The sequence below is a fragment of the Micromonospora globosa genome, assembly GCF_000717585.1.
Taxonomy (GTDB): Bacteria; Actinomycetota; Actinomycetes; order Mycobacteriales; family Micromonosporaceae; genus Micromonospora; species Micromonospora aurantiaca.
Genome location: NZ_JNZR01000019.1, coordinates 55397 through 112330 on the forward strand (window position 1 = coordinate 55397; position 56934 = coordinate 112330).

The following is a 56934-nucleotide window of genomic DNA, read 5'->3' on the forward strand; positions in this document are numbered from 1 at the left end:
GATGTCCATCCGGGACTCGGTCAACTCCGCACGATCGCGAACATCCAGCAGCCGTACACCACGTTGCGGCTGTGCAGCTGGTCCACCGCCGGGTCGGCGAACAGCTCCGCGATCACCGCCTCCGGGTCGCCGCCGTCGTGTCGCCGTCCGCCCACGATGCGGCCCCGGCTGTCGTACGCGCGCAGCACCTGCTCCCGTCCGCGCCACTGCGACGGGTACGCCGTCACGTCGTCCGGGCCGGCGCAGCCGGCGGCGTGTGCGAACACCGGCCCCACCTCCCGGTACGGGCCCGGCGGCAGCGGCGGGGCGTACCCGAACAACAGCAGCTCCTCCTCCGGCCGGGCGTCGCGCAGGCAGCAGCGCAGCGGCTCGCCGCCGGTGGCGCGCCGGTGCTCGGGCGGCTGCCCGGTGGCGTCGCGGCCGGTGCGACGCAGCTCGGCGAGCGTCCCGGCGGGCAGTGGGCGGATCAGAAACGCGGTACGGGTGGTCGTCACGGTCCCAGCCTGGCGCGGCCCGGACCGCGGCGCTGGCGGTGATCGGACCTGGCGTTCGGGTACCGCGAGAATGCGCGCCGAGCGGGCACCCGCGGGCCGCATCCGGCGCCGACAATGACCGGATGGACGTCGACGACTACCGGACCCACTCCCCGTACAGCGATCCCCGCCACCACGCGGCGCTGCTCGACGCCGTTCCCGCCGACCTGCCCACCGTCGCGGCGACCGCCCGCAACGTGATCGTCCACTACCGCGCCGGTGGCGTGGAGCTGCCGGACGTCCGCCGGGCCGAGGTGAACCTGCGCTGGCTGGACCGCATCCTCGACACCGACCAGTCCCGGTTCCCGCTGCCGCTGACCGCCGAACGCCCGGCCGTCGAGCGGGTCGCCGGCTGCTGCCGGGACCACACGCTGCTCACCGTCGCGGTGCTGCGCCAGCACGGGATCCCGGCCCGCAGCCGGATCGGGTTCGTGAGCTACTTCTCCCCGGACTGGCACCACGACCACGTGCTCGCGGAGTGGTGGGACGGCGAACGCTGGGTCTGGTCCGACCCGGAGCTGGACCCGGCCGTCGACCGGCCGTTCGACGGCTACGACATCGACCCGGAGGCGGGGCACTTCGACTCGGCGGCCCGGGTGTGGCTGGCGTACCGGGCGGGCCGGATCGACCCCGGCACCTACGGCGTGGACCCGTCGCTGCCGATCCGGGGCGACTGGCTCGTCCACGACTACGTGCTGCTGGAGCTGGCCCACCGGCACAAGGACGAGGTGCTGCTCTGGGACGGGTTCGGTGCGATGACCGAGGATCTGACCGGTGCCGACCTCACGCTCGTCGACGAGGTCGCCGCGCTGCTGGTGGCAGCCGACCGCGGCGACGCCGCCGCCGGGCGGGAGCTGGCCCGGCGGTACGCCTCGGACGCCCGGTTGCGTCCGGGCCCGACTGTGCACTGCGTCGACCCGGTCTCCGGCATGGCCGCCGACGTGGACCTGCGACGCTGACCGGGCTCACCCGGGCAGGGGCGCCTCGTCGCCTCGGGTGCGGCGCGGGTTGACCAGCCGGCGGACCATCGGGGCGGCGTTCCAGCGGGCCGCGCCGACCAGGTCCCGGGCGTGTTCCAGCACCGTGTAGTCGGGCCGGGCGATGCCCTCGGCGATGGCCCGGTCGAGGTCGTTGCCGCAGCGGGTGAGCACGCTGTCGAAGTCCCGGCGGACCGGTTCCAGAAGGTCGTAGCCGAAGGAGCGGTGCAGCCGGGCGAACAGCGGCTTGTAGAGGCGGGCCCGCTCGTGCAGCCCGGACGAGTACGACATCGGGTTCTTCGGCCGCTGCCGGACGTAGGAGGGCAGCACGTCCGCGAAGGCCCGCCGGACGATCCACTTCTCCTGCCCGTCGCGCAGTTTGACGTCCAGCGGCAGCCGCATGGCCAGCTCGACGACGCTGAGGTCGAGGAACGGCACCCGGGCCTCCACGCCGTGCGCCATGCTGGCCCGGTCCACCCGTTGCAGCTCGGTCCGGCACAGATTGCGGATCTTGTGGAGGAACAGGCGGCGGGACCGCTCCGGGCCGACCCGGTGGTACATCGGGTACCCGCCGAACAGCTCGTCCGAGCCGTCGCCGGTGAGCACCACCCGGACACCCAGCTCGCGCAGCCGCCGGAAGATCGGCACCGAGACGACCGCGTTGATGATGTCGCCGTACTCGGTCAGCTCGGAGACCCGGATCGCCTCGCGGACGTCGGCGAGCCGGATGTCGCGGGGCCGCAGCTCGATCACCTCGTGCGGTACGCCGAGGTCGGCGGCGAGCCGCCGGGCGTACGCGACGTCCGGGCTCTCCGGCACGCCGATGGTGACCGCCACGCAGTCCGGGTGCAGTTCCCGGGCGTGCAGCAGCGCCAGTGAGCTGTCCAGACCGCCGGAGAGCACCACGCCGACGGTGAGGTCGGTGTCCAGCCGGGCGCGCATGGCGTCGGTGAGCGCGACGCGGACCAGCAGGGCCGCCTCGTCCGGGTCGTCGATCACCGGCAGGCCGTCGCCGAGGGTGAGCAGGTCGACGTGCGGACCGACCCGGACCGGGCGGCCGGGCTCGACCCAGCCGTGGTGCCCGGGCGCCACCTCGCCGATCGGCGCGCCGTGTCCGACCAGCGCCTTGACCTCGGAGGCGAGGTGCAGGCAGCCGGGCAGGCGGGACCAGTAGAGCGGCTTGACGCCGAGCGGGTCGCGGGCCAGGTACGTCCGGCCGGTGTCGCGCTCGACGATCACGAACGCGTACTCGCCGCGCAGCCGGCGGACCGCGTTCTCGCCCCACTGGCGGAACGCGGTGAGCACCACCTCGGTGTCGCCCGCGGTGATGAACCGGTGGCCCAGCCGGGTCAGCTCGGCGCGCAGCTCGTGGTGGTTGAAGATCTCGCCGTTGAAGCAGAGCAGGTGCCGCTCGTCCGGCGACATCCACGGCTGGACGGACCGTTCCCGGTCCACGATCCTCAGCCGCCGTACGCCGGCGAGCAGGCCGTTCTCCTGCCGGGTCTCGGTGACCTCACCGCGCGGCGCGAGCGCGGCGAGCATCCGCCGGAAGGTGGCCGGATCCGCCTCGGGGCCGATGCTCAGCGCGATGCCGCACACCGGGTCACACCCCCATCTCGGACTCGTACGCCCGCCGGTACCGGCGACGGGCGGCCGGGGCGAGACACACGTGCCAGGCCTGCCCCTCGTCGACCACGTTCACCTCGCCGGCGTCCTGGCGGGCCAGCAGCAGCCCGGCGAGCGCCGGGCGGGCGCCGAAGCGGTCGTACCACTCCAGTTCGACGTCGGCGGCCCAGCCGAGGCAGTGCCCGCTGGGCACCATCGCGGCGTACCCGAGGCGGCGCAGCCGGTACTGGTGCTCGGCGCTGCGGGCCAGGCTGGTCACCCAGAGCGGCGGCGTGCCGTCCGGCGCGACGGCCGTGAACTCCCGGGCCAGGTCGTTGAGGAACGCGATCATCTCGCGGCGGGCCCGGCGGAACAGCAGCCCGGCGGTACGCGGGGTGGCGTCCGGGCGCAGCCGTCGCCGCACCGCCCGCAGCCCGCGTCCCACCACTGTGGCGGGCTGTTCCTGGTAGCGGAACTCGATCAGGCCGCGGCGGCGCAGCCACTCCAGGTCGACCAGTTCGGTGCTGGTGCGGACCTGGTCGTCGGTGAGGAACGTCGGGCTGTCCCGCCACCAGAGCACGTCGACGCGGGAGAGCAGGTAGATGCGGACCAGCGCGGTGAGGTCCTGCGCCGAGCTGCGCGCGTTGGGCTGGTAGCGGGCCATCTCCAGCAGCAGCGTCTCCCGGGCGCCGATCAGGCCCTGCGGCGTGGCGTCGAGGACGGCGGCGATGGCCGGTTCGCGCAGCCGCTGGTCGAGCAGCACCTGGCGGGCGGTGGTGGACGGCGCGTCGGCGAGCGCGCCCACCTCGACCAGGAGTTCCGCCACCGCCGCCCGGTACGCGGACAGGTCCGGCTCGGTGCCGGCGCGCCGACCACCGGCGGGCACCCGCCGGGCGGGAGCGGTGGACGTGACGGCGGGACCGGGCTGGCGACCGGGGCTGCGGCTGGGCACTCGCATGGTCTCCGTCCCCTCTCGGTCAGGACACGGCGTGATTGGGCCTGCACACACCGTAATGAGCCGAGAGGGCGGTAATCGTCCCATCTCCCCCGATGCGCCCGATCAGGTGGCGGACGGTGGCACCAGCGCCTGCACCTCCTCGTACGTGGGCGGTGCCGGCAGGCCCGCGTCGCGCCCGGCGCCGATCGCGTCGGTCAGGTGCAGCGCCGCGCCGAGGGCCGCCCGGAACAGCAGTGAGCCGGTGCTGACCCGGGCCACGCCGAGCCGTCCGAGGGCGGCCAGGTCCGGGCCGCCCGGCCGGTACAGCACGTTGAGCGGCAACCCCGCCTCGGCGGCGAGCACACCGACCAGTTCGTCGGGCGCGCCCGGCACGAACAGGCAGTCGGCCCCGGCGGCCCGGAACAGCGCCGCCCGCCGCCGCGCCTCGTCCAGCGGCGACGCCACGCCCAGCCACCAGGCGTCGGTGCGGGCGTTGACGAAGATCTGCGGTACGGCGGCCCGGACCGCCGCGATCACGGCGGCGACGTGCTCCGCCGGGGCCAGGCGCCCGTCCGGGCGGCCGTCCTCCACGTTCACGCCGACCACGTCGAGCGCGGCCAGCTCGCCGGCGAAGCGCGCCACCTCCGCCGGGTCGTCGTGGAAGCCGTCCTCGACGTCCACAGTCAGCAGCGCCGGCAGGTTCCGCAGCCGGTACGCCAGCTCCAGCGTCTCGGTGCGGGTGGCGCGGACCGCGTCCGGCCGCCCGGCCGCCGCCGCCACGCCCAGGCTCGTCGTGCCGATCGCCTGATGTCCCCGGGCGGCGAGCGCCGCGGCGGAGGCGTGGTCCCAGGCGTTCGGCAGCAGCAACGGGTCGCCGGGCCGGTGCAGCTCCCGGAACGCGCGGTACCGGTCGGTCATCGCAGGATCACCTCGAGTCGGGTCGTCGGAACGTCAGGAGTCGGGCGGGCGGGACGGCAGCGGCGGCGCAGCACGCCGACCACGCCAGCGGCCAGGGCGAGCGCGTGCCGCTGCCCGGGGCAGCCGCGGGGACCGGCGCCGAACGTCAGCGCGGCGTTCGCCCGGCTGGCGCGGAAGCGGTCCGGCTCCGGGAAGGCCGCCGGGTCGCGGTTGGCGGCGTCGAACCGCAGCAGCAGCCGCTCCCCCGCGCGCACCGGTTGGCCGCCCAGGCTCAGCGGGTCGGCGGCGACCCGGCGGGTGACCCGTACCGGCGGGTCGAGGCGCAGCACCTCGGCGAGCAGCGCGTCGGTCCCGAGCCCGTCCGGCGCGGCGAGCCCGTACCGGACGGCGGCCACGATCAGCCCGGCGGTGGCGTCGGCGGCCTGCACCAGCAGCCCGAGCCGGTTCGCTGTCACCTCGGCCGGAGCGGGCGGCGACATGGCCAGCAGCGCCGCCACCGCCCGGTCCGCCCGCCGCACCGCCGCCGGTTCGGCGCCCGGGTGGTAGGCGGCGGCCACCGCCGTCACCTCCGCGACGGCCGCCGCCGGGTCGGCCAGGCCGAGCCGCTCCGCCAGCACCACGAGGGGTACGCGCCGAGCCAGGTCACCGGTCACGTCCACCCGGTCACCGCCGTTGTCCCCGGTCGCGGCGCGGTCGAGGATCCGCCCGGTGAGCCGTTCCACGGCCACACGCAGTTCCCGCGGGTCGAGGGCGTCGAGCGCCGCCACCCCGACGGCTCGCCGCGCGGCATGCCGGTCCGGCGGACTGAACCGGCTCACCGAGGCGCGCAGCCATGCCAGGCCGCCCTCCGGCGCCTGCTCGGCGGGCGGCACCACGCAGCGGGGATCAGTCAGGACGGAGACGACGTCCGCGTACCGGGTGACCACCCAGCCGCCGTCGTCCGAGGTCGGCGGCCCGCAGGGCGGTGTGCCCGGAGCAGCCGTGATCGTCGGTGAATCCATCGTCCGACCGTAGGGCGCCGACAGTTCGGTCCGAACCGAACGATCCGGCCGGGCACATCCGGCGGCCCGGCGCGGGCGGGACGGGTGCCGCGGGGCACGGGCGGGTCAGGCGCGCGCCGGGCCGGTGTCGCGGGAGGCGGGCGGGGCCAGCAGCGCCGGGTCGACGGCGAGCGTCTCGGCCAGCGCGTCCCGCCCGGTGGCGGTGAGCCGTACCGCCCGGCCGGTGCCGCGCGCGGTCCAGCCGAGGTCGAGGAAGCGCCCGCACAGCGCCGCCCCGACCGCGCCGGCCAGGTGCGGGCGCCGTTCGGTCCAGTCCAGGCAGTCGCGGACCAGGGGTCGCCGGGTGGCGCGCAGCGGTTCGACCGGCACGCCGAGACGGTCCAGCCAGGTCATGCCGGCCCCGGTCAGCGCGAGGCCGCCGGTGCGGTCGAGGACGCCTCGGTCGAGCAGGGCGTCGTGCAGCAGCACGCCGAGCCGCCCGGCCAGGTGGTCGTAGCAGGTGCGGGCGTACGCCAGGGCGGCGCCGGCCGACGCGGCGCGCAACGTGCGGGGCGGGGTCGCCGGTGCGGGCGCCCGCGCGGCCAGGTCCTCGACGAGCTGGGCGACGCCCGGGTCGGCGAGGCGGACGTACCGGTGGCGGCCCTGCCGCTGCTCGACGAGCAGGCCACCGGCGACCAGCCGGGTGAGGTGGTCACTCGCGGTGGACGCGGCGACCCCGGCGGCGCGGGCCAGCTCTCCGGCGGTCCAGGCGCGGCCGTCGAGCAGGGCCAGGCAGAAGCCGGCCCGGGTGGGGTCGGCGAGCAGCGCGGCGAACCCGGCGAGTCCGCGGCCGTCGGCACCGGTGGTCATCGGCCCATGCTGACACGGGCACGGTTCGGGCCGCGCCGAACGGTCAGGGGGTTCTTTACAGCGCTCTCTCCAACGTTGTAGAAACGGTGGCACCGCACCTCCGTCTATCCCCGAGGGCAGGCCCGATGGGACACCTCCGCCGCGGTGGCGCGCTCGCCGCCGTACTCACGCTTCTGCTCGCCGGCGCGGCCCCCGCGTCCGCCGCCGGGCCCGACCGCTACCGCAACCCGGTCTCCGCCGGGTTCGCCGACACCTTCGCCGACCCGGTCGTGGTGCGCGGCGACGACGGACTCTGGTACGCCTTCGGCACCTCCGACCCGCTGCGCGAGGGCGAGGGCCGCACGCATCGCGTGCCGATCGCCCGCTCCGCCGACCTGGTCGACTGGACCTACGCCGGCGACGCGTTCGCCCCGGACCAGCGGCCCGCCTACGCCGCTACCGGAGCCGCGTTCTGGGCGCCGGACGTGCGGCGGGTGGCCGGCCGGTGGGTGATGTACGTGACGGTCACCGACACAGACGTCTCCGACGACACGTTCGACACCGCGGTCGGCGTGGCCACCGCGCCGAGCCCGGCCGGGCCGTGGACGTTCGGCGACACGCCCGTGGTCGCGCCGCGACCGGGCGCCGGCGGCGGTTACCTGTGGACGATCGACCCCAGCCAGCTCACCGGCGCCGACGGCCGCCACTGGCTCTACTACGGCAGCTACTACGGCGGCATCTCGGTCACCGAGCTGTCCACGGACGGGCTGCGCGCGGTCGGCACGCCCACGCCCGTCGCGATCGACAACAAGTTCGAGGGCGCGTACGTGCTGCGCCGCGACGGCTGGTACTACCTGTTCGCGTCCACCGCGAACTGCTGCGCCGGGCCGGCCACCGGCTACTCCGTCCAGGTCGGCCGTTCCCGTGACCCGCGCGGCCCGTTCACCGACCGCGACGGGCAGCGCCTCGACGTCTCCCGGGCCGGCGGCACGCCGGTGCTCACGCAGAACGGCAACCGCTGGATCGGCACCGGGCACAACGCGGTGCTCACCGACCTGTCCGGGCAGGACTGGATCGCCTACCACGCGATCGACCGCGCCGACCCGTACCTGGACGAGCCGTTCGGCGTCAACGAGCGGCCCATGCTGCTCGACCGGCTCGACTGGATCGACGGATGGCCCACTGTGAACGCGGGCGCCGGCCCCTCCGACACCGCCCGGCCCGCGCCCGTCACCACCGGCCCGGTCGACGCCCGCTTCGCCACCGCGGACCTGCGCGGCTGGCGGGCCGGGCACGGCCACTGGCAGGCCGCCGACGGGGTGCTGACCGGCAGCGGCACGCTCACCTCGCGTACCCGGATCGGCGGTGACCTGCGCGCGGAGACCGACCTGCGGCTGACCGGCGCGGCCACCGCCGGGCTGCGGCTGGGTGGCGTGGACGTCCGCGTCGGGCGCGGCCGGCTGAGCGCGGGCGGCGCGACCACCGTGCTGCCCGCCGGCCTCGACCTGGGCGACCGGCACAATCTCGCCATCGAGGTACGCGGGCGGCAGCTCGTCGCCACGCTCAGCCCGTCCCGCCTCGGCGACCCGGTCTCCCAGGTGTCGCTGCGGCTGCCCCGCCCCGGCGCCGGTGAGCTGTCAGTGCGCGCCGATGGCGGCCCGGCCGAGTTCGACAACGTCAGCGCCGTCCGGCTGTACCGTCCGGCGCAGCACACCGTCCCCGACCCCCGGGTCGGACCGGTGCTGCGCGGCTACTCCGACGAGTTCACCGGCGGGCTCGACCCGGCGTGGCGGTGGGTACGCCAGGACCCGGCCGCCACCGTGTCCGGCGGCGCGCTGCGCTGGCCGGTGCAGGACGCCGACCTGTCCGGCACCGGCAACACCGCCGGGGTGCTGCTGCGCGACGCCCCGGCCGGGAACTACGTCGCCGAGACCAAGGTGACGCTCGACCTGGGCGAGGACAGCGTGCGCAACTACCAGCAGGCGGGCCTGGTCGCGTACGTCGACGACGACCGGTTCGCCAGGCTGACCCAGGTGGCCATCTGGAACACCCGTCAGGTCGAGTACGGCTACGAGCTGCCGTTCGCCGGTCAGCCGGTGTACGGCGGCAGCATCGTCGGCACCCCCGGCACCACCACCTGGCTGCGGCTGGCCCACCGGGTCGACCCGGTCAACGGCGAGCACGAGTTCCGGGCCGGGTCCAGCCGCGACGGCAAGCACTGGACGTGGGGCGCGGTGTGGACGTTCCCGGCGGACACGACACCGCGGATCGGGCTGGTGGCGCACGGCGGGGCCACACCAGCGGTGACCGCCGAGTTCGACTACCTGCGCTTCCACCGCTGACGTCCGGGGCCGCCCCCTCCCCGGGGGGCGGCCCCGCTCAGCCGCCGGAACGAGGGCAGGCGGTGGTCAGCTCGCTGACGGTGCGGGTGTCGCCGTCGTAGCTGCGCGCCGCCACGAACGCCCCGGCCGGCGGATGTGCCCCGGCGACCGCCCGGGCCCGGCGCCGGTCCGCCGCGCCGAACCGCAGCGCCAGGCTCAGGTGCGGCACCCACCGGCCGGGCTGGTGCCACGAGTGCCCGCCGGACGCCTCGGCGAGCACGTCCCAGACCGCGCCGTGCAGCGCGACGAGCTGCGGGGTCGGGCGGACCAGCCACACCAGTGGCGCGCTGCCGTCGAGCACCGCCACCCGGCCCAGCCGCACCGGCAGCGGCAGCGCCGCGTCACAGAGGTCGGCCAGGCGCTGCTCGACGCCGGGCGGGAACTCCTCGACCGAGGCGAGCGTCAGGTGCGGCCGGTTCGTCGGGTGCGTGTTGCGGGCCAGGCTGGGCAGCCCGGCGGCGGCGAGCCGGTCCCAGGCGGCGCGAACCGCCGCTTCCAGTTCGGGAGAGCAGAGCAGTTCGACCGTCCGCACGTGATCAGGCTAGTCGGCGTCAGCCGCCCGCGACGCCCCGTACGTCAGAGCCAGCCGGCCTCGCGCGCCCGCCGTACCGCCTCCGCCCGGTCGGCGGCGCCGAGCTTCTGCACGCAGGCGCTGAGATGGTTGCGGACCGTTCCGGCGGCCAGATGGGTCCGCCGGGCGATCACCGCGACCGGGGTGCCCAGCTCGGCCAGCCGCAGCGTCTCCAGCTCGCGCGGCGTCAGCGGGCACTCCGGCAGGGTGAGCGCGTCGGCCGCGAGCGCGGGATCGACGTAACGCGCCCCGGAGTGCACCCGGCGGATCACGTCGGCCAGCGCGCCGCCGGGGGCGCCCTTGGCGAGGAACCCGCGTACCCCGGCGGTGAGCGCCGGCCGGAGCTGGGCGGGCCGGCCGTGTCCGGTGAGGATCACCGGCGCGCAGCCGGGTAGCGCCCGGGTCAGCTCGGCGGCGACCTCGACGCCTCCGGGCGGCGGCATCTCCAGGTCGAGCACGGCGACGTCGGGGCGGTGGGCCAGCGCCGCGTCCAGGGCGCTGCGCCCGTCGCGGGCGTGCGCGACCACCTCGATGTCCGGTTCCAGGTCGAGCAGCGCGGCCAGGGCGAGCCGGATCAGCTCCTCGTCGTCGGCCAGCAGTACCCGGATCACGGCGTCACCGGCACCGTCGCCACCAGGCTGAACACGCCGTCGGCGGCATCGGCCCGGACCCGTCCGCCGGCCGGGGCGAGCCGGTCGGCCAGGCCGCGCAGGCCGCCGCTGAGCCGGTCCGGTCCGGCGTCGTCGCGGACACCGTCGTTGCGTACGGTCAGCGTCACCACGCCGTCCCCCTGGATGATCTCGATCCGGCACCAGCCGGCCCGGCTGTGCCGCAGCACGTTCGTCCCGGCCTCACGCAGCACGGCGGCCAGGTCGGCGGCGACCGCCGCGGGCACCTCACCGGCGGGCGGGACCACTGTCGTGCGTACCCCGCTGGAGCGCAGCACCTCCCCCACCGCCGCGGCCTGCTCGGCCAGGTCGACGGCGCGGTAGCCGTGCACCGCCGCCCGGACCCGGTTCAGCGCCGAGCCGGCCAGCCGCCGGGCCTCGGCCGCCTCCCGGGCGGCCCGGCCGGCGTCGCGCGGCGCCAGCCGCTCCGCCAGCTCGGCCTTGAGCGCGATCACCGTCAGGTCGTGGCCGAGCAGATCGTGGACGTCCCGGGCGAAGCGCAGCCGTTCCTCGGCGGCGGCGAGCCGCGCCTGGGCGGCCTGCCCCTGCCGGGCCTCGACGAGCAGGTCCCAGAACCAGACCTGGACCCAGGTGAGCGCGGCGATCCCGGCGCCCACCACGCCGGTGACCAGCAGCGCCGTGGTCACCGGCCCGCCCGTCGACCAGGTGACGACGGCCGACACCGCGAGGACGCCGGCCGCCGCCACCACCGCGACGACGGGCCGGAACAGCAGCGGCGTCATGCCGACCAGGGACGCGCCCAGCCACGCCCAGGTGGGCCAGGTCCCGGCCGCGACCGGGCCGAGCAGCGGCAGGCTGAGCAGCGCCGCCGCGATCAGCGCGGCGTGCCGGCGACGACGGGCCGGTACGGGCAGCCACGGCGTGACCGCGGCGTGCAGCACCGCGATCTGGGCGACCGCGAATCCGAGCAGCCCGACGGCGCCCAGCGCGACGCGTACCGGGTCGGGCTCGCGGGCCAGGCCGACGACGGGCAGCAGCACCGTCGTCCACACGTTCGTGGCCAGCGACAGCAGGGTGACCCGCCGGGCCCGGCGCAGCCGGTGGTCAGCGGAATCGACTGTCATGCCCGCCGATCCTAGGGCGTGCGGCGCCCCGCCCACCCCCGAGAAACGTCACGGCCGGACCGTGCGATCCGCACGGTTTCCCGATGACTGACGCGCCTTCTCCGGTGCGCCGGGCGGCGGCAGGGTCGGGGCATGACAGAGATGACTGTGGGCGTACCCCGGCGGTGGGCCGGGTGGGCGCGGACCCGGCACCTGGCCGGGATGGTGGTGGCGATGGTGGCCGGGATGGTGCTGCTCGGGCCGCTGTGGCAGGTGGGCGGGAACCTGCTGGGAGGTGCGGCGGTGCTGGCGCGGCCGGACGTGGCCGCGCTGGTGATGGCGACGAACATGGCGGCGGGCATGGCCGCGTGGATGTGGTACCGGGGGGACGGCCGGGCCGCCACCGCGGAGATGTCGGCGGCCATGTACGTGCCGTTCCTGCTGCTGCTCCCGCCCTGGTGGGCCGGGTGGGTCGGGGACGACACGCTGCTGCTCGGCGGTCACCTGCTGATGGTGCCGGCGATGCTGCTGGTGGCGCTGCGGCACCGGCACACGCCCGCCGCGCCGCCGCGCCGGCACCCGGTCGCCGCGGCCGTGGCGCGCGGGTGGCCCGCCGGGCTGGGGCTGCTCATGACGGTGGACATGTGGTTCGCGCCCAGCGTCTTCGCGCCGTGGACGCTGCTGGTCCTGCCGGCCGGCTACCTGCTGATCGGCACCTGGCGGCGGCAGTGGGGCGACCGGCGCGCGCTGGCGGCGCAGCTCGCCGGGGCGGCCGTGTGGGGCGGCCTGGCGGTCGTGGCGATGATCGCGTCCGCCGACGTCGCCGGGGTGCTCGTCGGGGTGGGCTGGCTCGTCCACGCGGCCTGGGACGGCTGGTACCACCGCACCGGCGCGGTGGTACCGCGCGGGTACGCGCTGTGGTGCGCGGTGTTCGACGTCGGAGTGGGCCTCACCACGCTGCTGGCCGTCCTGTCCCGGTGATCCGGCGGGGGCACGGGGCCACGCCGGATCACCCGGAGGGGACGGCACACAGGTGGCGCGGCGAACGTTTGACCCGGTCGCCGCGACCGCCGCGCGGCGGTGATGAAAAGCTTGTCGCATGAACGCCGCACCGACCCCGACCGACCCCGCCCTTCCCGCCGACGCCGAGGACGGCATCGCCTTCGCCGATCTCGGGCTGCGCACCGAGTTGCTGGGCGCGCTGTCCGCGCTCGGTTACGAGGAACCGACGCCGATCCAGCGGGAGGCCATCCCCCCGTTGCTGGCCGGGCAGGATCTGCTGGGCCAGGCGGCGACCGGTACGGGCAAGACCGCCGCGTTCGCGCTGCCGCTGTTGCAGCGGATGCCGGTGGGGCGGGCCGAGGGCGACCCGGTGTCGCTGGTGCTGGTGCCGACGCGGGAGCTGGCCGTGCAGGTCTCCGAGGCGTTCCACCGCTACGGCAAGGACCTGGGCGCCCGGGTGCTGCCGATCTACGGCGGGCAGCCGATCGGCCGGCAGCTGCGTGCGCTCGACCACGGGGTGGACGTGGTGGTGGCGACGCCCGGCCGGGCGCTGGACCACATCGCCCGGGGCACGCTGCGGTTGGGCGCGCTGAGCACGGTGGTGCTGGACGAGGCGGACGAGATGCTCGACATGGGCTTCGCCGAGGACATCGAGGCGATCCTGGAGCACGCCCCGGCCGGCCGGCAGACGGTGCTGTTCTCGGCCACCATGCCGGCCCGGATCGACGGGCTGGCCCGGCAGCACCTGACCGACCCGGTCCGCATCCGGATCGAGCGGGAGCGGCCGGTCGCCGGGGAGGCGCCCCGGGTGCGGCAGAGCGCGTACATCGTGGCCCGGGCGCACAAGCCGGCCGCGCTGGGCCGGGTGCTGGACGTGGAGTCGCCCACCGCGGCGATCGTGTTCTGCCGCAGCCGGGAGGAGGTGGACCGGCTCACCGAGACGATGAACGGCCGGGGCTACCGGGCCGAGGCGCTGCACGGCGGGATGAGCCAGGAGCAGCGGGACCGGGTGATGGGCCGACTGCGCGCCGGTACGGCGGACCTGCTGGTCGCCACCGACGTGGCCGCCCGTGGCCTGGACGTCGAGCAGCTCACCCACGTGGTCAACTACGACGTGCCGTCCGCCCCGGAGTCGTACGTGCACCGGATCGGGCGGGTCGGCCGGGCCGGGCGGGAGGGTGTGGCGATCACGCTCGCCGAGCCGCGTGAGCACCGGATGCTCAAGACCATCGAGCGAGTCACCGGCCAGCGGATCGCCATCGACAAGATCCCCACTGTCGCGGACATGCGTACCCGGCGGCTGGAGCTGACCCAGGGCGCGCTGCGGGAGAGCCTGCTGGAGGACGACCTTGACCCGTACCGGGCGATCGTGGAGTCGCTCACCGACGAGTTCGACCTGGTCGAGGTGGCGCTGGCGGCGGTGAAGCTGGCGCACGAGGCGACGTCGCCGGGCTCGGACGACGAGGAGGAGATCCCGCAGGTTCCGGTCCGGGGTCCGCGCGAGGGCCGCCCGGAGGCCGGCGGGCGGGGTGAGCGCCGGGGTCCGGCGCGCCCGCGTACCGGCGGCACCACCCAGGTCTTCATCGGTCTGGGCCGCCGGGCCGGGGTACGGCCGCAGGACCTGGTGGGCGCGATCACCGGGGAGACCCGGATCAGTGGCCGGGACATCGGCTCGATCGAGATCGCCGACCGGTTCTCGCTGGTCGAGGTGCCGCAGGGGGTCGCCGACGAGATCATCGCGGGGCTGCGCGGCACCACCATCAAGGGACGCAAGGCCACAGTGCGACGGGACCGGGACGGCGACGGGCCCGGTGAGCGCCGCGACCGGGGCTACGAGCGGCGCGACCGCCGCTGAGCCCGGCGCGACCGGCTTCCGTGCCGGCCGGCGTGGAGACCACAGCGGGCGGACACGACGGCGCCCCGGCCACCGTGCGTACGGTGGCCGGGGCGACGGTCGTCAGGCCGCGGCGAGCGCCGGACCGTCCAGCGACTCCGTGCCGATCTCGACCGGGCGCAGCGCCAGTGCGAGCACGTCCGCCACGTCGGACAGGGTGTGCACGGTCAGCGCCTCCCGCACCTCGGCCGGCAGGTCGTCCAGGTCCGGCTCGTTGCGCTTCGGGATGATCACCTCGGTGAGGCCGGCCCGGTGCGCGGCGAGCAGCTTCTGCTTCACGCCGCCGATGGGCAGCACCCGGCCGGAGAGCGTCACCTCGCCGGTCATCCCGAACTCGGGCCGCACCGGCCGCCCGGTCACCAGTGAGGCCAGCGCGGTCACCATGGTGATGCCGGCGCTCGGGCCGTCCTTGGGCACCGCGCCCGCCGGGACGTGCAGGTGGATCCGCCGCCCGGCCAGCGCGTTCGGGTCCAGCCCGTAGCGCCGCCCGTTCGACCGCAGGTACGACCACGCGATGTGCGCGGACTCCTTCATCACGTCGCCGAGCTGGCCGGTGAGCGTCAGCCCCGGCTCACCCTCCATCGTGGTGGCCTCGATGAACAGCACGTCGCCACCGGCGCCGGTGACCGCGAGTCCGGTCGCCACGCCGGGTACTGCGGTCCGTTCGGCCGACTCCGGGGTGAACTTGGGCCGGCCCAGGTAGCGGGCCAGGTTGCCGGCGTCGACGTGCACCGGCGCGGAGTCCGTGGCGAGCGCGACCGCGACCTTGCGCAAGATCTTGGCGAGAGCGCGTTCGAGCTGCCGAACGCCGGCCTCCCGGGTGTACTCACCAGCGATCAGCGCCAGCGCCTCGTCGGCGACTGTCACCTCGTCGGTGGTCAGCCCGGCCCGTTCCCGCTGCTGGGGCAGCAGGTGGTCCCGGGCGATGGCGACCTTCTCGTCCTCGGTGTAGCCGTCCAGCGCGACCAGCTCCATCCGGTCCAGCAGCGGGCCGGGGATCGCCTCGACCACGTTGGCGGTGGCCAGGAACAGCACGTCGGACAGGTCGAGGTCGACCTCCAGGTAGTGGTCGCGGAACGTGTGGTTCTGCGCCGGGTCGAGCACCTCCAGCAGGGCCGCCGCCGGGTCGCCGGAGTAGCCGGCGGCCAGCTTGTCGACCTCGTCGAGCAGCACGACCGGGTTCATCGAGCCGGCCTCGCGCAGCGCCCGCACGATCCGGCCGGGCAGCGCGCCCACGTAGGTGCGCCGGTGACCGCGGATCTCCGCCTCGTCCCGGACACCGCCGAGGGAGACGCGGACGAAGTTGCGGCCCAGCGCCCGGGCGACCGACTCGCCGAGGCTGGTCTTGCCGACACCGGGCGGACCGGCCAGGGCCAGCACCGCGCCGGAACCGCGTCCGCCGACCACGCCGAGGTTGCGCTCCGCGCGCCGGTTGCGCACCGCGAGGTACTCCAGGATGCGGTCCTTCACGTCGGCCAGGCCGGCGTGGTCGGCGTCGAGCACGGCCCGGGCCGCGGCCAGGTCCATGTTGTCCTGGGTACGCGTGTTCCACGGCATCTCCAGGACGGTGTCCAGCCAGGTACGGATCCAGCCCGCCTCGGGTGAGGCGTCGCTGGCCCGCTCCAGCTTGCCGACCTCGCGCAGCGCCGCCTCGCGGACCTTCTCCGGCAGGTCGGCGGACTCCACCCGGGAGCGGTAGTCGGCGGAGCCGTCCGGCTCGTCCTCGCCGAGTTCCTTGCGGATCGCGGCGAGCTGCTGGCGGAGCAGGAACTCGCGCTGGGACTTCTCCAGCCCTTCGCGGACGTCGCTGTTGATCTGCTCGGTGACCTCCTGCTCGGCGAGGTGTTCCTTCACCCAGCCGACGAGCAGTTCCAGCCGGGCGGTGACGTCCGGCGCGGCGAGCAATTCGGTCTTCTGCGTCAGGCTGAGCCAGGGCGCGTAACCGGCCGAGTCGGCCAGCTCGGACAGGTCGGTCATCCGCTCCATCGCGTCGATCACCTGCCAGGCGCCGCGCTGCTGCAGCACCGAGGTCATGAGCGCGCGGTACTCGCGGGCGAGTTCGCGGGCGCGGCCCGCCGGTGCGGGTTCGTCGAGTTCGGTCGCCTCGACCCAGAGCGCGGCGCCGGGACCGGGCACGCCGGAGCCGATGCGGGCGCGGGTGAGACCGCGGACGACCGCCGCCGGTTCGCCGCTGGGCAGCCGGCCCACCTTCTCGATCGTGGCTACCACGCCGACGGAGCCGTACTCGCCGTCGAGGCGGGGTACGGCCAGGAGTTCCTTGTCGCCGGTGGCGCGGGCCGCGTCGACGGCGGCCTGGGTGGTCGGGTCGAGGGTCACCGGGATGACCATCCCGGGCAGCAGGACGGCGTCGGTCAGTGGGAGTACCGGAAGAGTTGCCATCGAACACCTGCCATCACGTTGGTTGAGCGTGTCTGGCTCAAGTAACAAAACGTGCCCCTTGTTCCGGGTTGTGACCCACGCCACTACGAAGCGCCGCGTTCCCGCGCTCCGCACCCAATGGCGGCGCCCTTTACCGCGACCCGCCGAATGGAAACAGTCGGCTATTGTTGCGGAATTACCGCGCGGTAGGTCAAACTCTTAGCCACACCCCGCCCGACACAGGGAGTAATGGCGATGGCAAGGAAAGTAATCACCGTTCTGACCGACGACCTCGACGGCGGAAAGGCCGATCGGACCGTCGAGTTCAGCCTGGACGGCGTGGCGTACACGATCGACGTCTCCGACGAGAACGCGGGCGTCCTGCGCAAGGCGCTGGATCCGTACATCAGCGCTGGCAGGCGAATCGGCCGGGGAGCGACCGAGGTCGCCCGCGGCGCACGCCGCACCGCCCGGCCGAGCACCTCGGGAATGGACCGCGAGCAGAACCGCGCCATCCGGGAATGGGCCGCCAAGAACGGGTTCGAGATTTCCGAGCGCGGGCGCATCCCGGTGTCGGTGGTCGAGGCGTACAAGAACCGCTGACCGCCACCGGTTCACCGTCGGGCATCCCGGGGTCACGCTGAGAAATCGGCGCGGCCCCGATCGGCTTTCTACGGTCAGCGCTTTTCATCCGGCCGGATACCGCCGGCACGAAATTTCTTCCGGGATCACCTTTCACCGTGCCCGTACGCGGGAACGGCAGCGGCCGCCCGGAGGAGTCCCCCGGACGGCCGCTGCCGTTCGCCCGCTCAGTTGACCCGGATGCGCACCACGTCGATGGCGGGAGTCTGGTTGGCCCGCTCCATCATCGGGATGCGGTGCGAGCCGTCACCGGCCCAGACCGCGCACTGCGCCACGCCCGACTGCGCCAGGCCCGGAATCTGGATCAGCACGTCGTCCGGCTGGTTGCCGCCCCGCCCGTCCTCGGTGGCCACGAAGAAGGCCGGCACGTCCTGCGGGTTCGGAGGCTGCCGGGTGCTGCCGAGCATGCGGCAGGCGGTGTGGAAGTGGCCGCGCACCAGGCCCTGGCCGTTGAGCAGCGAGCTCTCCAGGTAGTAGCCGCCCTGGCCGGCGGCGAGGAAGCGGTCCCGCACCAGGTTCTTGGTGGTGACCCGGAGGGTGAACGGCTGGTTGCGCCGCACCTGGTTCGGGAACTGCGTGATCAGCAGCGACGGGTTGTTCGCCGCGGCGCCCACCTCACCGAACGCGGTGCTCACGCACCGGTTGCCGTTCTGAAAGCCGTCGTGCGCCTGGAGCTGGCTGCCGGAGCAGTCCTTGGCGAGCACGTTCAGGCCGTTGCCGCCACCGTTGTTCTGGCCACCGCCGTTGTTGTTCCCGCCGCCGTTGTTCCCGCCGTTCTGACCGCCGTTGTTGTTGCCGCCGTTCTGGCCCCCGTTGTTGTTGCCGCCGTTCTGACCGCCGTTGTTGTTCCCGCCGTTCTGGCCGCCGTTCTGCGGGGTGTCGGTCACCGCGCACTGGGCGAGCTGGTCCAGGCCCTGCGGGCGCTGGGCGACCCGGCCGATGGCGGTGGCGATCCGGTTGAGCGCCGCGGTCCGCTTGTCCGCGAGCGGACGCAGGATCGCGTTGTTGATGAACTCGCCGCCGTTGCGGCCCTCCGCCGCGAGCCGCCGGTTCGCGTCGGCGATCTGCGACTCCAGCAGCGCCAGGGTGCGGTCCACCTCGGCGCGGGCCTGACCGGGCACCTGCGGCAGCCGGCCCCGGACGTCCGGGCAGGCCACGGTCGGGGTGCCGGCGCCCGCGCCGCCCGCGTTGGTCTGCTGGCACTCGGCCGGCGACATCTGCCCGTCGCCCCAGTGGTTGCGGACCCAGCGGCCGTTCTGCCAGGTACGGGTGGTGCTGCCCTGGCCGTCCGGGGCGGTCGCCCCGGGGCTCGCGGGCACGCAGGACGCCGAGGCGGCGCGGGTGGTCGTCCGCCGGTCCTGGGCGGACGAGATCTGGGTGACGGCGACGATGCCGCCGAAGACCGCGAGCGTGCCGACAACCGCCAGCATCCGCTTGCTCCGCGCGTTACCGGATGACCGGCGCGCCCGTGTGGACCTGCGCATCGAATTGCTCTCCTTCACGATCCGGTAGTTGACTGGTGATCCCGGCGGACCGACGAATTCGGGGTGTGAGATCACTGCGACGCTCAGTCGCGCGTCAATGGCCGACGATGCCCTTTCCGCACCGTCTCCGCGCCGTCCGGGCGCGGCGGGGAAGATCTGCGTCCATTCCCGATGAGGTACGGAGCGCCGTCGGCGAAGGTTCAACCGGAGATCGGAAAAAAATCGAAAAGTCGCCGTCCTCGCCGGCGAGGACGGACGGCTCAGTCGGCGCAGAGGTGATCGAAGGCGAACCCGCCGTCGAAGGAGTCCCGCCGGGCGGCCAGCGCGCGTACCCGCCGGAGAAGCTCGTCGCGGTCCAGCAGGGACGGCGCGGCACCGTCGAGGTCACGCAACCGCTCCCCCAGCGCCACAGCCGCCAGGTCCTCGGCGAGCCGCCCCGGGTCGACGCCGCAGGAGAAACCGCGCGAGGTCAGCCGTACCCGCTCCAGCAGGCAACGGCCGGGCCGCACCTCGGCCCAGGCCCAGCCCTCCGCCGGACCGTCGGTCCAGCGCACGTGCAGGCCGCGCACGATCGGGTCGGCGATCCGGCCCGCCACGTACGCCTCGACCGCCTCGACCCGGGCCAGCGCGCCCAGGTCGTTCACCGGTCCGCGCCGGCCGTCCGGCAGCCGGCCGATGATGTCCCGGAAGCCGACCGTGTCACCGCCGTCCGGGTCGGTGCCGTCGGCGTAGGCCCGCGCGTCCAGCACGTACTCGACGAACCGGCGGACCTGCTCCGCGCCGCCCAGCGTCGGCGACTCGACGCGCACCAGCGGCAGGCCGACGGCGACGCAGACCGCGTCGGTCAGCCGTTCGGACCGTCGCGCGGCCGATCCGTCGGGGGCGGGCACGGTGAACCGCACCGCGAAACGCGGCAGCCCGGTGTCGGCCGCGCAGACCACCAGGTCGAGCGACGCCCGCCCGGCGGTGCTCCACTGGCTGCCGGTGACCCCGGGCGGGCGGCCCTGCACCAGGTCGCCGAGCCGCCGCCCGGTGTGGCCGAGGTGGCCGGCACGGACCAGGGACGGCGCGGCGCCGGGCGGGATCGGCCGCAGCCAGGAGGCGGTCACGCTGCCTGTGCTCGTCATCTCGCCCCGATCCCCCTCGTCCGGTCGACGCCCGAGTGTAGGCCGTGCGGCACGACCGGTCCGGCCGACCGGTGCGCTACCGCGCCCGTCCCTCTAGGCTCTGCCCGTGCCCAGCGGACGGACCCCGGAACAGTTCACCAAACGCAGTCTCGTCACCGTCTCCCACGCCATCGAACGCGCGGCGCTCGCCGAGGCCGAGGACGGCCCGCTCGTCGTGCTCGCGCTGTTCCAGCGGCTGCCGTACTTCGCCCGGGAGCGCGAGGTCTACCGGCGCATCGCCGGCCGCGCCGCCGTGACGGTGGTGGCGATGGTCGGCGGACCGCCGCCCGACCTGCCGGACGGTACCTACGGCGTGGCGCTGGACGAGGCGGAGGCGCTTGCCCGGGAGTGGACGGTGGTGGCGCTGAGCCCGCGTTTCGGCGCCACACTCGTCGCGCACGACCGGGCCGAGGTGGCGCCCGCGCCGACGCTGGAGTCCGGCCGGCTGTTCGAGGGACGCTGGGGCTTCCGCCGCGACGAGGCGCTGCACGAGGCGATCCGGCTGCGCGAACAGCTCGCCGAGCGGCTGCCCGCCGCGGCGCGTACCGCGCTGGACGAGGCGATCGCCCGGGTGCGGGACATCCCGGCCGGGCCGGGCGAACCGCGTGCCGAGGCGGCGCTGCGGCTGCTGGCCCGCCGCGGCGACCGGAACAACCAGCCGGTCGAGCCGGCCGAGACGATGCTGGACGAGCCCGGCCTGGCCCGGTGGTCCGGCGCGGACGGGGTGACCGCCTCCGGCACGCTGCCGGTGGCGCTGGTCGGCCTGCGGGTGGACGCGCCGCCCGGCTCGCCGGAACGCTTCGGCCGCCGCGGCGTCGCCCGCGAGGGACACGCCGTGCTCACCGCGATCACCGCCGTGCTGCGGCCGGTCGACCGCGCGCTGCGCGTCACCGAGAACGAGTTCCAGCTCCTCCTGCCGGGGCTCGACGAACCGGCCGCGCTGGAGGTGGTACGCCGGCTGCACGACGCGATCGGCGCGTTGGCCCGGTCGTACCCGTTCATGGCGTACACAGTGCACGCGGCGGTCGGGGTGACCACCCGGCGGCCGCTGCCCACCGCGGACCTGCGCGCCGCAGTCGACTGGGCGGTACGCAAGGGCCTGCCGGTGGCGGGCCTGCCGCCGGAGACCGCCGACGCCGTGACCGCGGCGGCCCGCTGACCGGCGGTCCGGCTCAAGGGGAGGAGACGCGGTGCGGGTGGTGTCGCTGGTGCCGTCGCTGACCGAGGCGGTCGCGGCCACCCGCCCGGAGGCGCTGGTCGGCGCGACCGACTGGTGCACCCACCCGGCCGGGCTGGACGTCGCCCGGGTCGGCGGGACGAAGTACCCGGACCTGGACCGGGTGCTCGCCCTGGAGCCGGACCTGGTGCTGCTCAACGAGGAGGAGAACCGGCTGGCCGACGCCGAGGCGCTGCGCGCGGCCGGGGTGCCGGTCCGGGTCACCTTCCCGCGTACCGTGCCGGAGGCCCTCGACCAGCTCGGTGAGCTGGTCGACGCGCTCGGCGCGCCGGCCGAGCCGCAGTGGCTGCGCGAGGCCCGCCGTGCCTGGGCCGCACTGCCCGCGCCGGGACGCGTCCGCACCGCCGTGGTGCCGGTGTGGCGACGGCCGTGGGTGGTGCTGGGGCGGGACACGTTCGCCGGGGACGTGCTGGCCCGGCTCGGTGTGCGCAACGGCTGGGCCGACGACGCGGAACGCTATCCCCGGCCGAGCCTGGACGAGCTGCGCGCCCGGGCGCCGGAACTGGTGGTGCTGCCCGACGAGCCGTACCGGTTCACCGCCGACGACGGGCCGGAGGCGTTCCCCGGTGTGCCGGCGGCGCTGGTGTCCGGCCGGCACCTCACCTGGTACGGGCCGTCGCTGGCCGAGGCCCCCGCGCTGCTGGCCGCCCAGCTCGCCACCGAGGGCCCCACCTGACCGGCGGGGCCCGGGTGGCGACGCTCAGGCGACCGGGGTGGCGTGCACCGGGTCCAGCTCCATCAGCGTGGTGTCGTCCACGTCGTACCCGATCGCGTTGTGCACCGCGACCACGCCCGCGACCTGGGTGGCGAGACGGCCGGCCAGCTCGACGGCGCTACGCCGGTCCAGCCGCCCGTCCATGGTGACCTCGCCGCCGCGGACCTGGACCGTGACCAGGCCGTCGCGCACCGACAGGACCCGCCGCAGCACCTCGTGCACGACCTCCTCGCGGATCTCCGCGTCGGAACGCAGGTGCACGCGCAGCAGGTCACCGCGGGTGACGATGCCGGCGAGCCGGCCCAGGTCGTCCAGCACCGGGAGCCGCTTGACGGCCTCGTGGTCCATCAGCCGGGCGGTCGCCGCGAGCGACGCCCGCTCGTGGGTGGTGACCGCGGGCGCGGTCATCAGGTCCCGGGCGACGAGCGCGCCCGCCTTCTCCCTCGCGGTACGGCGGCGCCGTCCCTCGAAGACCCGCCGCTCGTCCGGGTGGCCGGACCGCTCCACCTTGTGCAGCAGGTCCGCCTCGGAGATCACCCCGAGCACCCGGCGGAACGAGTCCACCACCGGCACACCGCTGATCCGCTGCCGCACCAGCACGTCGACGACCTCGCGGTACGGGGTCTCCTCCGTCACCGTGGCGACGTCCCTGGTCATCACGTCGGTAACCTGCCACGTCCTCATCACGACCTCCTCGTGCCGGGTCTCCACCTGCGACGGTAGGCCGCTGGCGTACGGCCTGGTCAGGGGCGGCGGACCGGCTGCGAGGGGCCGACCGGACCGGGTACGGACGGGACCAATGACCCGGTCACGAGGGCACCTCTCGGCCCTGCTCCCGGGCGCCGCGCGGCGGTGGAATGAATGTGCCACCGGGAAGCGCGGTGCGAGGCACAGGAAGGGACGTGGAGACCATGACCGCGACAATCGAGCGGACCCCCGCCGTCAAGCGGACCCCCGCCGCCACCATCGCTCCGGCGGCGCACACCGAGACCACCCGCCAGAAGGCCACCCGGTACGTCTGGGCCGGGCTGCGGCTCGCCCTGGGCTGGGTGTTCCTCTGGGCCTTCCTCGACAAGATGTTCGGCCTCGGCCACGAGACCCCGGCGAAGAACGCCTGGATCAACGGCGGCAGCCCCACCAAGGGCTTCCTCGGACACGCCGTCGAGGGACCGTTCGCGGGCATCTACCAGAACCTGGCCGGCGCGGCCTGGGCGGACTGGCTGTTCATGGTCGGCCTGCTCGGCATCGGTGTCGCCCTGATGCTCGGCATCGGCATCCGGGTCGCCGCCGTCGCGGGCGGTCTGCTCCTGGTCCTGATGTGGACGGCCGTGCTGCCCCCGGCGAACAACCCCTTCATGGACGACCACCTCATCTACGCGGGCCTGCTGGCCGGCCTGGCCCTGGTGGGCGCCGGCAACACCCTCGGCCTCGGCCGGGCCTGGGCGAGGCTCCCCCTGGTCCAGCGTCTCCCCTGGCTGAAGTGACCAGCTCGCCCCGGGGCGGGGGGGGGCGTCGCGCGGCGGCCGCGCCCGCGCCTCTTTCGTGTTCCCGCCACGCCGGTGTGCGGGGACCGGCGCGTATCGGCCGGTCACGATCCGGCAGGATCGACTGTGACCACACCGTCAGCACCGAGGAGACCCGCTCATGGACAAGCCCCAGATCGGCCCGATCGAGGGCGCGCCGCCCGCCGATCTGGTCGTCGAGGACATCACCGTCGGCGACGGCCCGGAGGCCCGCGCGGGCCAGCTGGTGAGCGTGCACTACGTGGGCGTGGCCCACTCGAACGGCCGCGAGTTCGACGCCTCGTGGAACCGGGGTGAGACGTTCGAATTCCCGCTCGGCGGCGGCCAGGTCATCGCCGGCTGGGACCAGGGCGTCGTGGGCATGAAGGTGGGCGGCCGGCGCAAGCTCACCATCCCGCCGCACCTGGGCTACGGCGCCCGGGGCGCGGGCGGCGTCATCAAGCCGAACGAGACGCTCGTCTTCGTGGTGGACCTGCTCGGCGTGCGCTGAGCGCAACGCCGTTCACATCGGGCCGTCGGCTTCCGCGCCGGCGGCCCGGCGTGCGCCCGGGCCGCGTGCGCCCGGGCCGCCGGCCGTTCAGGCCGCGCAGGCCATCAGCTCGTGGGCGCGGCCGGACGGATCCTGGGCGCGGCCGGGCAGGTCCGGCGCGCGGCCGGGCAGGTCCTGGGCGCGGTCGGTGCAGCGCACCGGGAGCACCCGGTGCAGGCCAGTCACCCGCAGCACCCGGGCCACCACCGGGTCGGGGTCGGTGAGCACCAGCTCGCCGCCGCGGGCCCGCACCCGCAGGTGGGTGGCGACGAGCGCGCGGACCCCGGCGGCGGAGAGCAGCCGCACACCGGACAGGTCAACCCGCAGCACCGGCCGGGCCGGCGCCGCCCAGAGCGCCGCCCGGAACGCCGTCACGGAGGCGATGTCGATCTCGCCGACCGGGCGCAGCTCGACCACGTGATCGTGCACGTCCGTCACCACGTGGAAGCGCTCACCGCTGTGTACCATGCGGCCAAACCTACCCGGGCCCACCGACATTTCCGGACCTCGCGGCAGGGGTTCCGGGTAGTGTCCGGGAACCGACCCCGAGCCGTCTCAGGGTCATCCCGCAACCGCCACACCACGTCGCGCGGGAAACGGCGAAACGCCGTCGGGGGCTGCCCAGCGCGACGCCGCCGGGCCACAATGAGCCGATGGTCGTCCCCCGCCCGCGAGCGCCACTGCTGATCCGGCCGGTCCGCGAACCGGCGACGGTGCCGCCGCCGCTCACCGGCCCCTGGTCGCCCGCTGACACCCGGCTCGACCGGGCCGACCTGCTGCCGCTGCCGGCCGGCGGCCACGGCCCGGAGGACGTGGTGGTCGACGGCGACGGCCGGGTGGTCAGCGGCGACGAGGACGGCCGGCTCTGGTGGTGGCCGGCCGACTCCCCGCCCGGCACGCCGCCGACGCTGCTGGCCGAGACCGGCGGACGGCCGCTGGGCATCGAGCGGGATCCGGTCGACGGCGGGCTGCTGGTCTGCGACGCCTACCGAGGGCTGCTGCGGGTCGACCCGGCCGGCCGGGTGCACGAGCTGACCGGGACCGCGCCGCCGGTGCACCTGGCCGACAACGCGGCGGTGGGGCGCGACGGCACCGTCTACTTCACCGACTCGTCCGACCGGTTCCCGCTCTCGCACTGGAAGCGCGACCTGCTGGAGCATCGGCCCACCGGGCGGGTCCTCGCGTACGACAGGCGCACCGGGCGCACCGACGTGGTCGCGGACGGGCTCTACTTCCCCAACGGGCTCGCGCTCACCCCGGACGAGTCGGCGCTGATCCTCGCCGAGACCGCCACCCACCGGCTGCTGCGGGTCGACCTGCCCAGCGGGCGGGCCACGGTGCTCACCGACCTGCCCGCGTACCCGGACAACATCTCCGGCGTCGGCGACGGCACCTACTGGGTCGCGTTGCCCAGCCCGCGGCTGCGGGCCATGGAACGGCTGCTGCCGCATCCCCGGGTCCGGCAGATCGTGGCCCTGCTGCCCGGCGCGGTGCAGCCGCAGCCGCGCCGCTACGGGCTGGTCGCGCTGGTCGACGGCGACGGCCGGGTGCTGCGCACGCTGCACGGCCCGAGCGGGGCGTACCCGATGGTCACCGGTGTGCGGCAGCACGGCCGCCACCTCTGGCTGGGCAGCCTGACCGCCACCGGGGTGGCCCGCGTCGGCCTGGACTGAGCGCGACGGGGCCGGCCCGCGCGGACGCGGGCCGGCCCCGTGGCCGTTCCTCCCCAGGTTCAGCCGCCGCTGTTGCTCCGCGAGGGGGCCGGGGCCGGTGACGACCCGCCAGCCACCGCGCCCGGGTGCGGCGTGGCGCTCTGCGTGGGCTTCAGCCCCGCCGGTACGGGCAGCGCGCTGCCCTTGGCGAACTCGTCCCAGCCGACGTTCCAGGCGGTGAATCCGTTGCCCTGGTCGAGCTTCACCTCGGTGCCCTTGACCGTCACCAGGTCACCGACCTGCGTGAAGCCCATCAGCCAGTCCGCGGCGGTGGCCGAGACGTTGGTGCAGCCGTGCGAGACGTTCGTGCTGCCCTGGTCGCCCTCCGACCACGGCGCCGAGTGGATGAACTCGCCGCCCCAGGTCAGCCGCTGGGCGTCGTCCACGTCGACCACGTAGCCACCGTTGGGCTCACCGCGGGTGTCGAACGTGGTGTGCTCGTGCTTCTCCATGATCACCATGTTGCCGCTCGACGTCGGCGTGCTCGGCTTGCCGAGGCTGACCGGGATCCTCTTGACCACCTTGCCGTCCTGGTAGACGGTCATCTGCTTGGCCTCGTTGTCGATGTCGAGCGTCACCTGCCGGCCGACCTTGGCGCTCGCGACCCGGTCGGAGTCACCGATCGCCTCCTTGCCGATGGGCAGACCCTGCAACGCGCTGCGCACGCTGATCTTCGTGCCCGGCTTCCACCGGTCCGGCGCCCGGTACTCGGCCTGCTTGCCGTCGGCCACCCACGACCAGGTGCCCGGCTGCGGCGGGTCGGTCTTCACGAACAGCCGGCGCTGGACGTCCGCGCGCGCCTCCTTCGGAATCGGCGGGTCGAATCCGAGCACGACCGGCATCGCCGTCCCGTACGTCTGATTCGGCCGGAAATACAATTCGCTGGTGACTGCCGGTTTGGTGGATTTGGCCATTGTCGTGAACGTCGTCTTCTGCGTGGCGGTCCTGCCCGAATCGCCGGTCGCGGTCACCTCCGCGGTGTACGTCCGGGAATTGGCGAGCGGCCGGTCCGGCACCCAGCCGGAGCCGTCCTCACGCGGCTGGGCCGGCACCGCGTTGCCCTTGTCGTCGGTCAGCTTGACGGCTGTCACCTTGCCGTTGCTGACCTTCGTCCCCACCTCCGCGCTGATCGGCACGTCCCGGGTGCGGTCGGCCGGCGTCACGGCGACCGACGGCGGCGCGGCCTCGGCCCGCTTCGTCACCGACTTCGGGCCGGCGGTACACGCGCCGACCGCCAGCGGCGCGGCTGCGACGGTCATCGCGAAAAGCGTCAGTCGGCGCCTCGCAAACATATTTAGCCCCCCATTTCCGAACCCTCTCGCCCACATTCTGTAGGCCTGGGATCGCGCCGTGGCACCTTCGGCGGAATTGCTCGGAAACAGCTGCGCGAATTGTGCCGGACAGGTAATTCCCGTCCCCGGTTGCGCCCCACGCGCCCTCCGCCCGGTTCCCCACCCCCTCACCCACCGCCGGGCGCAGAGCGAGATCTTGGTACGAAACGGCCCCCATAGGGGCACTTTCGTACCAAGATCTCGACCGGTCCCACCCGTCGGAACAACGATCTCGCAAGGGCGGCGCTGGACGCCGCAGGCCGGCCGAGCCCGGCTCTCGTCCGCGCCACCCGCACCGCCGCCGCGCCGCCCGCACCACTGCCGCCGCGCCACCCGCACCACTGCCGCGCGATCTTGCAGTTTCGGCCCTGGAGAAGGGTGCGAATCGGGCACACCGCGGGCCGCAAGTGCAAGATCGCGAGCGGGCGGGCGGCGGGGACGGAAGCGGCCCCGGCTCTCCGTGGGGAGGGCCGGGGCCGGGAGGGCGGGGTCAGACGTTGGCGACCAAGAGGGCGGGCTGCTCGACGCAGTCGGCGACGTGGCGCAGGAAGCCGCCGGCCACGCCACCGTCGCAGACGCGGTGGTCGAAGGTGAGGCTGATCTGGGTCACCTTGCGGACGGCGAGCTGCCCGTCCACCACCCACGGCTTGTCCACGATCCGGCCGACGCCGAGCAGCGCCGCCTCCGGGTGGTTGATGATCGGCGTGGAGCCGTCCACGCCGAACACGCCGTAGTTGTTGAGCGTGAACGTCCCGCCGGTCAGCCGCGCCGGCGGCAGCGTGCCGGCCCGGGCCGCCGCAGTGGTCTCGGCGAGTGCGGCGGCCAGTTCCCGGGTGGTGAGCCGCTGCGCGTCGCGCAGCACCGGCACGACCAGGCCCCGGTCGGTCTGCGCGGCGATGCCCAGGTGTACGCCCGCGGACTGGACGATCCGCTGGCCCTCGGTGTCGACGTGCGCGTTGAGCTGCGGGTACTTCCGCAGGCCGCTGAGGCAGATCCGGGCCAGCAGCGCCAGGATGCTCACCGGCGTGTCAGGGGTGGCCGCGTTGATCGCGGCGCGCGTCTCCAGCAGGCCGGTGGCGTCCACGTCGACCCAGATGGTCACCTCGGGGATCTCCCGCCGGCTGCGGGAGAGCTTGTCGGCGATCACCTTGCGGATGCCGGTGAGCGGGATGACAGTGTCGCCGTCGCCGGCCGGGGCGAGCCCGACGTGCGCGGCCGGGGCGTCCGGCACCGCTGCCAGCCGGGCCGCCGGAGCAGCGGGCGCGGCCACGGCGGCGTCCAGGTCGGCCCGGCGGATCACGCCGCCCGGCCCGGTTCCGCGCAGCGACGCCAGGTCGATGCCGTGCTCCTTGGCCAGCCGCCGCACGATCGGCGAGATGACGAGCGGCGCCGATTGCACGCCGGTCGGTTCCGGCTCAGCCGTGCGGTCCGCCGAGGCGGCCGTGCCGTTCGGAGCCGACAAGCCAGCCGAAACCGAGCCCGCCGGACGCGATGAACCGGCCAGAACCGGGCCGGCCGGAACCGGAGAGCCCGCTGGAGCCTGTGAGCCCGCCGGAGCCGGAGAGCCGGCCGCCGGACCGGACGCCAGGTCCGCCGTGACCGGCGTACCGGGCTCGGGGGCCAGCGCCAGCCGCGGACGGCGCCGCCGCCGACCCGTGCCGCCGTGGCCGGTGCCGTAGCCGATCAGGACGTTGCCGGAACCGGCCCGCTCCTCCTCGCGGTAGGTAGCGTGCGGATCGGGGGCGTCGTCGAGCGGGGCGATGGTGATCAGCGGCTGGCCCACCGGGCGTACCTCACCGGCCGCGCCGTGCAGGGCCACGACCCGTCCGGCGTACGGGCACGGCACGTCGACCACGGCCTTGGCGGTCTCCACCTCGACCACCGTCTGGTCCACTGTGACCACGTCGCCGACTGCGACCCGCCACTCGACGATCTCCGCCTCGCTCAGCCCTTCCCCGAGGTCCGGCAGAAGGAAGTCCCGGTTCCCCACAGCCGTGGTCATGGTGTGCCGGCCGGGCATGCCCTCACGGCCCTCGCTCCGCTCGGTGCGTTCGGTCATGCTGTACCGGCCGGGCATGCCCTCACGGCCCTCGCTCCGCTCGGTGCGTTCGGTCATGCCGCCACCCACCTTGTGTCGGGCTGGTCGTCCCACTGGAGCCGGGCCACGGTGTCCAGCACCCGGTCGACCGAGGGCAGGTGGGTGTGCTCCAGCATCGGCGCCGGGTACGGGATGTCCAGGCCGGACACACGCAGCACCGGGGCGTGCAGGGCGTGGAAGCAACGCTCCTGCACCCGCGCGGCGATCTCCGCGCCGACACCGGCGAAGCCCTGCGCCTCCTGGATCACCACGCACCGGCCGGTACGGCGGACCGAGGCGGTGACGGTGGCGTCGTCGAACGGCACGATGCTGCGGACGTCGACGACCTCCAGGTCCCAGCCCTCCTCGCGGGCGGCCTCGGCGGCGGCGAGCGCGACAGGCACGGCCGGGCCGTACGCGATCAGCGTGGCATCGGTGCCGGGGCGGCGCACCACGGCGGTGCCGATCGGCGCGGTACGGGCCGGCAGATCCGCCTCTGCGCTGGTGAAGTAGAGCTTCTTTGGCTCCAGGAACACCACCGGGTCGGGGTCGTCGATGGCGGCGCGCAGCAGCGAGTACGCGTCGTCCACCGTCGCGGGCGTGACCACCTTCAGGCCGGGGGTGTGTGCGTAGTACGCCTCGGACGAGTCGCAGTGGTGCTCCACGCCGCCGATGCCACCGGCGTACGGCACCCGGATGACGATCGGCACGCTCAGCGCGCCGCGGGTGCGGTTGCGCAGCTTCGCCACGTGCGAGGCGATCTGCTCGAACGCCGGGTACGCGAACGCGTCGAACTGCATCTCGACCACCGGCCGCAGCCCGGACATGGCCAGGCCGACGGCGAACCCGACGATGCCGGCCTCGGCGAGCGGGGTGTCGAAGCAGCGCTTGTCGCCGAACCGGGCCTGAAGCCCGTCGGTGATCCGGAAGACGCCGCCGAGCTGGCCGACGTCCTCACCGAAGACGAGCACCCGGTCGTCGTCGAGCATCGCGTCGGCGAGCGCCGCGTTGAGCGCCTTCGCCATGGTCATGGTGGCCATCAGGCGTCCCCCTCCGCGTCGGCGGCCAGCTCGGCCCGGACCATCTCGCGTTGCTCGACGAGTTGCGGCGTCGGCTCGGCGTACACGTGGTCGAACAGGCTCAGCGGGTCCACCGTCGGCTGGGCGTCCATCCGGCGGCGCAGCGCCGCGGCGTACTCCTCGGCCTCCGCCGCGATGGCCGCGACGGCGGCGTCGTCGAGGGCGCCCTTGGACCGCAGGTACGCCTCGAGCCGGGCGATCGGGTCGCGGTCGCGCCACGCCTCGACCTCGTCGGCGTCGCGGTAGCGGGTCTGGTCGTCGGCGTTGGTGTGCGGTTCCATCCGGTACGTGTGGGCCTCGACCAGGTAGGGGCCCTTGCCGGCGCGGGCGTGCGCGACGGCGCGCTCCAGCACCGCCAGCACGGCCACCGGGTCGTTGCCGTCGACCTGCTCGCTGGGTACGCCGTAGCCGACGCCCTTGTAGGCGAGGCTCGGCGCGGCGGTCTGCCGGGACAGCGGCACGCTGATCGCGTACTTGTTGTTCTGCACCAGGTAGACGACGGGCGCCTTGAACACGGCGGCGAAGTTGATGCCCTCGTGGAAGTCGCCCTCGCTGGTGGCGCCGTCGCCGATGAATGCCAGCGCCACTGTGTCACGCCCCTGGTACGACTCGCCGTAGGCCAGCCCGGCGGCGTGCACGCACTGGGTGGCGAGCGGGGTGCACTGCGGCGCGGTGTGGGTGGCGGCGGGGTCGTACCCGCAGTGCCAGTCGCCGCGCAGCAGCGTGAGCACCTCGACCGGGTCGAGGCCGCGCGCGGTCAGTGCCATCGACTCGCGGTAGGTGGGGAACACCCAGTCGGTGTCGCGCAGCGCGAGGACGCCGCCGATCTGGCACGCCTCCTGGCCGCGGGCGGACGGGTAGACGGCGAGGCGGCCCTGCTTGGTGAGCGCGGTGGCCTGCACGTCGAAGCGGCGGCCGACGACCATCCGCCGGTACATCTCGCGCAGCGTCTCGACCGGCGGCTCCGGGTAGTCGTCGCGGGCCGGCAGCGGAGTCCCGTCGGGTTCGAGCAGCCGGACCGGTTCCCGCTGCGGCATGAAGCCGGCCGACGGGTCGGGTGCGGCCGGGGTGGGCTTCCGGCGGGTGCGCGGGGATGCCCTGCGGACCGCCTGGGGTGTGGTCGTCACGGCGGGGACCTCCTGGACGTGTGGTGGCCCTATGCTCCCGGTCGTGGATGATTGACTCAACATCCGGGATGAACGCGGGACGAATGGCACAGGAGGGCGGCTGAGGTGAGCCAGGAGACCGGCGCCACACCGGGCGCGGCGGGCGGAACGGGACGTTCGGCCGGGCCGCTCGACGAGGTCGACCGGCGGATCCTGCGCGAGCTGGTCCGCGACGCCCGGACGTCCATCCGTACGCTCGCCGAACGGGTGCACGTCTCCCGCACCAACGCGTACGCCCGGGTGGAGCGGCTGCTGCGCGACGGGGTGCTGACCGGGTTCACGGCGCGGGTCGCGCCGGAGCCGGCCGGGCTGGGCACGTCGGCGTACATCGCGCTCACCATCGAGCAGAACACCTGGCGGGAGGTCTCCGCCGAGCTGGCCCGGGTGCGCTACATCGAGCACGCGGCGTTGCTCAGCGGCGAGCACGACGTCCTCGCGCTGGTCCGGGCGCCGGACAACGCGACGTTGCGGGACGTGGTGCTGGACCGGGTGCAGAGCATCGCCGGGGTGCTGTCCACGCGTACCTGGCTGGTGTTCGAGGAGTTCGACGGCACGCAGAGCCCCTGGGACTGACCGCCTCAGCGTTCCGGCGGCGACTCCAGCCCTTCCGCGTCGGCCCGCTCCAACAGCGCTTCCAGCGAGTACCGCCGCCCGTCCAGCCCGGCGTGCGGGTCGCCAAGCTCGGCGAACCGCTCGGGCATGCTGAGCACGTCGAAGTCCTCCGGGCGGGCGTCGTCCAGCTCGGACCACTCCAGCGGTGCCGAGACCAGCGCCGCGGGCGTCGGCCGGATCGAGTACGCCGACGTCATGGTGTGGTCACGGGCCATCTGGTTGTAGTCGACGAAGACCGGCCGGTCCCGCTGGTCGCGCCACCAGGTGGTGGTGACCAGGTCGGGCAGGCGGCGCTGCATCTCCCGGCCCAGCGCCAGGACCGCTCGCCGGCACTCGCCGAAGCTCCAGCGCGGCTCGATCGAGACGTAGACGTGGATGCCGCGCCCGCCGGTGGTCTTCGGGAAGCCCTCCAGGCCCAGCTCGGTGAGGTACGCGCGCACCTCGTGCGCCACCGGCACCACCTGCGCGAAGTCCACGCCCGGCATCGGGTCGAGGTCGATGCGCAGCTGGTCGGGGTGTTCCACGTCGTCCTTCGACACCGGCCACGGGTGGAACCGCAGCGTGCCCAGGTTGGCCGCCCAGATCACCACCGCCAGCTCGCTCGGGGCGACCTCGTCGGCGGTACGGCCACTGGGGAACGTGATGTGCGCGGTGCGGACCCAGTCGGGCGCACCGGCCGGGAGCCGCTTCTGGTAGAACGCGTCGCCCTTGTTGGTCTGCCGGGTGGCGACCTTCGCGCCCTCGAACACGCCGCGCGGCCAGCGTTCCAGCATGGTCGGCCGGTCCCGCAGCGCGCGCAGGATGCCGTCGCCGACGGACAGGAAGTAGCTGACCACGTCCAGCTTGGTCAGCCCGCGCTCCGGGAAGTAGGGCTTGTCGGGGCTGGAGACGCGGACCAGCCGCTCCCCCACCTGGATCTCCTGCGCCGCCGTGGTCGCCACCGTCACACCGTAGCGATCCGGCCCGGCCGTGGGGACCGGCTCACCGGGACTCCGCCGTCACCGACAGCCGGATCCAGGCGTCCACCCAGGCCCGTACCGCCGGTTCGCCGGGGTCGGCGCCGAGCGTCCCGGCCAGGCCGGACAGGGCCGCGCCGCAGCGGTCCAGGCCGACTCCGCCGAGCGCGGCGGCCGTCGCGCGCAGTCGCTCCGGGAACCCGGCCGGCAGGTGCCGCAGGCCGGTGTGCGCGGCCTGCGCGAGCAGCGCCGACGCCGTACCGAGCGCCGCGGCGACCGGGTCGGGCCGGGCGTCGACCGCGCCGGTCAGCCGGCCGTCGCCCACCCCAGGTGCCAGATCGGGTACGACCACCGCGTCGGCGACCACCGCCAGCGGCTCGACGACGAGCCCGTCGGCGCCCCGGCGGACCGTCCCGCTGATGTAGCGCGGCGGCCCGTGTGTGCCGTCCAGCGCCGCCGCGAGCGCGTCGAGTGCACCAGGGGCGGCGGCGTGGTGGGTCGCGGTGACGGTCGCCGTGCCGCCGTCGACCCCGGTCACCGTGGCGTGCAGGCGCTGCTCGCCGGCCGCGTACCCGATGGCGCGCACCTCGCCGAGCGCGAGCACCCGCACCGACTCGGCGGCGGTGCGGGGACGCAGCAGCCGGGGTGGCCGCCCGGCCAGCTCGGCGGCGAGCGCGTCCGGGTCGCGGGCGAGCAGGCCGGGCGGCAGGCCGGACCACTCCCCCGCGCCGGGCGTGACCGTGGTGCGGGCCAGCCGACCGGCGGCGATCCGGAGCCGGTGCGCGGCGCTGCGCACCGCCGACTCGGAGACCACGTTGCCGGTGGCGAGCGCGCCGAGCGTGGCGCCGGTGACGCGCCGCCCGGCCAGCTCGTGCCCGGTGGGCGGGCCGTCCTCGGTGACCGGGTAGGCGCGGCGCAGCACCAGCACCGAGACGGCCGCCGGGTGGGCAAGCACCACGTCCACGCCCACCTCGCCTCCACTGCACCGGACCCGGGCACCGAGGCCGGTCAGCCGTACCCGCCGCAGCGGCGTCTCCGCCGGCTCGTGGGTGCCCAGCACACGCTCCACCGGGGTGGCGCCCGCGTTCACCACCGCGCGCCGCCGCGCGGGCAACTCGGCGAGCAGGTCGGCGAACGTCTCCGGCCGGTACCGGGCGCCGCGCGCCGCGTACGCCTCCAGTTGCCCGGCCAGGTCCTCGACGGCGAGCAGCGGCCAGCGCAGACCGGCCGCGTCGAGGTCACGCCGGGTCGCCGCCAGCCGGGCGTCCACGCCGGAGCCCAGGTGCGCGGCCCCGGTCAGCAGCACGTCGCCGGCCAGCGCGACCGCCGCGTCCAGCGTCGGATGCTCCGTGACGGTGGCGGTTCCGCCGACGCGTACCTGCGCCTCCGGACGGTCCGGGTGTTCCCGGTCGGCCGCCCGGCACGCCCACACGGCGAGCGCGACCGCCTCACCGCCGTCGTCGGCCGCGTCGCCGCGCGCGTACCCGATCTGGCGGGGCACCAGGAATCGGACCGTGCCGGTGGGCAGCTCCACGCGCGGGACCGGGTCGGCGGTGTCCGGCCGGTGGACCACAGCGGCGTAGCCGCGCCGCAACCGCCGTCGCGCGGCGGTGAGCGCCGGGGCGCCGATCGCGGCGGCCAGTTCCTCGTCGGTGACGTCGCCCGGCGACCACCGCCACGGCTCGCTCCCGGCTGCGGCGCCCTCCCGGCCCGGCGCCGCGACCCGGCCCGGCCCGGCCGCATTGCCCGGCGCAGCCTCCTGGTCCCGCGACGCGCCGGGGCCCGGAGCCTGCCCGCCTGGATCGGCGTGCCGGCCCGGCGCGGCATCCGTGTCCGGTGCGGCCCCCCCGTCCGGGGCGTCGGCGTGCGTGCGCTGGTAGGTCAGCACGACGGCGAGCAGGTGCCGGCACACGCCGGGCGCCGGGCAGGAGCAGATCCCGGCCGCGAGGCCGCCGCCCACGGGCAGCGTCACGGTCACCCCGTCCGGGTACGCGGCACGCACCGCGCCGTCGGCGTCCTCGGTGAGCGCGGGCCGCTCACCGGCGTCGACCTCCTTCGTGGCGCGCTTCACCAGGCCCCTGTTGCTCAGCGCGGCCAGCACGTCCGGGGTGAGCGCGATCAGGTCGTCACGGATCATCCGGTCCCCCTACCGGCCCACGTGCTCGGCCACGAACGCGGCCAGCTCGCCCGGCGTCATCGCGCCGACCGCCGCGCCCACGTCGGCCAGCCGCTGGGCGGTGGCCCGGTCGTACGCCGGGTCGGCCTCCTCGTCCAGCGCGGCGAGCGCGAGCACGTGCGTGCCCTGCTCCACGAGTTGCTTCACCGACCGGACCAGACGTCCGGCGTCGCCGCCCTCGTAGAAGTCGGACACCAGCGCGACGATCGACCGGCGCGGGTTCTCCACGAGCTGCGCGCCGTACGCGACCGCGCGGGCGATGTCGGTGCCGCCGCCGAGTTGCACCTTCATCAGCAGCTCCACCGGGTCGTCCACGTCGGAGGTCAGGTCGACCACGTCGGTGTCGAACGCGACCAGGTGGGTCCGTACGCCGGGCAGCCCCCACAGGCAGGCGGCGGTCACCGCGGCATGGATCACCGAGCCGAGCATCGAGCCGGACTGGTCCACCAGCAGGATCACCTGCCAGCGGTCCAGGTGGCGGCGGGTACGGGAGAAGAAGTGCGGCTGCCGGACGTGCAGCCGGCGCTCGTCCGGCCGCCAGTGCGCCAGGTTCGCCCGGATGGTGCGGCGTACGTCGAAGTTGCGGGCCTGCCGGAACCGGCTGGGGCGGCGCGCCCGGGGCCCGGAGAACGACTGCCGCACCTCCCCTGCCAGCCGCTCGACCAGTTGCCGCACCACCGCCTCGACCAGCTTGCGGGCCAGCCGCAGCACCTCCGGGTCCATCAGGTGCTTGGTGCGCAGCACCGCGCGCAGCAGCGCCGGGTTCGGCTCGACCCGGGCCAGCACCGCCGGGTCGGTGACGACCTCGTGGATGCCGTACCGCTCGACCGCGTCGCGTTCCAGCCGCTGCACCGTCTCCTTCGGGAACAGCCGGGTGATCCCGTCCAGCCAGTCCACTGTGGTCGGCGCGGAGGGACCGGATCCGCCGCGCCGCACGTCGCGGCGGCCGAGTTCCGCGTCCCTGCCGTAGAGCCAGTCCAGCGCGGCGTCCCGGCCGGCGGCCTCGGCAGACAGGCCGCCCAGGCTGTCCTGCGCGGCGTCGCCGAGTACCAACCGCCAGCGTTCCCGCATCGGGTCGGTCACGTCCGGTCCCCCTCCCACAGCCCTTCCCGGGTCAGCACCGCGTCGACCCGCTCCTCCACCGCGCGGGCGGCGGCCACCAGCAGCGGGTCGGCGTCCAGCCGCAGCAGGTCACCGGGCGGCGCGTCGCCGCCGTGCAGCGCCTGCACGTGCCGGGCCACCTCCGCCCGCTCGCGGGGCGGGAACCAGCCGAACGCCTGCCTCAGCGCGGGCAGCGCCACCAGGAAGTCGTGCGCGCCCATCGCGGCGAGCAGTTCGTCCACCACTGTGAGCAGCGCCGCGTCGCCGCTGACCACCTCCTCCCGGGCCAGCGCGAACAGCCCGGACAGCCAGTCACCGAGCGTGTCCGGTGCGGCCACGGCCCGGACCGCGCGGGCCGCGTCCGGCACGTCCCCCAGCGACCAGGCCAGACCCAGCGCCGCGCCGCGCAGGTCCGGCGGGGCCGCCGGGTCGGCCGCCACCCGCCCGGCCACTGCCAGCGCGCCGTCCCGGTCGAGCCCCAGCGCCGGGCCGGCGTGGCGAACCGCGTCCCGGACCGCGACGAGCGCGGTGAGCCGGCCCGGGTCGGCCGGCGCGGCCGTGGCGCGCACGCCCTCGACGAGCCAGAGCGCCCGGCGTACGGCGGCGGTGATCAACGCGCCCAGCGGGGCGGTTCCGGCGCTGCCGAGCAGCCCGTCGTGCCGCCACAGCGCCAGTGCCACTGCGAGCGCCCGGCCCAGCGCCCGCAGGTCGGTGACCGCGCCGGTGGCACGGGCGATCGCGGTGAGCGTCCGGGTGGAGTGCTCGGGCAGCCCGGCCAGCGCGGTGTCGAACAGCGTCGTGGCGAGCGCGTCGACGTCCGCGCCGAGCAGCGTCACCCGCTCCTCGATCCGGGCGGTGACGGCGTCCAGCACGGTCGGCCCGTACCCGCCCGCCTCGATCACCCGGGCGAGCCGGTCCGCCGACGGCGCGGGCGACCAGCGTTCGGTGAGCAGCGCGTCCGCGCCCACCCGGGGGCCGCGTTCGCGGACGTGACCGGGTACGTCGAGCAGCCGCAGCCGGTGCAGCAGGCGGCTGCGGGCCAGGTCGCCGGCGACTGTCAGGTCCAGCTCGGCCGCCTCGTGCGGATCGATCCGGTGGCGTTCCAGCTCGGCGTCGACGTCGTGCACGAGCGGCGGCAGCGGCGTGTCCGGGTGCAGGCGGCCCACCCGGTCGCCGCTGAGCGCGGCCACCATCTCCACCACCACCGGGTGGGCACCTGGTGCCAGCGTGCCCCGGGTCGCCCACGGCAGCGGCTGGTCGAGCGCGTCGGTGACCAGTGCGGACACCAGCCCGTCGAGCACGTCGACCCGGCCCGGGTGGGCGTGGCCGCGCAGCCGGGCCAGGCCGCCGGCCATGCTCCGGGCGGCGATCAGGTCGGCGGTGGAGACGGGCTGCCGCCGGGCACGCAGCCGGGCCGCCACCGCCTCGGTGAGCGCCTCCGCGGCCCGGCGCGGGCCGTCCTCCCAGACCCGCTGGTAGTACGCCGGTGACGGCATCCCGGACTGGTAGCCGACGAACGCGTCCAGGCGCCGGAACGAGTACGGCACGAGGTAGCTGCCCGCCACCGCGTCCGGAGCCGGGGCGGGCACCTCCGGCCAGTCGTCCTCCTCCGGTCCGGTGCCGTCCGGGCCCGTGCCGTAAGGGCCGGTGCCGTGCCGATCGGCGCTGTCCGGGCCGACGGTCAGCCGGACCAGGGCGGGACGGTGGAAGCCGCCGGTCACCACCAGCACCGGGCGGCCGGCGGCCCGGCGGCGGGCGGCGCGTACCCAGCGGGCCATGTACGCCTCCCGGGCGGTGTCGTCAGCCCCGGCGGCCGACTCGCCCCGCAGCACGTCGAAGTACGTGTCCAGGCGCTCGGCCAGCCCGTCGTCCGGGCCGATCTCGAACAGGTGGTCCCAGAGCGCGTCCACGTTGTCCACGGCGAGCGTGGCGCACAGCCGGCGCACCGCCTCGGCGTACCGCTGGTCGGCGTCGGCGTACCGGTTGGCGCGGTCGGACAGCGCGGGATGCCACGCGGGCAGGTCGATGAACCGCAGCTGCGCGCCCACCTCCCGCCCGGCGGTCAGCGCCACCCACTCCGGCGAGTACGCGCAGAACGGGCTCCAGGAGGCGTGCCGCCGGGTGCCGTCGCGGTGCGCGGTGAACACGGCGATCGGCAGCTCGTGGTCTCCCAGCAGCTCGTCCATCCGCCCGTTCAGGTCAGCCGGCCCCTCCACCAGCACGTACGCCGGGCGCAGCCGCGCCACCGTGGCCGCGACCAGCCGGGCGCAGGCCGGACTGTGGTGCCGGACGCCGAGGAACGTGACGCCGCCGGGCGCCTCGGTGGCGCTCACCCGGGCAGCAGGTGCCGGGCGTCGTGCACCGCCCGCCACTGCGCGCCGGAGCGGCGGGACACCTGCTGCTCCAGGTAGCGCCGCAGCCGGGCCAGGTCCTCCGCGTCGTCCTTCGCGGCGGTGCCGGCCAGGCAGGCGACCAGGTCGGCGGCGTCGCCGGACTCGCCGCGCAGGAACCAGCCGCGCAGCCCGACCGCGTGCGCCACCGACACCGCCTCCGCGGTGCTCATCACCGCCGACAGCCGCTCCATCGCGTCGCCGCGTTCGGTGATGCCGGTCCGCAGCTCCCGGAACGTGGTGACCAGCACCTCCAGCAGGTCCCGCCGGGGCGGCGCGGTCACGCCGGAGCGGCGCAGCAACTCGCCCGCCTCGGCCTCGACCAGTTCCAGCTCGGTGCCGAGGTCGGGGATCGGGAAGACGGTCTCGAAGTTGAACCGCCGCTTCAGGGCGGCGCTCATCTCGTTGACGCCCCGGTCCCGGGTGTTCGCGGTGGCGATCACGTTGAAGCCCTCGCGGGCGAACACCATGGCGTCGGCGCCCGGCAGCTCCGGAACGGCGAGCACGCGGTCCGACAGCGGGGAGAGCAGACAGTCCTGCACCTCCAGCGGGCAGCGGGTGATCTCCTCGAAGCGGACCACCCGCCCCTCGGCCATGCCGCGCAGCAGCGGCGCCGGCACCAGCGCGCGCGGCGACGGGCCGTCGGCGACCAGCAGCGCGTAGTTCCACGAGTAGCGAATCTGGTCCTCGGTGGTGGCCGCGCCGCCCTGGATGGTCAGCGTGGAGTCGCCGCTGACAGCGGCGGCGAGCAGCTCCGACAGCAGCGACTTGGCGGTGCCGGGCTCGCCGACGAGCATCAGGCCGCGGCTGGTCGCCAGCGCCACAAGCGCCCGGTCGATGAGCGACGGGTCGCCGACGAACTTGCGCCGGACCCCGGCGGCCGGGTCGCCGAGGATGAACCGGCGGGCGGCGCGCAGGCTCAGCCGCCAGCCCGGCGGGCGCGGGTCGCCGTCGTTCGCGGCCAGCGCGGCCAGCTCGTCGGCGTACCGCACCTCGGCCGGGGGACGCTGGGCCCGCTCGGCGGCCGGATCGAGCGCGGTCACCGGGTCACCTCCGCCAGGTCGCGCAGCACCTCGGAGAGGGTGACGTCGTCGAGGTCGCCGAGGCGGACCTTGCCGCCGCGCTGGAACCAGTCGCCGCGCGGCACGTCGTTCACCCAGATCGCCTCGATCTTCTGGTCCGGGAACATGTCCACCACCCCGACCGCGATGCCGGGGTCGAGGTCGATCACCACGGCCCGGCCGCCGGGAGCCTCGCGCTCCAGCCAGCTCTGGATGCCGGCGTCCTGCGGCATGCCGCGCCGCCAGCCCCGCCGTTCCAGGCTGAGCAGCCGCCCGGCCGGGACCGTGACACCCGCGTGCCGCCGCAGCAGCGTCTCCGCGCGCTCGGCCGCGTCCAGCCGGTACACCTCGCGGCCGAGCTGCGGGAACGGCTGGAGGATCTCGTAGTCGGCGAACACCTCCGCCCAGGCCGGCACCGCCGCGCCGAGGCTCAGCGGGTGCGCGATGGTCACAGTGGCGTCGTCCGGCAGCGTGTACGTCTCGTCGTCGACGTCGGCGAGCGTGCGGTCCTCGGCGACCCGGAACGCGGTGACCACCTGACCGGCGTCGTCCACAGTGGCCCAGACCAGCCGGCGGACGACATGCCAGAGCAACGGGTGGGACAGGAAGTAGCGGCGGAAGTCGGCGGCCGGCCAGCGCCGCCCGGTCACCATGGCCGCCTCGAAGCGGCGGATCTGGTCGGCGGCGAGCGTGCGCACGTCCTTCTTCAGGCCGGCGAAGCGCTTGTGCGCGGCTGGCGCCGCCGTGGCGTCGTCCCGGGCGCCGGGCTTGGGCAGGTCCTTGCGGCGGGCGCCGGAGCCGTCCACCACGTACGGCTTGAGCTGCTCGTCGAAGCCGACTGTGAACCGGCGCGGCCCGTAGTCGAGGACGAGGCTGCCGTCGGCGTCCAGCCCGAGGTCGGGCACCAGGCGGTCGCCGAGCTGCTCGGGCGTGAGCCCCAGTCCGTCGGCGACCTCGGTCACCTTGCGCGCCGCCTGCTCCCGCAGGCCCCGGAACTTCACCTTCTGCGAGATGCCGTAGAGGTGCATCAGCGCCACGTCGGTGCCGATCTGCGCCAGCACCTCCAGGCCGGTCACCGCCCGGGTGTGCTGGCTCTCGCCCGGCCAGGCCCGCACCAGCGGCGCGAGCCGCCGCGCGGTCGAGTCGTCGCCGAGCAGCCCCAGCGCGGTGAACGCCCAGCCGTCCTTCGAGGGCGCGCCGGCGCTCTGCCAGCTCTCGAACAGCGCCCAGGCGAACTCCGCCAGGGAGTCTGTGTCGCACGCCGCGCGGACGACCTCCACCCCCGGGTACGGCTCGCCGGGCGGGGAGATGGCGAGCATCGTGCAGAGGTGACGGACCGCGTCGGCGGGCAGCGCGGCGGAGCGGTCCCGCAGCAGCACCTGCGGCAGCACCGCCGGGTCCAGCCACGCCGGCAGGCTCGGCATCCGAGCCGGGAGCTGGGCCAGCGGGTCCGCGTCGAGCATCGCCGTGGCGGCGGCGAGCGCCTCCTCGCCGTGCTCCCGGGCCACACCGAGGAGCACACCACGGTGCTCCGCGGCGACCAGGCGCAGCGCCCGCTCGGCGGCCCGGCGGCGCGGGCCGGGCGCGCCCAGGGCCGCCGGCAGCAGCGCCCGCACGGCGTACTCCGGGTGCCGCCGCAGCCAGGCGCGGGCGACCGGGCGGCCCGTCTTGAGCCGGTCGAGCCAGTCGGCCATCAGGTCGGCGACCTCACCGTCGGCGTACGGCAGCAGCACCTCGCCGACGCTCTTCGGCGCGGTGCGGGCCAGGTGCAGCGCGGTGGGCAGCGCGTCCAGCTCGTACCGGCCGGCGAGGCGGGACATCCACTCGTCGGCTCCCCAGGACTCGTCGGGTCGCCAGGACGGCAGCAGCGGCCGGGCCAGCTCCTCGGTGGCCCGGACGAAGAAGTGGATCGCCTCGTACGATCCGGCCCGCCCGGCGGCGACCTCGGCGGCCAACACGCTCAGGTCGTCGCCCCGCCACCAGCCGGACCAGCCGGGCACGATCGCGGCCCACCGCTCCCGCTCCCCCGGCAGCCAGGCCGTCGCGGACCCGGTGGGCCGGTTCAGCCCGCCCACCACAGGCGGGTCGGCTCGTGGGCGCCGGACCGTCCAGGGCGGCGTCACCAGCACCGGCGGCAGCCGGTCCGGCGCGGCGACCGGCAGCGCGGACGCGTCGTCGCGGATCCGCTCGACCCGTTCCCGCCGCGCCGGATCAAGCATCGGCAGCGCCGCCTCGACGGCGGCCGGGTTGGCCAGCACGTGCGCGCGCAACAGGGTGGCGGCCTCCCGCGCGGCCGGGCTGCGCCCCTCGGCGGCCGCGGACACCAGGCGCACGCCGCGCACCGGGAAGCGGCGCAGCATCTCCGTCATGGCGGGCGGGACGTACTTACGGTCCAGCCGGTCGAGCAGCGCCGCCATCGGCTCGTCACCGGGCAGGGCGGCCAGCAGCGACACCAGCCGCTGCCGCGCGTCCGCGCCGACGTGTTCGTCGTCGAACCACCCGGCCAGCACCGGCGCGATCGGCGGCCCGACCGCCGCGGTGGCGGTGACGATCGGCGCCTGGTCGTACATCAGCCGGTAGACCTGCAGGTGCCCGGCGAGGGTGTGGATCGCGTCCACGTCGTCGACTGCGCCGAGCAGCAGTTCCGCGAGCAGCGGACCCCCCTCGCGCGCCACGTCGGCGACGTCCTGGGCCACCCACTCCCGCTCGGTCGGCAGCAGGAACGAGGTGACCGCCCGCGCCGCCGGCGGCCCGGACCGGTACGGGACCAGCGCGGCGCGGGCCGCGGCGTAGTCGTCGTCGCCAGCGGCGGCGAGATGCGCGCGGACCCGGCGTAGCACCCCCTGGCGCAGGCGCCAGTGGCCGTAGTTGTGCGCCTTGTTCACCTCGGCGCGGCCCAGCGAAAGCGGAGACGCCGACCCGGTGGCCGCCACGGTGATCTGCTCGGTCGCGGCGACCGCCGCGCCGGCCGGGCCGAGATCGGCGGCCAACAGGTCGGCGAGGGCCACCCCCTGCTGGTCGCGCGCGTGATAGCCGAGCGCCACGGCCACTGCCGCCACCAGCGCGGCCCCGCCCAGCGGACCGGGCTGGCCGCCGAGGTAGCCGCGCAGCGCCGGGCCCAGCTCCGGATCGTCGGTGGCCCGTGCGGTGGCGGCGACCGGTGCGGCCACCGAGTCCAGCACCTTGCGGCCGGCGGCGCGGCCCTTCGCGGCGCTCGGCAGGCCCGGGCCGGGTGTGCCGCCCCAGCGCGGGACCAGCATCCGCCGCCAGGCGGCCGGAACCTCGAACGCGTCCTCGTCCGGCAGCTCGCCGGCTTGCGATGTGGCCGACGGCGCCCCGGCCGGGACGCTACCGGCCGAACCGGCGGCGGCCGGATCGGCACCGGCCGTTTCCGGGTCGCGGCTCGGCGCAGCCGGCTCGACGGCGGGCGTTCCGGTGTGCCCGGCGGAGGGCGCGGCGGTCGTCTCGGCGTACCCCTTGCGCAGTTTCTCCGCGATCAGCCGGTCGGCGTGCGCGGCGGCCTCGGCCGGCGCACCCAGTTCCTTGACCTGCGTACGGCCCTGCGCGCCGATCGATCCATAGCGGACCGTCACCGTCGCGTCGCTCTGCCCGACCTCCCAGAACTTGGCCGAACCGCCGCCCACGAACTCGAATCTGCGCACACCGTCTCCTTGATCGCCCGCAGTGTGCGGGGACCATAACCGGCCCCACCGACACCCGCGACGCCGCCGGGCGCGCTACTCGCTCCGCAGTGCCGTCGCGGTCCGGGTCCGGGCCGCCCACCCGGCCGGCAGCAGCGCTCCGAGCAGTGCCGTCAGCGGCCCGCCCAGCGCCAGCGCCGCCAGGAGGACCGGCCCGTACACGTCGAGCAGACTCTCCGGCAGGTGCAGTCCGCCGTTGGTGGCCATCGCCGGGACGACGAGCCGTTGCATCGCCACACCCGCCGGTACGCCGAGCAGCCCGCCGACCAGACCGACGGCGGCGACCGAGGCGACCACCATCGCGATCGTCTGGCCCGGCGTCATGCCGAGCGCCTTGTGCACACCGAGATCGTGGACCCGGTCGCGCAGGTCGAGGACGAGCATGTTGAGCACGCCCAGCGCGGCCACCGCGAGGAGCAGCAGGGTCAGCGTGGCGGTCAGCCCCTCCACGACCAGCAGGAGCGGGTCGGTCTCCGCGCCGCTCGGCCGCGCGGTGAGGCCCCGGCCGGCGAGTGCGCCGGTCAGCGCCTGTGCATAGGCGCCGGCGTCGGTGTCCGGGGCGAGCGCGATCCGGTACTCGGACGGGTTCCGGCCGGTGGGCGTGGCGGTACCGGTGAACACCGCCATGGCGGACTCGAACACCTCGCCGACGACGCGCAGGCGTACCGGCGTGCCCTCGATCCGGACCGTGACGGTGTCGCCGATCCGGGCTCCGGTCGCGGTCAGCAGGGGTCCGCCGACGACGGCCTCGCCGGGTGCGGTGAACCAGCGTCCGGACACCATCTCGAAGCCGTCCCACGCCGCGTCGCCGGTGATCGTCGTGACGGAGACCGGGTCGGCGACGCCCGCGACGGCGCCCGGTGCCTGCGTGAGGCCGTACCTGGCGCGGGTGCCCGGCTGGGCGTCGATCGCCGCCAGCACCGCGGCCGGATCGGCGGTGGGAGCGGCGGCCGGTCCGGCGTCCGGGTCGCCGTTCACAGTGACGTCAGCGACGTCCTGGGTGAGCGCGGTCTGGATGCGCAGCAGCGACGCGGCGAGCCCGGTCGCGAACGTCACCGCCGCCGCGCCCGTCGCGACCGCCAGCAGGATCGCGACAGTGCGCGCCGGCCGTGCGAACGGGCGGGCCAGGCCGAGGCCCACCGGCCTGGCCCGCCGGCCGTGCGAACGGGCGGGCCAGGCCGAGGCCCACCGGCCTGGCCACCGGCAGCCGCGCGGCCAGGCGCAACGCCCACCGGCCCCGCGCCGGACCGGACGCCCGTCCGACCGCGATGGCGTCCACGGTACGGAGCCGGCCCGCCCTCAGCGCGGCCGTCCACGCGGTCAGCGTCACCACCGCCAGCACCCCGCCGGTGGCCAGGACGGTCACCCACCAGGCGATGGTGGTGTTCGCCGAGCCGTAGACCTGCTCGGTCTCGGCCAGCACCGGCAGCGCGATCAGGTTCCCGGTGACCGTTCCGGCGACGGCACCCACGGCGGCCGGGAGCAGCGTCTGCGCGACGAAGGCGCGGACGATGCCCGCGGGGGTGCAGCCGAGCGCCTTGAGGATGCCGATCCGGCGGGTGGCGGCGCCGACCGTCCCGGCGACCACAGTGCCGACCACCAGCAGCGCCATCACGATGCCGAGCAGCGCGAACGCGACGAGGAACGGCACGAAGACGGCCGCGTCCTCGACGGCCTGCTGCCGCACGTCGAGCCAGGATCGGGCGCCGGTGACCGCGCCGGGGGGCAGCGCCGCGACCACGGCGTCCCGTCCGGCGCCGACCTCCGTCGCGGTGCGGGCGTCCGCGAACCGGTAGAGCATCTGGTACCCGTCCGCCGTGTCCGGCCCGTCGAGTCGGCCGACGGCGGACGGCAGCACCCAGGCGCCGGCGGTGTCGCTGATCGACCGGGCCGTACCGACCACCGTGAACTCTCCGCCGCCCGGTGTGGTCAGGCGGGCCCCGGGCGGCAGGCGGACCGCTCCGCCGCTCAGCACGATCTCGTCCGGACCGGTCGGCCACCGCCCGCCGGCCAGCTCGATGCGGTCGACGGGGCCGCCCGGATCGGTGCGCGCGACGACTGTCAGCGGCGGTGTCCGCATCCCGCCGCGCTCCGTGAAGGCGACCACCAGCACCCGGTACGGACCGGCGGCGGCCACCACGCCCGGCGCCGAGGCCGACGCGGCGAGCTGTGGTTCCGTCACCGCACCGGAGTCCGCCCGCACGGTCAGGTGCGCTCCCCGCTGGGCGGCGAACGCGTCGTCGAAGGGCGCCTGCGACGCGACGAGCAGCCCGGCTCCGAGCACCGTGGCGGTCACGGCGGCGGCGGTGACCAGGCCGACGACGACTGTCTGCACCCGGCGGCGCCGTACGCCGGACCGGACGACCCGGCGCAGCCCGCTCACCGTCGCACCTCGACCCGGCCGTCGCGCAGGCGGATCGTACGGCCGGCGGACGCCTCGGCCAGCCGCAGGTCGTGGGTGACGAGCACGATGGTCTGGCCGCTGCGGTGCAGCTCGTCGAGCAGGCGCCGGACGTCCTCCCCGGAGGCGGTGTCCAGCGCGCCGGTCGGCTCGTCGGCCAGCAGGAGCGCGGGCCGGTTGATCAGGGCGCGGGCGACGGCGACGCGCTGCCGCTCACCGCCGGAGAGGCGTCCCGGGTACGCGTGCGCGTGCCGGGCGATGCCGAGCGAGTCCAGCAGGGAGGCCGCGTGTTCGCGCGCCGCGCGGGCCGGTGCGCCGGCCAGCTGGGCGGGCAGCAGGACGTTGTCCAGCACTGTGAGGTCGTCCAGCAGGTTGAAGAACTGGAAGACCAGGCCCACGTGTGCGCGCCGGAACCGGGCCGACGCGGCCTCGCCCAGCTTCTCCAGACGGGTGCCCGCGACGGTCACCGTGCCGGCGTCCGGCCGGTCCAGCGCGGCGAGCAGGTTGAGCAGTGTGGACTTCCCGCTGCCGGACGGGCCGAGCACCGCCACGCACTCGCCGGGCCGGACGGTCAGCGACACGTCGTGCAGCGCGGGCGGCCCCTCGCCGTATCGGCGGGTCACCCCGCGTACGTCGATCACCGGATCGGTCATGTGTCGCCCCTCGGGTCAGGCCTGTCGACTGGACGCCGTGACGTTAGGGGCGGATCCGAGGCCTGGGCATCGGTCCGGCGACGCACCACCCGTACCGCCGGAGGCGGATCTTCGCCCGGGGTCATCCCTGCGATGTAGTCGCACTGCACACCGTGACCGATGCCCCGGCCGGCGTACGGCGGCGAGAATGTGGCTCGTGAGAGGCACCGTGGCGACGGGACCGCTGCCGAGGCCGGGCTGGCGGGCGCTGCTGCTCGACGCGGCGCTGGCAGGTGCACTCGGGCTGGTGTGCTTCCAGGCCGCCACTGACGATGTCGGCGTCCCGCCCCCGCCGTTGCCGCCGCCACTGCCGCTGCCCCCGTTGGCGGTCCCGCCGGAGATGCAGCCCGCGCAGCCCGGGTCCACGCTCGGGGCACTGCTGCTGGTCTTCGTCATGTGCGCACCGCTGGTGCTGCGCCGCCGGTATCCGCTCGCGGTGCTCTGGGCGACGATGGCCGCCGCGTCACTGGTGCTGGTGACCGACGGGGAACGGCAGCCGGCCCTGTACCCGTGCGTGGTGCTGACCTGCCTCGTCGCCGTCCACAGCGCGACGGCGCACAGCCCGTACCGGCTGCCGGCGCTGGTGTCCGTCCCGGCGGTGGCGCTGCTCGCCCTGGGCCTCCGGGAGCTGATGCCGGTCACGGTGTCCGCGGGCTACCTGCCGTTCGTCGTGCTGGCCCCGCTGGTGGCCGCCGCGGGCGGCCACCACGTGTGGCGGCGACGGGCGGGTGAGGACCGGCGGCGGCTCACCGCCGAGGCCCGCGCCCACGAGCAGGCGCTGCGCGACGCGGTCGCCGGTGAACGGGCTCGCATCGCCCGGGAACTGCACGACGTCGTGACGCATCACGTCAGCGTGATGGTCATCCAGGCCGGTGCCGCCCGGACGGTGCTCGCCGCCGCACCGGATCAGGCACGGGAGGCGCTGCTCGCCGTCGAGTCGACCGGCCGGTCCGCGCTCACCGAGCTGCGGCACGTCATGGGCCTGCTGGCCGAGTCCGAACCGGACGACCCGGAGGACCCGCAGCCCGGGATCGAGGGCCTGCCCGAGCTGATCGAACGCATGCGGGACGCCGGCGTGCCGGTACGGCTGACCATCTCCGGCGAGCGCCGGCCGGTCACCTCCGGTGTCGGGCTGACGGCGTACCGGGTGGTGCAGGAGGCGTTGACGAACATGGTCCGGCACGCGCCCGGCGCCGCCGGCACCGTCGTCGTCGAGTACTCGCCGGAGACCCTGCGGATCGAGGTCGGCAACACCGAGCCCGGCGTACCGGCCGCCACCGGGGTGTCGGGCGGGCGCGGCCTGATCGGGCTGCGGGAGCGCCTCGCCGTCTACGGTGGGACGTTGCGCGCCGGCGCCCGGCCGGGCGCCGGTTACCACGTCGAGGCCGTGATCCCGTGGGAGGCGACATGACGGTACGAGTGGTGGTCGCCGACGACCAGGCACTGGTCCGTACCGGGTTCCGCATGATCCTCACGGCCGGTGGGGTGGACGTGGTGGCCGAGGCGGCGACGGGCGCGGAGGCGGTGGACGCGGTCCGCCGCACCAGGCCCGACGTGGTGCTCATGGACGTGCGCATGCCCGAGCTCGACGGCCTCGAGGCCACCCGCCGCATCCTCACCGGGGCCGTCGCGGCGCCCCGGATCATCATCCTCACCACGTTCGACCTGGACCAGTACGTCTACGCCGCGCTCGCCGCCGGGGCGAGCGGCTTCCTGCTCAAGGACGTGACGCCGGAACATCTGGTGGCGGCCGTACGCATGGTCCAGGACGGTGACGCGCTGCTCGCACCCGCCATCACCCGCCGGCTGGTGCGGCGCTTCGCCCGCCGCGACCCGCAGACGGCGACTGTGCACCGCGACCTGGCCACGCTGACCCGGCGCGAGACGGAGGTCCTGCGCCTGCTGGCCGGCGGCCTGAGCAACGCCGAACTCGCGGAGGCGCTGCACCTGTCCGAGGCGACTGTGAAGACCCACGTCGCCCGGATCCTCGCCAAACTCCGTCTGCGCGACCGGGTCCAGGCGGTGGTGGTCGCCTACGAGACGGGCCTCGTGAGTCCCGGTTCGCCGGAGGACTGACCGGTCCGGCGACGGTCGTCACGTGCTCAGGTGATCAGCAGCGCGCCGACGACGATCAGCGGCACCGAGACGAACAGGAAGATGCCGACGCCGGTGAGCACCCGCCCGCCGCCCCCGTCCTCCCGCTCGGGCGCCAGGCCGAACGTGGAGCGGGCGGGCAGCATGCCGATACGGCTCAACGTGAGATCGCCGGTCATCCCGATCACGGCGCCGACGATCATGAACGCCACCCCCAGCCGGTGCGTGAAGTCCCCGCCGCCGACCGCCACCCAGATTCCGACCGCCGCCGCGATCACCACCGTGGCGATCAGGAAGAGCACCAGCGCCTCCCGCAGACCCCGCACCACAGTCGCCATGTGCGCCTCCCTCGGACCCGGACCGTCCGTCCCGCGTCGTGGGACATTGTGCCGGGTCGATGCACTGCGGCGCAGTCCCGCGCCGGGCCGGTCCGGCACGGTTATCCCCGGTCGAGCCCGGGTACCGGGAGCCGCATGGCGGAGTTGGGATCGCTCTGGATCGTCCGGCACGGCGAGAGCACGGCGAACGTGGCGGCCACGGCGGCCGAGACGTCCGGCGCCGAGCTGATCGACCTCAGCCACCGGGACGCGGACGTGCCGCTGTCACAGACCGGCGAGGAGCAGGCACGGGCGACCGCCCGCTGGCTGGCCGGGCTGCCGGAGTCGAGGCGGCCGGACGTGGCTGTGGTGTCGCCGTACCTGCGTGCGGTGCGCACGTCCGAGCTGGCGCTCGACGGCACCGGGATCCCGGCGAGCGTCGACGAGCGGCTGCGCGACCGGGAGCTGGGCATCCTCGACGGGCTCACCGGCCACGGCGTGACCCGGCGCTACCCGGAGGAGGCGCAGCGGCGTACCCGGCTCGGCAAGTTCTACTACCGGCCGCCCGGCGGTGAGTCCTGGACCGACGTGGCGCTGCGGCTGCGGGCGCTGCTCGGCGACCTGCGCCGCGACCACGAGGGGGGCCGGGTGCTGCTGTTCGGCCACGACGCGCTGGTCTTCCTGCTGCGCTACCTGGTGGAAGGGCTCACCGAGGCGGAGCTGATGGCGCTGACCCGCGAGCACGTGATCGCCAACTGCTCGGTCACCGCCTGGCACGCCGACGACGCCGGCCGGCTCGTGCCGGAGGTGTTCAACGACGTCGCCCACCTGCACCTGCAGGGGGCGAAGCCCACCAGGGAGGACGAGGTCAATGCCGAGCCGGTCTGACGTGATCACCCCCGCGCTGCTGCGGGACTGGGCGCTGCCGGTGCCCACCGGCGGCAAGGAGGCGCGCGGCACCGTGCTGGTGGTCGGCGGCTCCCGGTTCACACCCGGCGCGGTGCTGCTGGCCGGGGTGGCAGCGCTGCGGGCCGGCGCCGGCGTGCTCCAGCTCGCCGCAGCCGAGTCGACTGCGGCGTCGCTGAGCATCCAGGTGCCGGAGGCGCTCGTGATCGGCCTGCCGGAGACCGGCGACGGCGCGGTCCGCGGAGACCCGGGCGACCTGCTCCGCGGCCTGGTCGCCGAGGCCGACGTGGTGGCGGTCGGACCCGGCCTCACGGACATCGAGGCCACCGGGGAACTGCTGCGCCTGGTCCTGGACGCGGCCGGCCGGGAGACCGCGCTGGTGCTCGACGCGTACGCGCTCGGCGCGCTCAGCCACGCGCCGGAGCTGCTGGCCGGGTCCGGCCGCAAGGCGGTGCTCACTCCCAACCTGACCGAGGCGCGGCACCTGCTGGGACGCGATCCGGGCGACGACCTGGACGCCGAAGCGGTGGAACTGGCCGGCCGGTACGACGCGGTCGTCTCGCTGTACGGGCACATCGCGACGCCGGACGGCCGAGCCTGGCGCGAGGAGAGCGGAGACGCCGGACTGGGCACCTCGGGCAGCGGCGACGTGCGGGCCGGGCTGCTCGCGGGCCTGCTCTCCCGGGGCGCCGACCCGGCGCAGGCGGCCTGCTGGGCGGCGTTCGCGCACGCGGTGAGCGGGCAGCGGCTGGTCCCCCGGTACGGGCGGATCGGCTTCCTCGCCCGGGAACTGCTCGACGAGATCCCCTACACGATCGCCACCGTCTGACGATCCACGTCACCGGGATCCCGGCATGTGTAACACGCCGGGAGGCGGTGGCGCTGGTCCGGGCGAGGCCGGTACTTCGCCGTGCCTCCGCCCGGACCGCAGCCCGCTCAGGGGTGCGGTCCACCCGCACGAACCCCTGGGAGTCTGTGTGAACAACCTCCGTCGCAAGACACTCGCCGCGGCGTCGGCAGTGACGCTCGGCGCCGGGCTCGCCCTCGTCGGCGGCACGGCACCGGCCGCGGCCGTCGGACCGGAAACCTCGTACATCGTGCTCGCCCCGCAGGGCAACAGCACCGCCAAGGCCGCCGCCCGCGTGGCGGCCGCCGACGGCACCGTGGTGGCCGCGTACGACAAGATCGGTGTGCTGGTCGTGCGCTCGTCCGCCCCGGACTTCGCCACCCGGGTGGCGGGCGCCGGCGTCGAGTCGGTCGCCTCCACCGCCGGCCTGGGCACCGCCCTGGACGAGGGCGAGACGGTCGAGGTGCCGGCCGCCGCCGTCGCCGCGGCCACCGGCGACCCGACCGCCGAGCCGCTCTACAACCTGCAGTGGGACATGCCCCAGATCCGCGTCCCGCAGGCGCACGCCGTGACCGGCGGCAGCCCGTCGGTCGTGGTGGGTGTGCTGGACAGCGGCATCTCCAGCAGCCACCCGGACCTGGCGACCCAGATCGCCAAGGACAAGAGCGCCTCCTGTGTGGGCGGCGTCCCGAACACCGCCGAGGCCGCGTGGAACCCCACCACGAGCGACCACGGCACCCACGTGGCGGGCACCATCGCCGCCGCGGTCAACGGCGTCGGTGTCACCGGTGTCGCCCCGGGCGTGAAGGTCGCCGCCGTCAAGGTGGTCAACGACGACGGCTACATCTTCCCGGAGGCCGCGGTCTGCGGGTTCATGTGGGCAGCCGAGCACGGCTTCCAGCTCACCAACAACAGCTACTACATCGACCCGTGGGAGCTGAACTGCCGCAACGACGCGCGTCAGCGCCCGGTGTGGAAGGCCGTGCAGCGGGCCCTGCGCTACTCGCAGTCCCAGGGTGTGCTGCACGTCGCGTCGGCAGGTAACTCGAACTACGACCTGGCCCACAAGATCACCGACACCGGCAGCCCGAACAACGGCACGCCGGAGGAGCGCGAGAACCTCACCAACGCCTGCCTCGACCTGCCGGCCGAGGCGCCGGGCGTGGTGACCGTCGCCGCCGTCGGCCCGACCGGGGAGAAGAGCTACTACTCCTCGTACGGCCAGGGCGTGATCGACGTGACCGCGCCGGGTGGCGACACCCGGTTCCGGACGCAGGGCGCCCGCTCGACGTCCGCCGACGGCATCCTGTCCACCACCTTCAACACCGCCACCCGCACCAACGGGTGGGGCTACAAGCAGGGCACCTCGATGTCCGGCCCGCACGCCACCGGCGTAGCGGCGCTGGCGCTGTCCGCGCACCCGGGCATGAGCCCGGGCCAGCTGGCCTCGTTCCTGGAGCGCACGGCGGTGGCGAAGTCCTGCCCGTCGGGCGTCTACAACCCGGTGCCGCTGATCCCGGCGGGCCCGAACGCGTACGACGCGACCTGCTCCGGCGGGAACCGCAACGGGTTCTACGGCGCCGGCGTCGTGGACGCGTACAACGCGGTGAAGTAACAGGTATCCGCGTGGACCGGGCCCGGCGATCACGCCGGGCCCGGTCTGTTTGTCCTGGTGGGGCACCGGGTAGGGGGGCACCGTCAGCCGACTTAGGAGGTAACCGGTGTCCACCGATGCGATCGTCCTGCTCAAGGAGGACCACAAGGAGATCCGCCGCCTGTTCAAGGCCTTCCAGGAGGCCGAGGAGGGACCGGCGAGCAAGCGCGGGAAGATCGTCGGGCAGATCCTCGAAGCCCTCACGGTGCACACCTACCTGGAGAACGAGGTGATGTACCCGGAGGTCCGCAAGCTGGTGCCCGACGTCGAGGACGACGTGCTGGAGTCGTACGAGGAGCACCACGTCGCGGACGTGCTCTGCTTCGAGCTGTTCACGATGGACGCCGGCGACGAGCGCTTCAACGCCAAGACGACGGTGCTGATCGAGAACGTGCTGCACCACATCGAGGAGGAGGAGCAGGAGTGGTTCCCGAAGGTCCGCGAGGCGCTCGGCCGTAGCCCGCTCCAGGAGATCGGCCAGCGGATGCTCGACCTGCGGCCGAAGGCGCCCAAGACGCCGACCGCCCCGAAGGCGCTGAAGAAGTCGCTCGAGGCCGTGGTCGCCTGACACCGGCACCGCCTTCAGCCGGTCCGGGATGATCTTGCCGGCGGCCACCTGGATCTTGTTGACCAGCGAGCCGGCGGCGACCTTGTGCCCCCCCCCTTCGTCAGCGCCTCGAACGCGTCCTCGGCCACCGTGGGTGGGTCGTCCGTGGGCCCCTGGCCGACCCGGGTGCCGGTCATGCCGGCCCGGTCGAAGAACTCCGTGTCGGCCGGGCCTCCCCGGGACGGGCGGCCCAACCCCGCAGGTCCCGGCCGGGCCGGTAGGATCGGCACAGGCCGTGACTGGCGCGTGGAGATGGAGCACCATCGGGGAGCGGCCTCGTCATGAGGACGCATGCCGAGCGCCTGGGCCTTCCGCACGTCACCTGGAGGTCGCATGTCGCGCAACGCCGAGTCCACCGCCTTCCGCAGCGCGCTGGAGGTCGTCCGCGGCGTCGAGCCGCGCGTGGCCGACGCCATCGCCGCGGAACTGGCCGACCAGCGCGAGTCGCTCAAGCTCATCGCCAGCGAGAACTACGCCTCCCCGGCGACGCTGCTGGCGATGGGCAACTGGTTCAGCGACAAGTACGCCGAGGGCACGGTCGGGCGCCGGTTCTACGCCGGCTGCCAGAACGTCGACACCGTCGAGGCGCTCGCCGCCGAGCACGCCCGGGAGCTGTTCGGCGCGTCCCACGCGTACGTGCAGCCGCACTCGGGCATCGACGCCAACCTGGTCGCGTTCTGGGCGATCCTCGCCGACCGGGTCGAGTCCCCCGCGCTGCGCAAGGCGCAGGCGCGGCAGGTCAACGACCTCACCGAGGCCGACTGGTTCGCGCTGCGCCGCGAGCTGGGCAACCAGCGGATGCTGGGCATGTCGCTGGACGCCGGCGGTCACCTCACCCACGGCTTCCGGCCGAACATCTCCGGCAAGATGTTCGACCAGCGCAGCTACGGCACCGACCCGGCCACCGGCCTGATCGACTACGACCGGGTGGCCGAGGCGGCCCGCGAGTTCAAGCCGCTGATCCTGGTCGCCGGTTACTCCGCGTACCCGCGGAAGGTCAACTTCCGGATCATGCGGGAGATCGCCGACTCGGTCGGCGCCACGTTCATGGTCGACATGGCCCACTTCGCCGGGCTGGTCGCCGGCAAGGTGTTCACCGGCGACTTCGACCCGGTGCCGCACGCGCACATCGTCACCACCACCACGCACAAGTCGCTGCGCGGCCCGCGCGGCGGCATGGTGCTCTGCGGGCCGGAGCTGGCCGACCAGGTCGACCGGGGCTGCCCGATGGTGCTCGGCGGGCCGCTGCCGCACGTGATGGCCGCCAAGGCGGTCGCGCTGGCCGAGGCACGCCGCCCCGACTTCGCCGACTACGCCCAGCGGATCGTGGACAACGCGCAGGCGCTGGCCGACGGTCTGCTGCGCCGGGGCGCGACGCTGGTCACCGGCGGCACCGACAACCACCTGGTGCTCATCGACGTGTCCGGGTACGGCCTCACCGGCCGGCAGGCCGAGCAGGCGCTGCTGGACTCGGGCATCGTCACCAACCGCAACTCGGTGCCGCAGGACCCGAACGGCGCCTGGTACACCTCCGGCATCCGCATCGGCACCCCGGCGCTGACCACCCGGGGCCTCGGCGCCGCCGAGATGGACGCCACCGCCGAGCTGATCCACACCGTGCTCAGCCAGACCACGCCCGGCACCGGCCCGGACGGCGCACCGTCGAAGGCGAAGTACGTGCTGGACCCGGCCGTCGCCGAGTCCGTCGGCAAGCAGGCCGCCGACCTGCTCACGCCGTTCCCGCTCTACCCGGCGGTCGACCTGGGCTGAGCGCCTGGCCGACACGAAGCGGCACCCCGGGAGAAGGCGTCTCCCGGGGTGCCGGCGGTTCAGGGGTCAGCGCAGCGGGCGCTTCAGGTGGTAGCGGTGGACCTCGGTGCTGCCCTGCACGTTGTTCACGTCCTCGGCGGCGGAGACCAGTTCCCAGCCCTCCCGGCCGACCCGGTTGAGGTGCGCGATAGCGGTGTCGCCGTATGCCGTCACGTCGGTGCGTGACCCGTCCGGGCCGTACCACACGAACGAGACGTGGAAATTGCGACCCTGACCCTGATACCGACGAACGAGCAACGCGTACTCCCAGGCAACCATTCGTCCATTATCAACAGAGGAACGGCGTCAGGAAACACGCACTGTGCCGGAACCCTGACACTCCGGCGTCACTCCGGCGGCCATGGTGTCCGTGACCAGCGCGGCGAGCCGGTCCAGACCCAGATCGATCGACTCCGGTGTGACGGCGCTCACCGACAGCCGCAGCGCATCGACCGGCGTGCCTGCGTCGTAGAAGTGCGCCATCGGGGTCCAGAGCACGCCGTACTCACGCGCCGAGCGGTGCAGCAGCGCGTCGTCGACGGCGAACGGCACGCTCACCACCACGAAGAACCCGCCCGCCGGCACGGTCCACGAGACCGGGCCGCCGGCCGGGAAGCGCCGGGCCAGGCCGTCGACCAGGTGGCGCAGGTTGCGGGCGTACGCGGCCCGCTCCCGCACGTTCGCGGCCACCAGCGAGCAGTCGTGCGCCAGCAGCGCGCCGCCGATCACCGCCTGGCTGATCGGTGACGTGTTCACAGTGACCATGCTCTTGATCTTCGCGAGGTGGTCGGCGAACGGCACCACAGCGCCGTCCGCCTCCCCCACCCGCTGGTCGGCGACCACGTAGCCGACCCGGGCGCCGGGCAGCACGGTCTTGGCGAACGAGCCGAGGTAGACCACCCGCCGGGCGGTGTCCAGCGCCTTGAGCGTGGGCCGCCGGTCGGTGCCGTCGGCCGGGAAGAGACCGTACGGGTTGTCCTCGATCAGTAGCAGGTCCTCCTCGGCGGCCAGCTCCAGCAGCCGCCGCCGTTGCTCGGTGTCCATGCTGATGCCGGACGGGTTGGCGAAGTCGGGCATCACGTAGCAGCCGCGGGGCCGCAGCCCCTCCGCGCGGGCCCGGCGCACCCCGGCGCGCAGGTCGGCCAGGTCGACGCCGTCCGGCCCGCCGGCCACCGGGCGCACCGGCAGGTCGACCAGGCGGGCCGCGCCGGTGAGCCCGACGTACGTGGGCGCCACCGCGAACAGCACGTCGGCCGGGCCGGTCCGCAGCGCGCGCAGCACCAGGAACATCGCCTCCTGGCAGCCGACCGTCACCACGATCGACTCCGGGTCGACGGTGAGCCCCTCGTCCACGGCGAGGTGCCGGGCGATCAGGTGGTGCACGATGCCCTTGGTGCGCCCGTACTGCAGCAGCGTCCGGTCCACGCCGGCCCGGTCCAGCCCGACCTCCTCGGCCAGGTGGCGGCGGAAGCGGTCCAGGTGCGTGTGCAGCAGCGCGGAGTCGAAGAACTCCTCGTACGGCCGCCCGGCCGCCAGCGACACCGCGTCCGGGTAGTGCTGCGCCACCTCGTTGAGGAAGTTCATCGAGTTCAGCGCCGGGTCGCCGACGCTGCCGTGCAGCGCCGAGACGGCCAGGTCGACCGGTTCCACGTCAGCCTCCGATCCGGGTACGCAGCCGCCGGGCCGAGGCCGGGTCGGGGCAGCCGCTGAGGATGAGCGCGTCGCGCAGTTCCGCCGCGAGCAGCGCCAGCGCCGCCTCGGCGCCGGCCCGGCCGCCCGCCGCGAGCGCCCAGAGCAGCGGCCGTCCGAGCAGCACGCCGTCCGCGCCGAGCGCCAGCGCGCGCAGCACGTCGACGCCGCCGCGGACGCCGCTGTCCAGCAGCACCGCGCACCGCTGGTCGACCGCCGCGACCACCTCCGGCAGCACGGCCGCACTGGCCGGGGCGGCGTCGAGCTGCCGTCCGCCGTGGTTGGAGACCACCACGGCGTCGACGCCGGCGTCCACCGCGCGGACCGCGTCGCGCGGGTCCAGGATGCCCTTGACGAGCAACGGCACCCGGGTACGCGCGCGCAGCCACTCCAGGTCCGCCCAGCTCAACGCCGGGGCGAAGACCGCGCCGGTGTGCACGGCCACCGCCGAGACGCCGGGCGTGCCCTGATGCGCCAGGTCGTCCCGGCCGCCGGGCAGGTT

At 75.0% G+C, this 56934-nt stretch carries 49 protein-coding genes and 1 riboswitch (1 of these 50 running past the window's edge); of the genes, 18 read left to right on the forward strand and 31 right to left on the reverse strand.

The features are described from left to right. Positions 1-20: 20 nt before the first annotated feature. Entirely contained in the window at positions 21-494 is a 474-nt protein-coding gene (locus tag IF06_RS0118750) for a DUF1203 domain-containing protein (RefSeq protein ID WP_030272524.1), read from the reverse strand. Positions 495-616: 122 nt separating this feature from the next. Between IF06_RS0118750 and IF06_RS0118755 the strand changes: the two genes are divergently transcribed. Further along, positions 617-1492, forward strand: coding sequence for a transglutaminase domain-containing protein (locus tag IF06_RS0118755; RefSeq protein WP_030272525.1), 876 nt, complete (start codon positions 617-619; stop codon positions 1490-1492). Positions 1493-1498: 6 nt separating this feature from the next. On the opposite strand, the gene IF06_RS0118760 is transcribed toward IF06_RS0118755, so the two are convergent. The 5 genes from IF06_RS0118760 to IF06_RS0118780 all read right to left on the reverse strand — a co-directional run bounded on the left by IF06_RS0118760 (position 1499) and on the right by IF06_RS0118780 (position 6820). Continuing rightward, entirely contained in the window at positions 1499-3109 is a 1611-nt protein-coding gene (locus IF06_RS0118760) for an asparagine synthetase B family protein (RefSeq protein WP_030272527.1), read from the reverse strand. 4 nt (positions 3110-3113) lie between these two features. After that, positions 3114-4073 carry a hypothetical protein gene (locus IF06_RS0118765; protein ID WP_013476610.1) on the reverse strand — a complete coding sequence of 320 codons (960 nt, stop codon included), beginning with the start codon at positions 4071-4073 and terminating at the stop codon, positions 3114-3116. Positions 4074-4175: 102 nt separating this feature from the next. Further along, positions 4176-4970 (reverse strand): isocitrate lyase/PEP mutase family protein, encoded by a 795-nt coding sequence (locus tag IF06_RS0118770; protein WP_030272529.1) that lies wholly within the window; start codon positions 4968-4970, stop codon positions 4176-4178. Further along, positions 4967-5971, reverse strand: coding sequence for a cytochrome P450 (locus IF06_RS0118775; protein WP_232236710.1), 1005 nt, complete (start codon positions 5969-5971; stop codon positions 4967-4969). The genes IF06_RS0118770 and IF06_RS0118775 overlap by 4 nt, the downstream gene beginning before the upstream one ends. Before the next feature lie 105 nt (positions 5972-6076). After that, a complete protein-coding gene (locus IF06_RS0118780) occupies positions 6077-6820 on the reverse strand; it encodes an ArsR/SmtB family transcription factor (RefSeq protein WP_013476607.1) in 744 nt (247 codons plus the stop codon). A 125-nt stretch (positions 6821-6945) separates the two neighbouring features. Here IF06_RS0118780 and IF06_RS0118785 point away from each other — a divergent pair, with 125 nt between their 5' ends. Continuing rightward, positions 6946-9141 (forward strand): family 43 glycosylhydrolase, encoded by a 2196-nt coding sequence (locus tag IF06_RS0118785; protein WP_030272533.1) that lies wholly within the window; start codon positions 6946-6948, stop codon positions 9139-9141. A 37-nt stretch (positions 9142-9178) separates the two neighbouring features. On the opposite strand, the gene IF06_RS0118790 is transcribed toward IF06_RS0118785, so the two are convergent. From IF06_RS0118790 to IF06_RS0118800, 3 genes are read right to left on the reverse strand one after another with little or no spacing between them, the layout of a single operon-like run. Beyond that, complete coding sequence (locus IF06_RS0118790) at positions 9179-9712, reverse strand: 2'-5' RNA ligase family protein (protein ID WP_030272535.1); 534 nt, start codon at positions 9710-9712, stop codon at positions 9179-9181. 44 nt (positions 9713-9756) lie between these two features. Next, on the reverse strand, positions 9757-10362 hold the full coding sequence (locus IF06_RS0118795; protein ID WP_013286580.1) for a response regulator transcription factor: 606 nt from the start codon (positions 10360-10362) through the stop codon (positions 9757-9759). Further along, positions 10359-11504 (reverse strand): sensor histidine kinase, encoded by a 1146-nt coding sequence (locus IF06_RS0118800; protein WP_030272538.1) that lies wholly within the window; start codon positions 11502-11504, stop codon positions 10359-10361. Before IF06_RS0118800 ends, IF06_RS0118795 begins: the two co-directional genes overlap by 4 nt. A 132-nt stretch (positions 11505-11636) precedes the next feature. On the opposite strand from IF06_RS0118800, the gene IF06_RS0118805 reads away from it, so the two are divergent. Together IF06_RS0118805 and IF06_RS0118810 are read left to right on the forward strand one after the other, a co-directional pair. Beyond that, entirely contained in the window at positions 11637-12464 is an 828-nt protein-coding gene (locus tag IF06_RS0118805) for a hypothetical protein (protein WP_030272540.1), read from the forward strand. Between the two features lie 118 nt (positions 12465-12582). After that, positions 12583-14340, forward strand: a complete 1758-nt coding sequence (locus IF06_RS0118810) for a DEAD/DEAH box helicase (protein ID WP_013476604.1) — start codon at positions 12583-12585, stop codon at positions 14338-14340. A 102-nt stretch (positions 14341-14442) separates the two neighbouring features. On the opposite strand, the gene lon is transcribed toward IF06_RS0118810, so the two are convergent. Further along, positions 14443-16779 carry an endopeptidase La gene (lon, locus tag IF06_RS0118815; protein WP_030272542.1) on the reverse strand — a complete coding sequence of 779 codons (2337 nt, stop codon included), beginning with the start codon at positions 16777-16779 and terminating at the stop codon, positions 14443-14445. A 234-nt stretch (positions 16780-17013) separates the two neighbouring features. Between lon and IF06_RS0118820 the strand changes: the two genes are divergently transcribed. Further along, positions 17014-17361, forward strand: coding sequence for a histone-like nucleoid-structuring protein Lsr2 (locus IF06_RS0118820; RefSeq protein WP_013286585.1), 348 nt, complete (start codon positions 17014-17016; stop codon positions 17359-17361). Between the two features lie 206 nt (positions 17362-17567). On the opposite strand, the gene IF06_RS0118825 is transcribed toward IF06_RS0118820, so the two are convergent. Further along, positions 17568-18830: a hypothetical protein gene (locus IF06_RS0118825; protein WP_036311104.1), complete on the reverse strand. Its 1263-nt coding sequence runs from the start codon at positions 18828-18830 to the stop codon at positions 17568-17570. A 314-nt stretch (positions 18831-19144) separates the two neighbouring features. Next, positions 19145-20011 carry a DUF2726 domain-containing protein gene (locus tag IF06_RS0118830; protein WP_013286587.1) on the reverse strand — a complete coding sequence of 289 codons (867 nt, stop codon included), beginning with the start codon at positions 20009-20011 and terminating at the stop codon, positions 19145-19147. Between the two features lie 106 nt (positions 20012-20117). Between IF06_RS0118830 and IF06_RS0118835 the strand changes: the two genes are divergently transcribed. Beyond that, a complete protein-coding gene (locus IF06_RS0118835; RefSeq protein ID WP_013286588.1) occupies positions 20118-21209 on the forward strand; it encodes a DICT sensory domain-containing protein in 1092 nt (363 codons plus the stop codon). Positions 21210-21240: 31 nt separating this feature from the next. Further along, on the forward strand, positions 21241-21963 hold the full coding sequence (locus tag IF06_RS0118840; protein WP_013286589.1) for a helical backbone metal receptor: 723 nt from the start codon (positions 21241-21243) through the stop codon (positions 21961-21963). Between the two features lie 24 nt (positions 21964-21987). Here IF06_RS0118840 and IF06_RS0118845 read toward each other — a convergent pair whose 3' ends face one another. Continuing rightward, complete coding sequence (locus IF06_RS0118845; RefSeq protein ID WP_030272547.1) at positions 21988-22686, reverse strand: CBS domain-containing protein; 699 nt, start codon at positions 22684-22686, stop codon at positions 21988-21990. Positions 22687-22904: 218 nt separating this feature from the next. Here IF06_RS0118845 and IF06_RS0118850 point away from each other — a divergent pair, with 218 nt between their 5' ends. Further along, positions 22905-23486, forward strand: a complete 582-nt coding sequence (locus IF06_RS0118850) for a DoxX family membrane protein (protein ID WP_030272549.1) — start codon at positions 22905-22907, stop codon at positions 23484-23486. Between the two features lie 160 nt (positions 23487-23646). Continuing rightward, on the forward strand, positions 23647-24015 hold the full coding sequence (locus tag IF06_RS0118855; RefSeq protein ID WP_013286592.1) for an FKBP-type peptidyl-prolyl cis-trans isomerase: 369 nt from the start codon (positions 23647-23649) through the stop codon (positions 24013-24015). Between the two features lie 87 nt (positions 24016-24102). Here the strand turns inward: IF06_RS0118855 and IF06_RS32210 are convergent, their stop codons facing one another. Next, positions 24103-24552, reverse strand: a complete 450-nt coding sequence (locus IF06_RS32210) for an STAS domain-containing protein (RefSeq protein ID WP_013476599.1) — start codon at positions 24550-24552, stop codon at positions 24103-24105. Positions 24553-24707: 155 nt separating this feature from the next. On the opposite strand from IF06_RS32210, the gene IF06_RS0118865 reads away from it, so the two are divergent. Next, a complete protein-coding gene (locus IF06_RS0118865) occupies positions 24708-25727 on the forward strand; it encodes an SMP-30/gluconolactonase/LRE family protein (RefSeq protein ID WP_030272553.1) in 1020 nt (339 codons plus the stop codon). 59 nt (positions 25728-25786) lie between these two features. Here the strand turns inward: IF06_RS0118865 and IF06_RS0118870 are convergent, their stop codons facing one another. From IF06_RS0118870 to pdhA, 4 genes are all read right to left on the reverse strand, one after another. Beyond that, positions 25787-27058 carry a L,D-transpeptidase gene (locus IF06_RS0118870; protein WP_030272561.1) on the reverse strand — a complete coding sequence of 424 codons (1272 nt, stop codon included), beginning with the start codon at positions 27056-27058 and terminating at the stop codon, positions 25787-25789. Positions 27059-27587: 529 nt separating this feature from the next. Then, complete coding sequence (locus IF06_RS34770; protein ID WP_030272563.1) at positions 27588-29099, reverse strand: dihydrolipoamide acetyltransferase family protein; 1512 nt, start codon at positions 29097-29099, stop codon at positions 27588-27590. Positions 29100-29209: 110 nt separating this feature from the next. Continuing rightward, the gene (locus IF06_RS0118880) at positions 29210-30214 is read right to left on the reverse strand and encodes an alpha-ketoacid dehydrogenase subunit beta (protein ID WP_013476595.1); all 1005 of its coding nucleotides are present in this window, start codon (positions 30212-30214) and stop codon (positions 29210-29212) included. Further along, positions 30214-31413, reverse strand: coding sequence for a pyruvate dehydrogenase (acetyl-transferring) E1 component subunit alpha (pdhA, locus tag IF06_RS0118885; protein WP_030272565.1), 1200 nt, complete (start codon positions 31411-31413; stop codon positions 30214-30216). Before pdhA ends, IF06_RS0118880 begins: the two co-directional genes overlap by 1 nt. 72 nt (positions 31414-31485) lie before the next feature. On the opposite strand from pdhA, the gene IF06_RS0118890 reads away from it, so the two are divergent. After that, a complete protein-coding gene (locus IF06_RS0118890) occupies positions 31486-31992 on the forward strand; it encodes an Lrp/AsnC family transcriptional regulator (RefSeq protein WP_013286599.1) in 507 nt (168 codons plus the stop codon). A gap of 5 nt (positions 31993-31997) precedes the next feature. Here the strand turns inward: IF06_RS0118890 and IF06_RS0118895 are convergent, their stop codons facing one another. The 9 genes from IF06_RS0118895 to IF06_RS0118930 form a co-directional block, all read right to left on the reverse strand. Next, positions 31998-32978 (reverse strand): DNA polymerase domain-containing protein, encoded by a 981-nt coding sequence (locus IF06_RS0118895; protein WP_030272567.1) that lies wholly within the window; start codon positions 32976-32978, stop codon positions 31998-32000. A gap of 34 nt (positions 32979-33012) precedes the next feature. Next, positions 33013-35124 carry a hypothetical protein gene (locus tag IF06_RS0118900; protein WP_030272569.1) on the reverse strand — a complete coding sequence of 704 codons (2112 nt, stop codon included), beginning with the start codon at positions 35122-35124 and terminating at the stop codon, positions 33013-33015. A gap of 9 nt (positions 35125-35133) precedes the next feature. After that, positions 35134-36246, reverse strand: a complete 1113-nt coding sequence (locus IF06_RS0118905) for a VWA domain-containing protein (RefSeq protein WP_030272571.1) — start codon at positions 36244-36246, stop codon at positions 35134-35136. Further along, positions 36243-38597, reverse strand: coding sequence for a DUF5682 family protein (locus tag IF06_RS0118910; protein WP_030272573.1), 2355 nt, complete (start codon positions 38595-38597; stop codon positions 36243-36245). Before IF06_RS0118910 ends, IF06_RS0118905 begins: the two co-directional genes overlap by 4 nt. Further along, positions 38594-39697, reverse strand: a complete 1104-nt coding sequence (locus IF06_RS0118915) for an ATP-binding protein (protein WP_030272575.1) — start codon at positions 39695-39697, stop codon at positions 38594-38596. The genes IF06_RS0118910 and IF06_RS0118915 overlap by 4 nt, the downstream gene beginning before the upstream one ends. Further along, positions 39694-43377: a DUF4132 domain-containing protein gene (locus tag IF06_RS0118920; protein WP_030272577.1), complete on the reverse strand. Its 3684-nt coding sequence runs from the start codon at positions 43375-43377 to the stop codon at positions 39694-39696. Before IF06_RS0118920 ends, IF06_RS0118915 begins: the two co-directional genes overlap by 4 nt. A 75-nt stretch (positions 43378-43452) precedes the next feature. Continuing rightward, the gene (locus tag IF06_RS34415; RefSeq protein WP_232236711.1) at positions 43453-44472 is read right to left on the reverse strand and encodes an FtsX-like permease family protein; all 1020 of its coding nucleotides are present in this window, start codon (positions 44470-44472) and stop codon (positions 43453-43455) included. Next, positions 44402-45799: an ABC transporter permease gene (locus IF06_RS34420; protein WP_232236712.1), complete on the reverse strand. Its 1398-nt coding sequence runs from the start codon at positions 45797-45799 to the stop codon at positions 44402-44404. The genes IF06_RS34415 and IF06_RS34420 overlap by 71 nt, the downstream gene beginning before the upstream one ends. Next, positions 45796-46470, reverse strand: coding sequence for an ABC transporter ATP-binding protein (locus IF06_RS0118930; protein WP_030272578.1), 675 nt, complete (start codon positions 46468-46470; stop codon positions 45796-45798). The genes IF06_RS34420 and IF06_RS0118930 overlap by 4 nt, the downstream gene beginning before the upstream one ends. A 187-nt stretch (positions 46471-46657) precedes the next feature. On the opposite strand from IF06_RS0118930, the gene IF06_RS0118935 reads away from it, so the two are divergent. Then, positions 46658-47920 (forward strand): sensor histidine kinase, encoded by a 1263-nt coding sequence (locus IF06_RS0118935; protein WP_030272580.1) that lies wholly within the window; start codon positions 46658-46660, stop codon positions 47918-47920. Then, entirely contained in the window at positions 47917-48585 is a 669-nt protein-coding gene (locus tag IF06_RS0118940; RefSeq protein WP_013286609.1) for a response regulator, read from the forward strand. Before IF06_RS0118935 ends, IF06_RS0118940 begins: the two co-directional genes overlap by 4 nt. A 26-nt stretch (positions 48586-48611) precedes the next feature. Here the strand turns inward: IF06_RS0118940 and IF06_RS0118945 are convergent, their stop codons facing one another. After that, positions 48612-48941: a hypothetical protein gene (locus IF06_RS0118945; RefSeq protein WP_013286610.1), complete on the reverse strand. Its 330-nt coding sequence runs from the start codon at positions 48939-48941 to the stop codon at positions 48612-48614. A 135-nt stretch (positions 48942-49076) separates the two neighbouring features. On the opposite strand from IF06_RS0118945, the gene IF06_RS0118950 reads away from it, so the two are divergent. From IF06_RS0118950 to IF06_RS0118970, 5 genes are all read left to right on the forward strand, one after another. Further along, positions 49077-49808: a histidine phosphatase family protein gene (locus tag IF06_RS0118950; protein WP_013476585.1), complete on the forward strand. Its 732-nt coding sequence runs from the start codon at positions 49077-49079 to the stop codon at positions 49806-49808. Beyond that, positions 49792-50655 carry an NAD(P)H-hydrate dehydratase gene (locus IF06_RS0118955; RefSeq protein ID WP_030272582.1) on the forward strand — a complete coding sequence of 288 codons (864 nt, stop codon included), beginning with the start codon at positions 49792-49794 and terminating at the stop codon, positions 50653-50655. The genes IF06_RS0118950 and IF06_RS0118955 overlap by 17 nt, the downstream gene beginning before the upstream one ends. A 148-nt stretch (positions 50656-50803) precedes the next feature. Next, complete coding sequence (locus IF06_RS0118960; RefSeq protein WP_013286614.1) at positions 50804-52288, forward strand: S8 family peptidase; 1485 nt, start codon at positions 50804-50806, stop codon at positions 52286-52288. Positions 52289-52394: 106 nt separating this feature from the next. After that, on the forward strand, positions 52395-52895 hold the full coding sequence (locus tag IF06_RS0118965) for a hemerythrin domain-containing protein (RefSeq protein ID WP_030272584.1): 501 nt from the start codon (positions 52395-52397) through the stop codon (positions 52893-52895). 264 nt (positions 52896-53159) lie between these two features. Continuing rightward, positions 53160-53249, forward strand: a riboswitch (ZMP/ZTP riboswitch). Between the two features lie 18 nt (positions 53250-53267). Beyond that, positions 53268-54704, forward strand: coding sequence for a glycine hydroxymethyltransferase (locus IF06_RS0118970; RefSeq protein ID WP_013286616.1), 1437 nt, complete (start codon positions 53268-53270; stop codon positions 54702-54704). A gap of 66 nt (positions 54705-54770) precedes the next feature. Here the strand turns inward: IF06_RS0118970 and IF06_RS0118975 are convergent, their stop codons facing one another. The 3 genes in view from IF06_RS0118975 to IF06_RS0118985 are tightly spaced (at most 27 nt apart) and all read right to left on the reverse strand, a layout consistent with a single transcriptional unit that may run on beyond the window. Beyond that, positions 54771-55022, reverse strand: coding sequence for a hypothetical protein (locus IF06_RS0118975; RefSeq protein WP_013286617.1), 252 nt, complete (start codon positions 55020-55022; stop codon positions 54771-54773). Positions 55023-55049: 27 nt separating this feature from the next. Beyond that, positions 55050-56393: a PLP-dependent aminotransferase family protein gene (locus IF06_RS0118980; RefSeq protein ID WP_030272586.1), complete on the reverse strand. Its 1344-nt coding sequence runs from the start codon at positions 56391-56393 to the stop codon at positions 55050-55052. Position 56394: 1 nt separating this feature from the next. Continuing rightward, a protein-coding gene (locus tag IF06_RS0118985) for an alpha-hydroxy acid oxidase (RefSeq protein ID WP_030272588.1) crosses the window boundary here: on the reverse strand, positions 56395-56934 show its end. It continues 564 nt past the right edge of the window; 540 of the gene's 1104 nt are visible here — the last part of the coding sequence; the start codon falls outside the window, past its right edge — the gene reads right to left on this strand; it ends in the stop codon at positions 56395-56397.

What these genes read in the sequence shown, in the direction of transcription:
- IF06_RS0118755 (WP_030272525.1), top strand. Translation starts at nt 617, where the DNA reads ATGGACGTCGACGACTACCGGACCCACTCCCCGTACAGCGATCCCCGC.
- IF06_RS0118765 (WP_013476610.1), bottom strand. Translation starts at nt 4,073, where the DNA reads ATGCGAGTGCCCAGCCGCAGCCCCGGTCGCCAGCCCGGTCCCGCCGTC.
- IF06_RS0118770 (WP_030272529.1), bottom strand. Translation starts at nt 4,970, where the DNA reads ATGACCGACCGGTACCGCGCGTTCCGGGAGCTGCACCGGCCCGGCGAC.
- IF06_RS0118775 (WP_232236710.1), bottom strand. Translation starts at nt 5,971, where the DNA reads ATGGATTCACCGACGATCACGGCTGCTCCGGGCACACCGCCCTGCGGG.
- IF06_RS0118780 (WP_013476607.1), bottom strand. Translation starts at nt 6,820, where the DNA reads ATGACCACCGGTGCCGACGGCCGCGGACTCGCCGGGTTCGCCGCGCTG.
- IF06_RS0118785 (WP_030272533.1), top strand. Translation starts at nt 6,946, where the DNA reads ATGGGACACCTCCGCCGCGGTGGCGCGCTCGCCGCCGTACTCACGCTT.
- IF06_RS0118800 (WP_030272538.1), bottom strand. Translation starts at nt 11,504, where the DNA reads ATGACAGTCGATTCCGCTGACCACCGGCTGCGCCGGGCCCGGCGGGTC.
- IF06_RS0118805 (WP_030272540.1), top strand. Translation starts at nt 11,637, where the DNA reads ATGACAGAGATGACTGTGGGCGTACCCCGGCGGTGGGCCGGGTGGGCG.
- IF06_RS0118810 (WP_013476604.1), top strand. Translation starts at nt 12,583, where the DNA reads ATGAACGCCGCACCGACCCCGACCGACCCCGCCCTTCCCGCCGACGCC.
- lon (WP_030272542.1), bottom strand. Translation starts at nt 16,779, where the DNA reads ATGGCAACTCTTCCGGTACTCCCACTGACCGACGCCGTCCTGCTGCCC.
- IF06_RS0118820 (WP_013286585.1), top strand. Translation starts at nt 17,014, where the DNA reads ATGGCAAGGAAAGTAATCACCGTTCTGACCGACGACCTCGACGGCGGA.
- IF06_RS0118825 (WP_036311104.1), bottom strand. Translation starts at nt 18,830, where the DNA reads ATGCTGGCGGTTGTCGGCACGCTCGCGGTCTTCGGCGGCATCGTCGCC.
- IF06_RS0118830 (WP_013286587.1), bottom strand. Translation starts at nt 20,011, where the DNA reads ATGACGAGCACAGGCAGCGTGACCGCCTCCTGGCTGCGGCCGATCCCG.
- IF06_RS0118845 (WP_030272547.1), bottom strand. Translation starts at nt 22,686, where the DNA reads ATGAGGACGTGGCAGGTTACCGACGTGATGACCAGGGACGTCGCCACG.
- IF06_RS0118855 (WP_013286592.1), top strand. Translation starts at nt 23,647, where the DNA reads ATGGACAAGCCCCAGATCGGCCCGATCGAGGGCGCGCCGCCCGCCGAT.
- IF06_RS32210 (WP_013476599.1), bottom strand. Translation starts at nt 24,552, where the DNA reads ATGTCGGTGGGCCCGGGTAGGTTTGGCCGCATGGTACACAGCGGTGAG.
- IF06_RS0118865 (WP_030272553.1), top strand. Translation starts at nt 24,708, where the DNA reads ATGGTCGTCCCCCGCCCGCGAGCGCCACTGCTGATCCGGCCGGTCCGC.
- IF06_RS0118870 (WP_030272561.1), bottom strand. Translation starts at nt 27,058, where the DNA reads ATGTTTGCGAGGCGCCGACTGACGCTTTTCGCGATGACCGTCGCAGCC.
- IF06_RS34770 (WP_030272563.1), bottom strand. Translation starts at nt 29,099, where the DNA reads ATGACCACGGCTGTGGGGAACCGGGACTTCCTTCTGCCGGACCTCGGG.
- IF06_RS0118880 (WP_013476595.1), bottom strand. Translation starts at nt 30,214, where the DNA reads ATGGCCACCATGACCATGGCGAAGGCGCTCAACGCGGCGCTCGCCGAC.
- IF06_RS0118900 (WP_030272569.1), bottom strand. Translation starts at nt 35,124, where the DNA reads ATGATCCGTGACGACCTGATCGCGCTCACCCCGGACGTGCTGGCCGCG.
- IF06_RS0118930 (WP_030272578.1), bottom strand. Translation starts at nt 46,470, where the DNA reads ATGACCGATCCGGTGATCGACGTACGCGGGGTGACCCGCCGATACGGC.
- IF06_RS0118935 (WP_030272580.1), top strand. Translation starts at nt 46,658, where the DNA reads ATGTGGCTCGTGAGAGGCACCGTGGCGACGGGACCGCTGCCGAGGCCG.
- IF06_RS0118940 (WP_013286609.1), top strand. Translation starts at nt 47,917, where the DNA reads ATGACGGTACGAGTGGTGGTCGCCGACGACCAGGCACTGGTCCGTACC.
- IF06_RS0118945 (WP_013286610.1), bottom strand. Translation starts at nt 48,941, where the DNA reads ATGGCGACTGTGGTGCGGGGTCTGCGGGAGGCGCTGGTGCTCTTCCTG.
- IF06_RS0118950 (WP_013476585.1), top strand. Translation starts at nt 49,077, where the DNA reads ATGGCGGAGTTGGGATCGCTCTGGATCGTCCGGCACGGCGAGAGCACG.
- IF06_RS0118955 (WP_030272582.1), top strand. Translation starts at nt 49,792, where the DNA reads ATGCCGAGCCGGTCTGACGTGATCACCCCCGCGCTGCTGCGGGACTGG.
- IF06_RS0118970 (WP_013286616.1), top strand. Translation starts at nt 53,268, where the DNA reads ATGTCGCGCAACGCCGAGTCCACCGCCTTCCGCAGCGCGCTGGAGGTC.
- IF06_RS0118975 (WP_013286617.1), bottom strand. Translation starts at nt 55,022, where the DNA reads ATGGTTGCCTGGGAGTACGCGTTGCTCGTTCGTCGGTATCAGGGTCAG.